Source organism: Ignavibacteriales bacterium (assembly GCA_026390815.1).
Taxonomy (GTDB): Bacteria; Bacteroidota; Ignavibacteria; order Ignavibacteriales; family SURF-24; genus JAPLFH01.
The window spans coordinates 1-50,019 of sequence record JAPLFH010000053.1 but is presented as its reverse complement, the minus strand read 5'-3'; the positions used below and the strand labels follow the sequence as shown (position 1 = coordinate 50,019).

At 34.8% G+C, this 50,019-nt stretch carries 35 protein-coding genes; 23 read left to right on the top strand and 12 right to left on the bottom strand.

The window, feature by feature from the left end; genetic code table 11:
* Positions 1 to 250 precede the first annotated feature (250 nt).
* The 10 genes from mce to NTX22_15985 all read left to right on the top strand — a co-directional run bounded on the left by mce (position 251) and on the right by NTX22_15985 (position 10,150).
* A complete protein-coding gene (gene mce, locus NTX22_16030) occupies positions 251 to 655 on the top strand; it encodes a methylmalonyl-CoA epimerase (protein ID MCX6152035.1) in 405 nt (134 codons plus the stop codon).
* Positions 656 to 851: 196 nt separating this feature from the next.
* Positions 852 to 2,411 carry an acyl-CoA carboxylase subunit beta gene (locus NTX22_16025; GenBank protein MCX6152034.1) on the top strand — a complete coding sequence of 520 codons (1,560 nt, stop codon included), beginning with the start codon at positions 852 to 854 and terminating at the stop codon, positions 2,409 to 2,411.
* A 14-nt stretch (positions 2,412 to 2,425) separates the two neighbouring features.
* Entirely contained in the window at positions 2,426 to 2,683 is a 258-nt protein-coding gene (locus NTX22_16020) for a hypothetical protein (GenBank protein ID MCX6152033.1), read from the top strand.
* A 15-nt stretch (positions 2,684 to 2,698) separates the two neighbouring features.
* Complete coding sequence (locus NTX22_16015) at positions 2,699 to 3,142, top strand: biotin/lipoyl-binding protein (protein ID MCX6152032.1); 444 nt, start codon at positions 2,699 to 2,701, stop codon at positions 3,140 to 3,142.
* Between the two features lie 249 nt (positions 3,143 to 3,391).
* Positions 3,392 to 4,615: a sodium ion-translocating decarboxylase subunit beta gene (locus NTX22_16010; GenBank protein ID MCX6152031.1), complete on the top strand. Its 1,224-nt coding sequence runs from the start codon at positions 3,392 to 3,394 to the stop codon at positions 4,613 to 4,615.
* Between the two features lie 16 nt (positions 4,616 to 4,631).
* Entirely contained in the window at positions 4,632 to 5,597 is a 966-nt protein-coding gene (locus NTX22_16005; protein ID MCX6152030.1) for a TerC/Alx family metal homeostasis membrane protein, read from the top strand.
* 112 nt (positions 5,598 to 5,709) lie between these two features.
* On the top strand, positions 5,710 to 6,639 hold the full coding sequence (locus NTX22_16000) for a TerC/Alx family metal homeostasis membrane protein (GenBank protein MCX6152029.1): 930 nt from the start codon (positions 5,710 to 5,712) through the stop codon (positions 6,637 to 6,639).
* A gap of 48 nt (positions 6,640 to 6,687) precedes the next feature.
* Entirely contained in the window at positions 6,688 to 7,056 is a 369-nt protein-coding gene (locus NTX22_15995) for a GIY-YIG nuclease family protein (protein MCX6152028.1), read from the top strand.
* Positions 7,057 to 7,213: 157 nt separating this feature from the next.
* The gene (locus NTX22_15990; GenBank protein ID MCX6152027.1) at positions 7,214 to 8,695 is read left to right on the top strand and encodes a glycoside hydrolase family 30 protein; all 1,482 of its coding nucleotides are present in this window, start codon (positions 7,214 to 7,216) and stop codon (positions 8,693 to 8,695) included.
* A 132-nt stretch (positions 8,696 to 8,827) separates the two neighbouring features.
* Positions 8,828 to 10,150, top strand: coding sequence for a dicarboxylate/amino acid:cation symporter (locus NTX22_15985; GenBank protein MCX6152026.1), 1,323 nt, complete (start codon positions 8,828 to 8,830; stop codon positions 10,148 to 10,150).
* Positions 10,151 to 10,287: 137 nt separating this feature from the next.
* Here the strand turns inward: NTX22_15985 and NTX22_15980 are convergent, their stop codons facing one another.
* The 6 genes from NTX22_15980 to NTX22_15955 form a co-directional block, all read right to left on the bottom strand.
* Positions 10,288 to 10,815: a hypothetical protein gene (locus tag NTX22_15980; GenBank protein ID MCX6152025.1), complete on the bottom strand. Its 528-nt coding sequence runs from the start codon at positions 10,813 to 10,815 to the stop codon at positions 10,288 to 10,290.
* A 20-nt stretch (positions 10,816 to 10,835) separates the two neighbouring features.
* On the bottom strand, positions 10,836 to 11,099 hold the full coding sequence (locus NTX22_15975; protein MCX6152024.1) for a hypothetical protein: 264 nt from the start codon (positions 11,097 to 11,099) through the stop codon (positions 10,836 to 10,838).
* A 73-nt stretch (positions 11,100 to 11,172) separates the two neighbouring features.
* Positions 11,173 to 11,844: a phosphoribosylanthranilate isomerase gene (locus NTX22_15970; GenBank protein ID MCX6152023.1), complete on the bottom strand. Its 672-nt coding sequence runs from the start codon at positions 11,842 to 11,844 to the stop codon at positions 11,173 to 11,175.
* A 123-nt stretch (positions 11,845 to 11,967) separates the two neighbouring features.
* On the bottom strand, positions 11,968 to 12,999 hold the full coding sequence (locus NTX22_15965) for a PorV/PorQ family protein (GenBank protein ID MCX6152022.1): 1,032 nt from the start codon (positions 12,997 to 12,999) through the stop codon (positions 11,968 to 11,970).
* Between the two features lie 32 nt (positions 13,000 to 13,031).
* Entirely contained in the window at positions 13,032 to 16,844 is a 3,813-nt protein-coding gene (locus tag NTX22_15960; protein MCX6152021.1) for a T9SS type A sorting domain-containing protein, read from the bottom strand.
* Between the two features lie 43 nt (positions 16,845 to 16,887).
* Positions 16,888 to 19,899 (bottom strand): TonB-dependent receptor, encoded by a 3,012-nt coding sequence (locus NTX22_15955; GenBank protein ID MCX6152020.1) that lies wholly within the window; start codon positions 19,897 to 19,899, stop codon positions 16,888 to 16,890.
* Between the two features lie 718 nt (positions 19,900 to 20,617).
* Between NTX22_15955 and NTX22_15950 the strand changes: the two genes are divergently transcribed.
* Both NTX22_15950 and NTX22_15945 read left to right on the top strand, forming a co-directional pair.
* The gene (locus NTX22_15950; GenBank protein MCX6152019.1) at positions 20,618 to 21,169 is read left to right on the top strand and encodes an inorganic diphosphatase; all 552 of its coding nucleotides are present in this window, start codon (positions 20,618 to 20,620) and stop codon (positions 21,167 to 21,169) included.
* Between the two features lie 83 nt (positions 21,170 to 21,252).
* A complete protein-coding gene (locus NTX22_15945) occupies positions 21,253 to 21,927 on the top strand; it encodes a cobalamin-dependent protein (GenBank protein ID MCX6152018.1) in 675 nt (224 codons plus the stop codon).
* Here the strand turns inward: NTX22_15945 and NTX22_15940 are convergent.
* Together NTX22_15940 and NTX22_15935 are read right to left on the bottom strand one after the other, a co-directional pair.
* Positions 21,924 to 24,782 (bottom strand): FAD-binding and (Fe-S)-binding domain-containing protein, encoded by a 2,859-nt coding sequence (locus NTX22_15940; protein MCX6152017.1) that lies wholly within the window; start codon positions 24,780 to 24,782, stop codon positions 21,924 to 21,926. The two genes, NTX22_15945 and NTX22_15940, sit on opposite strands and share 4 nt — an antisense overlap.
* A gap of 66 nt (positions 24,783 to 24,848) precedes the next feature.
* Positions 24,849 to 26,042 (bottom strand): M24 family metallopeptidase, encoded by a 1,194-nt coding sequence (locus tag NTX22_15935; GenBank protein MCX6152016.1) that lies wholly within the window; start codon positions 26,040 to 26,042, stop codon positions 24,849 to 24,851.
* 240 nt (positions 26,043 to 26,282) lie between these two features.
* Here NTX22_15935 and NTX22_15930 point away from each other — a divergent pair, with 240 nt between their 5' ends.
* From NTX22_15930 to NTX22_15910, 5 genes are all read left to right on the top strand, one after another.
* Positions 26,283 to 26,771, top strand: coding sequence for a hypothetical protein (locus NTX22_15930; GenBank protein MCX6152015.1), 489 nt, complete (start codon positions 26,283 to 26,285; stop codon positions 26,769 to 26,771).
* 14 nt (positions 26,772 to 26,785) lie between these two features.
* A complete protein-coding gene (locus NTX22_15925) occupies positions 26,786 to 30,850 on the top strand; it encodes a PKD domain-containing protein (GenBank protein ID MCX6152014.1) in 4,065 nt (1,354 codons plus the stop codon).
* 233 nt (positions 30,851 to 31,083) lie between these two features.
* Entirely contained in the window at positions 31,084 to 31,710 is a 627-nt protein-coding gene (locus tag NTX22_15920) for an NUDIX hydrolase N-terminal domain-containing protein (GenBank protein ID MCX6152013.1), read from the top strand.
* A gap of 144 nt (positions 31,711 to 31,854) precedes the next feature.
* Positions 31,855 to 34,275 carry a PKD domain-containing protein gene (locus NTX22_15915; GenBank protein MCX6152012.1) on the top strand — a complete coding sequence of 807 codons (2,421 nt, stop codon included), beginning with the start codon at positions 31,855 to 31,857 and terminating at the stop codon, positions 34,273 to 34,275.
* A gap of 187 nt (positions 34,276 to 34,462) precedes the next feature.
* Complete coding sequence (locus tag NTX22_15910; protein MCX6152011.1) at positions 34,463 to 36,862, top strand: PKD domain-containing protein; 2,400 nt, start codon at positions 34,463 to 34,465, stop codon at positions 36,860 to 36,862.
* Between the two features lie 569 nt (positions 36,863 to 37,431).
* Here the strand turns inward: NTX22_15910 and NTX22_15905 are convergent.
* The 4 genes from NTX22_15905 to lepA all read right to left on the bottom strand — a co-directional run bounded on the left by NTX22_15905 (position 37,432) and on the right by lepA (position 41,690).
* Entirely contained in the window at positions 37,432 to 37,623 is a 192-nt protein-coding gene (locus tag NTX22_15905) for a hypothetical protein (protein ID MCX6152010.1), read from the bottom strand.
* A 180-nt stretch (positions 37,624 to 37,803) separates the two neighbouring features.
* Positions 37,804 to 38,688 (bottom strand): signal peptidase I, encoded by an 885-nt coding sequence (gene lepB / locus NTX22_15900; GenBank protein MCX6152009.1) that lies wholly within the window; start codon positions 38,686 to 38,688, stop codon positions 37,804 to 37,806.
* A 161-nt stretch (positions 38,689 to 38,849) separates the two neighbouring features.
* Positions 38,850 to 39,791, bottom strand: coding sequence for a signal peptidase I (gene lepB / locus NTX22_15895; protein MCX6152008.1), 942 nt, complete (start codon positions 39,789 to 39,791; stop codon positions 38,850 to 38,852).
* Between the two features lie 105 nt (positions 39,792 to 39,896).
* Positions 39,897 to 41,690: a translation elongation factor 4 gene (lepA, locus tag NTX22_15890; GenBank protein MCX6152007.1), complete on the bottom strand. Its 1,794-nt coding sequence runs from the start codon at positions 41,688 to 41,690 to the stop codon at positions 39,897 to 39,899.
* A 166-nt stretch (positions 41,691 to 41,856) separates the two neighbouring features.
* Between lepA and NTX22_15885 the strand changes: the two genes are divergently transcribed.
* The 6 genes from NTX22_15885 to NTX22_15860 form a co-directional block, all read left to right on the top strand.
* Positions 41,857 to 43,701, top strand: a complete 1,845-nt coding sequence (locus tag NTX22_15885) for a PQQ-binding-like beta-propeller repeat protein (protein ID MCX6152006.1) — start codon at positions 41,857 to 41,859, stop codon at positions 43,699 to 43,701.
* Positions 43,702 to 43,711: 10 nt separating this feature from the next.
* Complete coding sequence (locus tag NTX22_15880; protein MCX6152005.1) at positions 43,712 to 44,359, top strand: HAD-IA family hydrolase; 648 nt, start codon at positions 43,712 to 43,714, stop codon at positions 44,357 to 44,359.
* A 316-nt stretch (positions 44,360 to 44,675) separates the two neighbouring features.
* Positions 44,676 to 45,290, top strand: coding sequence for a hypothetical protein (locus tag NTX22_15875; protein MCX6152004.1), 615 nt, complete (start codon positions 44,676 to 44,678; stop codon positions 45,288 to 45,290).
* A gap of 356 nt (positions 45,291 to 45,646) precedes the next feature.
* Positions 45,647 to 46,576 carry a T9SS type A sorting domain-containing protein gene (locus NTX22_15870; GenBank protein ID MCX6152003.1) on the top strand — a complete coding sequence of 310 codons (930 nt, stop codon included), beginning with the start codon at positions 45,647 to 45,649 and terminating at the stop codon, positions 46,574 to 46,576.
* A 55-nt stretch (positions 46,577 to 46,631) separates the two neighbouring features.
* Entirely contained in the window at positions 46,632 to 47,552 is a 921-nt protein-coding gene (locus tag NTX22_15865; protein ID MCX6152002.1) for a T9SS type A sorting domain-containing protein, read from the top strand.
* A gap of 56 nt (positions 47,553 to 47,608) precedes the next feature.
* A partial coding sequence (locus NTX22_15860; protein MCX6152001.1) for a hypothetical protein occupies positions 47,609 to 50,019 on the top strand: 2,411 nt, incomplete at its 3' end.

The following is a 50,019-nucleotide window of genomic DNA, read 5'->3' as shown; positions in this document are numbered from 1 at the left end:
TGAAAAGTATCAGCGTGAGAGGTTAAAGAAAATTTTTAGAGAGCATGAGCTAACTCCAGTCGGGCTACGCCCTCCTTCCGTTAGCTCATGCTCTAATAGAAGTTAGAAGCTAAAAGTGTAAATTAATTTTAGGACTTGACATAGAACTAAGAACGTAGAACTAAGAGTGAAGAACGAGGAATGAAGAATATTCTACTTTTTTAATTCTTCACTCTACGTTCTTCACTCTAAACTAAAAAATGGAGTTGGAATGAATCCTACACATATTGAACATATTGGAATTGCAGTTAAGAATTTGGATGAATCAATTAAGTATTATGAAAATATACTTGGATTGAAATGCTATGCTGTTGAGGAAGTGATTGATCAAAAAGTAAAGACTGCTTTTTTTATGGTTGGACAAACTAAAATTGAATTATTACAATCTACTTCTGAAGATGGATCAGTTGCCAAGTTTATTGAAAAAAAAGGTGAAGGAATTCATCACATAGCTTTTGCTGTTAATGATTTGGCGAATGTGTTAAAAGAAGTTGAAGCAAAAGGAATACAACTTATTGATAAAACTCCACGCAAAGGTGCAGAAGGACTAAACATTGCTTTCCTTCATCCAAAATCAACAGGCGGCGTTTTAACTGAGTTGTGTGAACATAAATAAAAATATGATATACTAAATTTCAAATACTGATAGACAACTAAATTCAAATGACTAAAAATTAATCTGTTTTATTGGAAATTAGATATTAGTATTTGTTTGGGATTTAGTCCCGCACTGCGGGATTGGAATTTGGAATTTCATATTAGTTTTACTTATAAACGAATTATTAATGAAATAAACTTTATCAGGAGAAGCGATGGCTATTGAAGACAAAATTCAAGAATTGATGGAGATGCGCGATAAAGCACGTTTAGGCGGTGGCGAAAAAAGAATTGCATCGCAGCATAAGAAAGGAAAATTTACTGCCCGCGAAAGAATTGATATGCTTTTGGATGAAGGAAGTTTTGAAGAATTCGATATGTTTGTTTCGCACCGATGTATTGACTTTGGATTGAAGGGACAGGATTTTTTATCGGATGGAGTAGTTACTGGATATGGAACAATTGATGGGAAATTAGTTTATGTTTTTTCTCAGGACTTTACAGTTTTTGGCGGCTCGCTTTCTGAGATGTATGCTATGAAAATTTGTAAAGTTTTAGACAAAGCTATGAAGGTTGGTGCACCTGTAATTGGAATAAACGACTCTGGCGGTGCACGTATTCAGGAAGGTGTAAAAAGTTTAGGCGGCTATGCCGAAATTTTCCAACGCAACATTATGGCTTCTGGAGTTGTTCCGCAAATCTCTGCTATCTTTGGTCCTTGTGCCGGTGGTGCCGTTTATTCCCCAGCATTAACTGATTTTACAATAATGGTGAAAGATACAAGCTATATGTTTGTAACTGGTCCCAAAGTTGTAAAAACAGTAACTGGTGAAACAGTAACTGATGAACAACTTGGCGGTGCTATGGTTCACGGTTCAAAATCAGGAGTAGCACATTTTGTTGCTGATGATGAGCAGGAAGGAATATTATTGATTCGGAAACTAATGAGCTATTTGCCGCAAAATAATCTGGAAGATCCGCCAGTCATTCCTTGTGACGATCCGATTGAAAGATTAGAAGATACTTTAAACCATATTATCCCTGAGGATTCTTCCAAACCTTATGATATGAAAGATGTTATTCATCTTATTACAGATTACAATGAATTTGTTGAAATACAAAGACATTATGCACCAAATATAATCATTGGCTTTGCCCGCTTTAATGGGCAACCAGTTGGAATTGTGGCAAATCAACCAAGCTACTTAGCTGGTGTACTTGATATAAATGCCTCGCGAAAAGCAGCACGGTTTGTTCGCTTCTGCGATGCATTCAATATTCCAATTGTAACATTAGTGGATGTACCTGGCTTTTTACCTGGCACTGCTCAAGAATATGGTGGAATAATTATTCACGGAGCAAAATTACTTTATGCTTATGGCGAAGCAACAGTTCCCAAAATAACTGTAATACTTCGTAAAGCATATGGTGGTGCTTATGATGTAATGGGCTCAAAACATTTACGCGGAGATATCAATTACGCATGGCCAACAGCCGAAATAGCAGTTATGGGTCCACGCGGGGCAATAGAAATTCTTCACAACAAAGAACTTTCTGAAATTACAGATGAAAAAGAAAGAGTTGAATTCCTGGCGAAGAAAGAAGATGAATACAGGAATAAATTTGCCTCTCCTTATGTTGCCGCTAAGTATGGTTTCATCGATGATGTTATCGAGCCAATAAATACGCGCTTCAGAATTATTAGAGCTTTACAATCTTTAGCAACAAAGAAAGATTCGATGCCTCCGAAGAAACATGATAATCTTCCGTTATAAAAGAGGGAATAGAAATGAAATTTTTTAAGAAGAAGGAAAGCAAGCGGATTGAATTCGGAAGTTCCTTTAAGGAAATGGAAGAAGTACAAAGAGAAGCCAGCAGTTTAGGAAAAGAAGGTGAAGTTTACGCAGCGATTGGTTTAGCAATTCATCTTTATTTAAAAGATGTACATGATTACGAATCGATGATGTTAACAATGCAAAGAGTTATTCGTCCATATTCTCCATGGAGTTCTAAGATTTACAGCTTAAGACAAAATCCAAGAAGATAATCAAAGAGAAATAAAATGAAGAAATTTAAATTTAAGATTAATCAGAACCAGTACGATGTTGATATTGTAAATATTGAAGACAATGTTGCTGAAGTAGTTGTGAACGGAACAAAGTACAGCGTTGAAGTAGATAAAAAAATTCAGCAGACAAAAACACCTACGCTAATACGCTCTAAAGCTGAACCATCTACAGATATTTCAAAATCAATTAAACGCACTGCCGAACCCTCAGCTCCTAAAGGTGTTGGATTTATAAGATCTCCATTACCAGGCACAATATTGAATATTAATGTTAAAGTTGGGGATGTTGTTAAAATTGGTGATCATTTGCTAACATTAGAAGCAATGAAGATGGAGAATAATATTAAATCCGATAAAGAAGGAATTGTTTCTGCAATAAAAGTAAATCCCCGTGATCCGGTACTGGAAGGTGATATACTTATTGAGATTGGTAATTGATCAGAACACTAAAATCAAATTAAGTGTGAATGATTTATAATTTTATGTATCCATGTTCATTCAAAGAATATTTTTATTAATGGAAGACTAATTTGTTCAAAATAATCCTACAAACTTTGCTTATGTATGGAATCGCAATAGTGATTTCGTTCTTCGTTGCATTTTTAATAAAAGTAATTTTTTGGTTTATACGGTTATCCAAAGACGACGAACAATTGTGATGTGATGAAATTAATGTAAAGGACACTGATGAATCCGAACGACATATTAAATCTGTTTCAAGGAATAGCAACACTTGTTAATTCAGAACCAATAATTTTAATTGCTCGAATTGGACTAATGCTTTTAGGCATGCTGTTGGTATACCTTGGAAAAAAAGGAGTACTTGAACCGCTGCTTATGATTCCTATGGGATTGGGTATGGCTGCAATAAATGGCGGAATTCTTTTTATGCCTAATGGCTCCCAGGGAAATCTTTTTGTTGATCCTTTAATTACAGATCCTAAACTACTTCTTGATGCTTTGCAAATCAACTTCCTCCAGCCAATTTATACATTTACATTCAGTAATGGTTTAATCGCTTGCTTTGTTTTTATGGGTATTGGTGTTTTGCTTGATGTAGGTTTTTTACTTGCCCGCCCGTTTTTAAGTATGTTTCTGGCAATCTGTGCAGAGCTTGGTACGTTTGCAACAGTTCCAATAGCTTATGCACTTGGTTTGAATTTAAGAGACTCTGCATCAATTGCAATGGTTGGTGGAGCAGATGGACCAATGGTACTCTTCACTTCCTTAGTTCTGTCTAAAGAATTGTTTGTTCCAATTACCGTAGTGGCATATCTCTATTTAGGATTAACGTATGGAGGTTATCCTTATTTAATTAAATTATTGGTTCCTAAAAAACTTAGAGCGATTAAAATGGAACCACCTAAGAAGAGAGTGAGACCGATTACTTCTTCGGAGAAGATGACTTTTGCTGTTGTTACTTGTACAGTTTTGTGTTTAATGTTTCCAGTTGCGGCACCACTGTTTTTATCTTTATTTGTTGGTGTCGCTATTCGCGAATCTGGACTTCAGCATTTAATTGATTTTATCGGTGGCCCATTACTATATGGTTCAACATTCTTTCTAGGATTGCTGCTTGGTGTATTGTGTGAGGCTCATTTAATTTTAAATCCAAAAATATTAATTCTGCTTGTACTTGGAATTGTTTCTCTCTTGCTTTCAGGTATTGGTGGAATCATTGGTGGATATATAATGTATTTTATAACAAAAGGAAAATTTAATCCTGTTATTGGAATTGCTGGTGTAAGCTGTGTACCAACAACTGCTAAAGTTGCACAAAAATCAGTTCACGAGGTAAACCCAGATTCTTTAATTCTGGCAGAAGCAATTGGTGCAAACATTAGTGGAGTAATTACTACTGCAATAATTGCTGGAATATATATTACGCTAATTCCAATATTTCTAAAATAAACTTTTGTTAAAAATCATGAACACACACTTTTTCTTCTGGATCGCATTCATTTCCATTTTTATTATTGTCTTTTCTATAGACATGTTTGTTACCAATCATCGTGATGGTAGGATAAAAATTAAAACTGCATTAATGTGGACCGGCATTTGGATTTCTGTAGCTCTCTTTTATGGTGTTAGTATTTATTTCTTTTTTCCGGAAGGAAAGTTAAAAGCATTTGAATTTATTGCCGGTTATTTAACAGAGTATTCTCTATCGATTGATAATCTTTTTGTTTTCATTATGATATTTTCAGTTATGGGTATAACTGAAAATAATCAACCCAAAATGTTAAAAATTGGAATTTTACTATCAATCTTTCTTCGCATAGTCTTTATACTTTTTGGAGTTGAGCTGATTCATCGCTTCCATTTCTTTATTTATATCTTTGGAGTTGTGTTAATCTATACCGCTTATAAAATGGCTTTTATGGATGATAATGAAATTGAGCCTGAAAAGAATATGTTTTATCGTGCTACTTCAAAATATTTTAAAATCGAAACCAAGCAGGATGGTTTTCGCTTCTTCCTAAAAAAGGGTGGGAATATTTATGCAACAACTCTGTTTCTTATTTTTATTTTGATTGGAACAACAGACATTGTATTTGCTATGGATTCTATTCCGGCAATTTTAGGTATTACGCAAGATTCCTTTATTGTTATTACCTCAAATGTTTTTGCTGTACTCGGTTTAATTTCTCTTTTTTTCGCGCTTGAAGGGATAATGCATATGTTCAGATTTCTTAAAAGCGGTGTAGCTTTTATACTTCTATTTGTTGGGATAAAAATGTTGATTTCCAAATGGTATCAGATTCCAATTATTACTTCGCTGGGATTTATTATTCTAACACTATTAATTTCAGTTCTTGTTTCTATTATTATTAAAGAATCAAAGCCAGAACCAATAAGAGTTAAGAATGAAGAATCAAGATTTAATAGTTAACCCATCTTACTAAATTTATCTTACTTAAGTTCTTACTTCTTTCCATTTTTAAAATTGCTTTTTCGCTAATGTTGCTTTATTTTCAAAGCAACAAATCAATTGTAATTTAAAGATGATGGAAATTCATTTTGCGTTTTGGCTAATCTTCATTTTGATATTTATATCTGTTTTTACCATAGATATGATTGTTACAGATCATCGGAAAGGAAAGATAAGAGTTAAAATTGCTCTCATCTGGTCCCTCATTTGGATTGTAACTGCTCTGGTTTTTGCCTGCGCTATTTACTTCTATTTCCCTAACGGTGGTGAGAAAGCCTTTGAATTTGTTGCTGGCTACCTGGTAGAGTATTCTCTTTCAGTTGATAATCTTTTCGTTTTTATAATGATTTTTTCTGTTATGGGAATCCAGGATAAAAACCAACCAAGAATTTTAAAATGGGGAATATTGGGTGCTGTAGTTTTAAGGATACTTTTCATTATTGCTGGTGTAAGCTTAATTGAAAAATTTGAGTTTATGATTTATGTATTTGGCGCAATTCTTATTTATACTGCTTATAAAATGCTAACGGCAAAAGATGAAAAGATTGAACCTGAAAAAAATATTTTTGTAAAACTTGCATCCAGATTTTTAAAAATCAAGATGAATTATAATTCGGATCATTTTTTTGTAAAAGAGAATAAAAAAACATATGGAACCATAGCTTTTATTACATTGATTCTTATTGAATCCACCGATGTTATATTTGCGGTAGATTCCATTCCCGCGGTACTTGCAATCACCAGGGATTCCTTTATTGCTATCACTTCAAATCTTTTTGCCATCCTGGGATTACGCTCCTTGTTCTTTGCACTTACTGGTATTCTAAATTTATTCAGATTCCTGAAATATGGTATTTCAGTTATTTTATTTTTGGTGGGAATAAAGATGCTCATTTCCGGATATGTTCATATTTCGGTTGAGATATCACTTGGGGTAATTATTTTATGTTTGGTTGTAAGTGTTCTGGCTTCAGTTTTTATAAAGAAATCGGAAGCAGAATAAATAGTTAAACTCAGCAAATTGAAATCCTTACATACAGGAAAAAGCAAAATGGAAAGCCGTTCAGAAATAAAAAGAAATTATAAATTAACTCACCCGCCTATGGGAGTTTATCAGATTAAAAATTTACTTGATGACAGTATTTACATTGGCAGCAGTCAAAATCTAAATGGTATCTTCAACAGACATAAATTTGAGTTGAAGTTTGGATCGCATAAAATAAAAGTCCTTCAGGAATCCTGGAATAAGTATGGTGAAAGTGGTGTTGTATTTGAAATTTTAGACCAGCTTGAACCCAAGGAAGATGCAACTTATAATTACACTAAAGATATTTCAACACTCGAGGAGTTGTGGTTAGAAAAGCTTGCTAATAATGGGAATAAATATTTTCCATTGTTTGGTACAGCCGTTAAGGAATAGTTAATTAAGAACTGTTCCGATTCATTTTAAAGAGAAAACAGAAGCATCTTTAAACAATTGGTGTCATTAATTTCAAATAATTGATATAATATTTTATTCATAATTATTTATCTTTAGAAAGTATTTTAAAATAGAATTTTTTTTCAGGAGAAAATTAATGCAGTTAATCATTAAAAAAATGCTGCCCGGTGTGTTCATAACTGTTATACTAATTGCTTGTCTATCTGGAATTAGTACTTCAGCAGAAAATCCGGCAATCAGCGGTAAAGCTTCACCTAAAAATCATTATAAGAAAGTAAATGTTTATTTAACCGCCCAAAACACAAACAACAGAATTGCCCTAAAAGAATCTTTAAGTTTTGAAACTCTTGTACAACCAGATGAACGAAGACCGACTATTGTACTTGATAAAGATAAAACTTTTCAAACTTTGGTTGGGATTGGTGGCGCATTGACAGATGCATCCGCTGAAACATTTTATAAATTGCCAGTAGATAAACAGCAGGAAATTTTAACGGCATTTTTCGATAAAGAAAAAGGAATTGGTTTTTCACTTTGCCGTACTTCAATTCACAGCAGCGACTTTTCAAGTTCCAGTTATACTTATGCTGAAGTGCCTGGTGACAAAAATTTGGAACACTTTACAATTGAACATGATCTTAAATTTAAAATTCCTTTTATAAAAGCAGCTTTTAATAAAGCTGGCAATGAAATGAAATTATTTGCTTCTCCATGGAGCCCTCCTGGCTGGATGAAAACAAACAACGATATGCTGAAAGGAGGTAAATTACTTTCCGAATACAATCAAACCTGGGCAAACTATTTTATACGCTTTGTAAAAGAATATGAAAAGTTAGGAATACCGATGTGGGGATTAACAGTTCAGAATGAACCAATGGCTGTTCAAACATGGGAATCTTGTATTTTTACTGCTGAAGAAGAAAGAGATTTTGTTAAAAATTATTTGGGACCAACATTAAAAAGTGCCGGATTATCAAATCTTAAACTCATGATTTGGGATCATAACCGTGGCTTAATGTACCAGCGTGCAAAAGTTTTATACGATGATCCAGAGGCTTCAAAATATGTTTGGGGAACAGGATTTCATTGGTATGTTGGAGATCATTTTAACAATGTAAAATTATTACACGATGCTTATCCGGAAAAAGAATTGGTTTTTACAGAAGGCACTGAAGCTACTTTCTATCCTGACAGCCTTAATCAATGGAAATGGGGAGAAGTTTTTGGAAGATCGATGATTAATGATTTAAACAACTGGGCTGCGGGTTGGACTGCCTGGAATGTTATTCTTGATGAGCAAGGTGGACCAAATCACGTTGGGAATTTTTGTATGGCTCCAATTATCTGTAATACCAAAACTGGTGAACTTACATACATGAATTCATTTTATTATCTCGGACATTTTTCAAAATTCATACGCCCCGGTGCAAAGAGAATAATATGCTCTTCCAATTCCGATGATCTTTTAGCAACTGCCTTTATTAATCCTGATGGTAAAATAGCTGTAGTAGTTATGAACCAAACAGAAAATAATATTAATTTTGATACCTGGCTCGATAACAGCATAGTTAAAACCGATTGCACGGCGCACTCTATTATGACTCTGGTATTAGAATAGATTAAAATAGTTTCAAGGCTTCCGAATCGATCGGGAGCCTTGTTTGTTTAATTTGAACTTACTTTTCAGATTCTCCTTTCCCGCCAAAAAATATTTTCCTAACTTTGCAAAAGCAAAAGTTGAATTACTTTTATGAAGAAAAAACTTCCATTACACACCAGGATTTTTATCGGTTTGGCAGTTGGGCTTATTGCCGGATTGCTTTGCAATATATTTCTAAATGGTAATCCGCAGGTTCAGTGGATTGTAAGTAACATTGCTTACCCAGCAGGGCAGATTTTCCTGCGAATGATTTTTATGATTATTGTCCCACTCATCTTTACCGCAATTGTTCTTGGTGTTGCAGACTTCAGTGATATCCGGAAGATTGGAAGAGTTGGATTTAAATCGTTGGCATTTACTATTGTTATTACCGCTGTTTCAGTTTTGATTGGAATTATTCTTGTAAACCTTGTTCAACCCGGTGTTGGCATTTCCGCCGCAAACCGGCAGGCATTGATGCAAACTCTTTCTAACAACCAGGCTGTTTCAAATATTGTTAGTACTGCAAAGGAATCAAAAAATTTAATTCAAATCCTTGTAGAAATAATTCCTCGTAATCCATTTGTAGATATTGTTAGCGCGTTCGATCCAAACTACCGTGGTGGCGGATTGCTTTCAATCATGTTCTTCGCGTTAATTTTTGGAATAGCGATGGCAGTTAGTAAGTCGGAAAGAACTGAAGGATTAACTAAAGTGCTTCAGGGATTGTACGATGTAGTTATGAAGATAATTGATTTTGCAATGAGGTTAGCTCCATTTGGCGTTGCAGCATTAATTTTTTCTACTGCTTCGCAACTTGGATTTCAAATTATTTCAACACTTGCCCAATATATTTTTGTTGTGATGTTTGCATTGACACTTCATTTTGTAATTACTTATGGAGCAATAATAAAGTTTGCTGCCAGAAAAAGTCCGAAAGAATTTTTTAGAAATATTACTGAAGTTATTATTACAGCATTTTCTACAAGTTCTTCTAATGCAACTCTTCCAACATCAATAAGAGTTGCCACAGAAAAATTAAAATTGAATAAGGACATCTCCAACTTCGTTTTAACTGTTGGTTCAACTGCAAATCAAAATGGTACCGCTTTGTATGAAGGAATAACCGTTTTGTTCTTAGCTCAATTTTATGGCATTGATTTAAATATTGGTCAACAGCTTTTAGTTGTAGCACTTTCAATTCTTGCGGGAGTTGGTACAGCAGGTGTTCCCGGCGGCTCTTTACCGATGGTTGTTATGGTTTTACAAACAGTTGGCATTCCGGCTGAAGGAATAGGAATTATTCTTGGAGTGGACAGAGTTCTTGATATGAGTAGAACTGTTGTTAATGTTACCGGTGATATTGTGCTTGCAGCCTGGGTAGATAAATCGGAAGGAAATCCTGCTGCCCATATTGAACAACAGCCAACTTAAATAATTGGATCACATTTATGATAACATAGCCGGTTCTTCAAAAAGAATAAATATTATATTCCAGAGAAAAAAAATGAAGAAATAACTTTAGCAACTTTATCTTCACGTTCCTGGTAAAATATTACTTCATCACATTCTCATTTTTTAATTAAATATTTCTTTTCAATTATGTATGGTTTAAACCTCTCGAATAAAAAGTGGTGCCAGACCTTTTCTACTATCGCTGAAGTTCCTTCTTCAACTTCTCCGGAAGCATGAACTTCCAATTTAAGTTTTGTTGAATCCTTTCCCACCGGTTCAAAAAAGTAAGTTGTAACTAATTGAACTGCTTTGCCAGAAAGTCCAAGCGGACCATCAAACCTTAACATCTTACCACGATCGGCAACAATAACAGTGGCATGTAGAACCCCATCACCAGACTCGTTATATATTTCATAAAAGCCACCACCAGGTTTAGCGTCGATATAAAGTTTATATGGCTTTTCTGAAAATGAATGATCCCACCATCCGCTTATGTCGCCAGTAATTGCATCATAAATTATTTCTGGTGTACCGGGTAGAGTTAATTCCTGCTCGAATGAAAAGACATCATATTTTTCTTGAGCAATACAAAATGAAAAAATAATAATTGCTAAAATTATGGGCAATAAAATTTTTAGTTTCATAACTATCCTAAATAAATTATTTATAAATCTGTAACATCCGGTTCTTTAAGGAACCATTGTATTTTAGTACAAGATGTGCAGATAAGAATAGTTGCAGATCTATTAGCCCAATCCAGATCTAAAAAAGTTAAACCTGCTGTATTTAATAAGGCAGAACCTTTTTCAAACTTTTCACCACCACAATGTTGGCAAGTTATTTTCTTTCCTTGAATCATAAAAGAATGTGGACCCTTAATCTTGCCGATTGCATCAAATATCCTTTTACCTTTACCAAAGATTCCCATTTTTATTCCTCCTAAAAATATATATTGAGTTCAATTTGAAACTGTTTTATTTGAATGAACAAACACAAAATTTTTATGATAAGGAAAAAGCAATTTTAGCTTCCTCAACAAATCTTTTTACAAGATCGTAACTCTTTCTTCCGTCCTTTGTTTCCACACCGGTATGAACATCAACCCCGGCAGGATTGGTTTCAAGAATTGCTTGTCTAACATTGTTCGGATTAAGTCCACCCGCAAGAATAACCGGTTTAGGAGATAGCTCAACAAGTTTTCTACTGATTTTCCAATTGTGTGTTTTACCCGTTGCACCCTCAGCTCCGGTTGATGGATCAAAAGTATCGGTTATAAAAGCATCTGTCCATGGTAAAAGTGTTTCAATAGTTTTTACCAGCTCTGAATAATTATTTTTACGAACAACCAAACTTTTAATAATTTCTATTTCAGGTTTAATAGCTTTAACTTTTTCTAATTCCTCTTTTTTAATCTTTCCATGAAGCTGCACAACCCCTACATTTAACTTATTGCAGAACTCAATAATTTCTTCCGCTTTATTCAGGTAGGTTATCAATACACTTTTGTGCGGGTATTTAATGGATTTGATTATTTCTACAGCCTCCTCTTCGGTGGTATCTTCTTTATTTACAGTTAGTCTTAACGGAAAACCGAGATAGTGTACACCAATTTCCATTACCATTTGGGCTTCTGCCATGTCTACTATTCCCGCTACCTGGATCAACCCTTTCATTATAATTCCTGCATTATAGCCAAATATAAAGATGAAAGATATTTCTTCAAATAATTATTAGTTGCTGATAATAAAAAACCCCGGCATTTCTGACGGGGTTTGAATAAAAGGAATTGTTGAATTTTAGAATCCAACTCCAATTGAGAAAATATGATTTGCATCGAAATACTTTACATCTCTGTACGCATAATCTACTTTTAAATCAATACCTTCAAACTCGTAATTTACTCCTAAACCGGCAGTAAGACCATAAATATAATTGTCCTTTAATGCCTGTGGTGCTAATGAATAACCACCTCGTATAAAAAATGTACTTTTATATCCATATTCTAAACCTAACCGGTATTCATCATCGGAGAAGTTATTATTTTGAAATGATACTGAAGCCAGTAAATTATTTACTTCATCAATTTGAGGTCTGTAACCAAAACCGAGTTGGAATACAGTTGGTAACTCAAATCCAGCAGTAGTTATTTTGTAGTACTGTGGTGGTCTACCAAAATCTGTAACATCAGCCTGAACATACAAAGCAGAGCCATCATATTTCATCTGAGGACCCAGATTTTTTAGAACAATGCCAAAGCTTAATCCTGATAGATCAGCTAAATTATCATACATAACACCTATATCAAATGCAAGACCACTCGCACTTGCATTGCCAAGTGATTCTGTAACAAAATTTGCAGTAAGACCAACAGAAATCTTGTCAGACAATAATCTGGAAAAAGATAAACCGGCTGTTATATATTGAGGTGAAAACATTGTTCCGTTTCCATCAGGATCACGAGTAGTAGTTACTGGAATATCTCCAACTGAAAGTGACTTAACACTAAGGGCAACCGTACCAAAGCCAGTAACATTAGAGGCAACAGCACCATATTCAAGACCGATATCAGCAATATAATTCATATGAGAAAATATTACTTCGGTAGAATTTCGCATTTTCGAAATTCCAGCAGGATTCCAAAAAAGTGCTTCAATTCCCTTGGAAGTAGCCACACCCTGTTCACCCATTGAAATACCTCGAACTCCGACAGGGATTAGCAACTGCGAAGCGCCGCCGGTACCAGTTCGGTTACCTGCACCCGCATATGCTGTATTCAATCCCAGTATGAGAACAAGGAATAATACCATAAAAATATTCATTGTTTTCATTATAAACTCCTTAAATTAAACTTTGTTAGTTATTAAAACCTATCTAAGATTTGTTGCTCTTGAATGATAGCAACCTTTAGGATTTTAGTTTTACCAAGTTCGGGCATATCGATATATGCGATATATAATCCGCTTGCTACTGGTAAACCGTTGTCATTTGCCAAATCCCATCTTTGATAGGTTGAGTTATTATCCTTATTAATTATTTTTACTAAAATACCTGCAAGATTAAATAATCTGATTGTTGCTTTATCCGGTAAATGAGTAAAGGTTACAAAGCGATTATATTTATTTAACTCTTCGGAGTTTACTCCATAATATGGGTTAGGGAATACATTTATTTTGTTTATATCAGTTTTTGCTTTTGTAACAGAATAATTTGGAGCCAGAGAAGTAAATGCATAAAAATCTAATCCTGGTTGGATTGGATTTGCGAAATACATACCAATTACATCTCCCTTTGTAAATCTTGATTTGTACCAGACATTAGTCCAGGTAGCATTAGGGCTTTGATCGGGTACTACTTCCATTTTATAAGGAGTATTTATAATCTCACAATACATCCTGGCATCAGTATTCCAAACCTTAAAGCCATTTGCCGCTGGATTAGCTTGTCCACGATCATAAATTTGGTAATTTACCTGAATGTTTTTATCCAAATTCCAAACCTCAAATGGAACACGGACCAAAAATCTGGCGTCTGTGCCTGGATTAGGATTAAGAGGATGATTAGCTATGCTATACTGCCTGGCACCATACATTGTGGCATATGATCCACCAGATTTTGTAATTTGAATAGTCTGCCCATTAATAACTGTATCACCCAATTCACCTGTCCATCTAAATTCATAGTCCTGCTGCAAATCATTAATGGTTAAAGTTCCATATCCAACAGCTTCGTTTGCAGTGCCGGTAGCATTACCAAAGGCTCTATAGTCAGTTAAATCCCAAGGATCTCCAGTACCATCTCCCAGCGGAAGAGGTCTGCCATTTAAAGTTAAATGATCATAAACAGTTGGGGCAAGAAAACTACCTATTACCTGGAATTGTAAACCATCTAGAATAATATTAGCTTCAACTCCAACATTTTTTACAGAACTTTTTGTAGAACCACCAGGACCTAGTTCGCCCGCATAAATATCTAAACCAGAAAATATGGTCTGGTCTTCTAAAACCACTTTATCTGTTGTTATATCCTTTACATTCCATTGGTTCTGCGTTACAAAATGATTTCCTATCTTGGTAACCGTTGCTGTTCCTGTTGCATTTATCGGGTTGCCTCCAGATCCATAACCATCATCGTGAATGATGTAGTTAACGCTTAATGGTAAAGTAAATGAATTAACATTTATTCTTAATACTTCTCCTCCATGAAACAAACCATTTTGGGTAGTATCACCTTGTACTAAACCATATTTAATTACATTGCCTTCAACAATAGGAGTAACATCTCCTCCGCCAGCAGTTATTGTAGCTGCACTATTAATAACCATGCCTTGCGGTAAAGTAAGTGTTATTCCGTCGGCATATGCTTCTGTTGGAGAAACAAGATTTAAAGTAAAATTTAAATCTATTGTTCCGGGTCTGGTTGCATATATAGCTCTTAAATCTAATGTAGAAGGAGAAACATCTTTCCCCAACTTCTTACCAATTGAATCAGGAAAGTTGGTGGTTTTCCAAATTCCATCTGAATCCAGGTAATAACTTTGCTGATCAAAAAATACTTGATATTCATGACCAGTTAATTTTGTCGGATCCACAACTAATACGTTAACTCTGGCATCAGCAGTGCCAGTATGCTTGATATTTGCTGCTGAAGTGTTACCGTAATCTTGTACAATTTCTCCTGGAGCAACACTAGTTGGAATGATTGTATAAATTGTTAGAGGGTTTTCCAAATTTGTAATAGTTGCATTTGGATTAAAGGCATAAGAAGTAACTGCAAAATAATATTTGATTCCATTAATTAGCGGAATACCGCTTTTCAAAGCATCAGTTGTTATTTCTATGTAGCGCTTTAATCCAGTGTCATTACCAAATTGCTGTACTTTTACTGCAACTGCGCCAGTAGAAATATCAAAGAATTGACCTTCTATTTTTAAAATATTATCTATAGCATCGTAAGTTGCAATTCTAACACCTTCACTTATTGAGGCAGAAATGTTTGGTAATTGATAAACATTATATCCTTCAAATTTATATCCCTTAGCCTCAAAATCCTCAGTTGCTTTTACTGCATTTGTATTTTCTCCCCAATCAAGAATAATTTTTTTATCAAGTGCATAATTTACCTTTGCAACCGGATCATAACTGCCTGGTATATTAACTTCAGGTGTGGGAGGAGCTGTAGGTAAATCAAAATTATTATCAAAAGCATCTTGTGCAGTTTTATCATAAAATTTTAGAAGACCAACTGCAGAAATGCGATCCACACCTGGGATTGCACCTGCTAATAATTCTGCAACAACAACTTCTTGTGTATCACCAGGCGCCATAGTGAATGGACCAGATGCTTGCCCCTGTCTCCGGTCGCCAGCAGATAATATTTGTCCATCAAGCCAACCCTGGCCTGTTAATGGATCTCCGGGCATTACGTAAGTAGTAGGTCTACCAGTATTTGGGTCTACAAAAAATTGTCCTGTTTTGCCAATGCGCCCCTGGAAGAAATTATACATTTCAGTTGCACCAGCAACAGCACTTCGAGTTGGGTCTGTTACGTTTGCATCACCTCTTGCAAAATAAAAGAAGGAAGTCATAGGTATATTTATCCATCCTGGACCAATACGTTTGCCGCTACGGAGACCATAGTCTAAAGCATCATCAATACCATTTTTATTTTTATCTTGCCCGGCTATACCTTTTATAAGAGGACCCTGGAAAAAGTCGAATCCTATTGAAGGTGGTGGAAGAGGATTATAAGTAGCATCAACTGCATTAGCATTATAGCAGAAGCCTAAACTTAAAGTTGTATCACATCCTACATAATCATCTGTGGCATTTCCAAGGTCAACATCAGATATAAGAGTAACATACACGCTATCATAAGTTACATTGCTTTTGTTAATAAGAATATATTTCCTAAAAAACATATTTCCTAATGCACCAGCCCGGTTATAAGCCCAGTAAGTCATCTGCAATTCCATTCCCATCGGTTGTGTTCCATAAAGGTCACGGGTATTTCCGGAATTCAGATCGTTAGCTACGCACCAAATTGTTTGATCTGAACCAGGGAAACCAGGTATATCTGTTGCCGGTTCATAAGTACCGTTTCCATTTTTATCTTCAAACGGTGCTCCACCAGTGGCTGGCCATTGATCCCAGTCTAATTCATATTGTGCTCTGATTTGAGCAGCAGAACCTTCATTACTATTAATTTCAGATGATAAATCCACTGTGGGTCCACCTGGATAAACGTCTCTCCGCACCCTATATATTCTATATAAAGGATCTTCGTTTGTAGTTGAGTGTAATTGATCATAAGGTAAACCGCTATCCGTTATTTTTCCACCCTGAAGTCCGGTAGAATAAAAAGTACCACCGACTCTTACTTGAGGATCACCGGGGGCTCTTCCACCCCATAGTAAACCAGTCTGGAAGCATGCAGTTTTTCCACTTCCCTTTGGAAAAATTAATCCAGAATTCTGTTCGTCTCTATCAATATCTGTAATTCCATCATTTTTAATAACAGTAAATACATTATTAATATTTAAAAATGTTCTGATTGGGGAGGCTTCAACCTGTACTTTGGTTAATTTTTTCCAATCTTTTTTATCCCCTTCTGCATTAATGCTAAGAGTAAATCCAAGCACCAAGAGAAGCAGGAAACTAATTGTTTTAGTATTCATATTTATTTAATCTCCTTGTATTTATTTTTTAGATTAAGAACCATTAATACTCAAGCCTGATACCTAATCTAATCTGTCTAGGTGGTCCAAAAATATTAGGTGCTGTGGTATATGCCGCGCCTGTTGTTGCAGCAGACCATTGTTCATAATAACCCAGTTCTACAGCGCGGTACAAATTCGCATATTCAGGATTTGCCAAACCTCTTTCCAATCCTATTCCTGGGGTTGTTAAGTATCCATCATCCTCGGCTGAGCCGGTTCTCATAAATACATTTTGAATATTTCTGGTATCTAATAGGTTTATTACGTAAACGTAGATATTCAATTTTACTTTATCAAAAAAGCTTACCGACTTATCAATACGTAAATCAACCTGGTAATTCCATGGAGTAGTAGAAGAGCCTAAAGGTTCAATAGGTTGCCTATCACGCGCATCAGCTTCAAGGCTTGCACCACCAGTACCGGTTGTATATGGGTGTCCACTATTGAATGTTAACAGTGCGTTTATTCCGAATTCTTGTAAAATCGAAGGACCATCATCTTTTCCAAAACGATAGTCAATGTTCAATGTGCCTCTTACTCCATTATTGAATTCAAGAGGAGAAATATATTGAGGTTTAAATCGGGTAACGCCATCAAGTGGAGCACCGACTATACCTCTATTGGAATTTGGAAAAGATCCAGTTCCTTGTGCATCCTGAAAAGAAATTGACCCATTAACCTGAAATCTTTGCTGTCTGCGCATATTAAAGGAAATTTCCAACCCTTTTGTTGTTGCAAAATCTCCATTTATTAAAACAGCATAAGCACCATATCTTGAATTGGTAGTATATGCTTGATCATAAACAACCTGGTCAGCAATGTCCTTATAATAACCCGTAATATCGAAGGAAGCTATTTCTCCTATTTGCTGGGTAAAACCAATCTCATACTGTGTTGTTCTTGTTGGTCTAACTGAAAAACCAATAGGGGCTGGGATGAAGAATCCACCGCTTAAGTTATTTGATGTTGTATAATAACCCTGATACATATCCCTTAATCTTGACTGCTGAACAAATTTTCCATATTGAGCATGGAATACTGTATTATCAGTAACAGGGAATGAAAAACCTAAACGGGGACTTATTGCATTAAATGTTGGTACATCTACCAAACCGATAGGATTTCCATTTGCATCTCCAAGCAGTTCTTTGGTATCTTTATTAAAAGTTTCTTCAGGTCTTGCTGGATTTTTCAGCGCCTTATTATCCACATTAATATAATCAAACCGGAAACCTACATTGATTATAAGGTCATTATATTCAATTTTATCCTGAATATATGCAGCACCAAATACTGGTTTATGAGGGGCATTTGCTCCGGTAATTGTATTATCTTCACCATTATATTCATTACCATACAAATCATATCCGTAATTATTTACACCTCTTCCAATATAAATTAATCTCTTTGTGTCTGTAGGACCCATGTTTGCAAGCAATCCGGATAACGTAAAGATACCTTCATTACCAAATTGATAATTTCTAATTGTATAAAGCTGCAATTCACCACCAATTTTTATTGTATGCGTCTTTTTAAGAACAGAAGAAAATGCAGCGCTTACATTAAAATTACCGTTTCTATTTTTAGTATAGTCAGCAACAACATCACCAGGTGAATTGATTGACCAATCATAAATAGTGTACTGTGGTTGACGTGTGTACCGAGTGGTATTTACATTGCGTCTTGTCCAAATAAATCCAACCTGGGCATTGGCAACACTATCGCCATAGCTTTCAATATTATCTTTTAAATATGGATCGTAAATATGGGTTGAACTAAATGAGTAACCCGCGCTCAGCTCATAAAATGTTTCTGGAGATAATATGTGTGTAGCTTTTAAACTAAATGCACCGTCTTTTCTATCAATAGGTTCAATTCTATCCGCGTTTAGCATATTAGCAACATTCCCGGCAACGCGCGCTGCACTCCAGGTATTATATGTTGTTTGAGCTGAATAAGTGCCAACAAGGCGGAAAATTAGTGGATTAAAATCTAAAGTTAGTGTTCCAGTTCCAGTAATTTTATTTAGTGAATTCTTATAAAGAGAACCGGCTGGATAACTAAAGTTTACAGAATCTTGAGTTGTGGGGTCTACAATCCATCCGAGATTCATTCCCGGAAATCGCTGTGGATTAGCATCATTCTGGTATTGATAATTTACCAAACCGAAAAGTTTAAACCTGTTGTCTATAACGGGTCCACTCAAAGTTCCGGTAAATTCAGTATAACCATACCAGTAAGAACCAAGACGTTTTTCACCATCGAAACGTTTGTCCTTTCCTTTAAAAGTAACATTATCAGTTGTATACTCTATACTTGCTTTGTAATTAGATGTGCCGGATTTGAATTGTGAGTAAATAATACCAGCATTCGCACCACCGAACTCAGCAGTATAACCGCCAGCCTGTACCTGAACTTCTTCAACTGCATCCTGGATAATACTTACTTTCCTACCTCCAACAACCGGATTGGTTATATTTGCTCCTTCCAGGTAAAAACCAACCTCATCCTGCCTGCCACCTCGTACAAAGATTGTATTATCCTGCAAGTTAACGCCTGGTGTTAATGCCAGGATATTATTAAGACCTCTTACAGGTAATGCTTGAATATCTTCAGTAGTTGTAATACGATTTGCATTTGTACTACTCCTATTAACGAGTGGTCTTAATGCTGTTACAGTAACTGTTTGAACTGTCACACCTTCAGGAGGAAGTTGAAAATCAGCTTCTGAAGTTAATTCGTCATTTACTCTGATATTGCTCAAAGTAATTGATTGATAACCAATGAATGATGCCTGTAGATTGTATGTGCCTGCAGATAGATTAAGAATCTGAAAATTTCCATCAATATCTGAAGCTGCACCAAATGAGGTACCTACTACAATTACGTTTGCACCAACAAGTGCTTCACCTGATTGTGAATCAGTTATCTTTCCCTTAATTTTTCCCGAACCAAATACAGCCTGGGACATAGTGAGGGAAAGAAGAAGAAGAAAAAGTAACCTTCTAATCATTTCTTTTCTCCTATTAAATGAAAAAAAATATTTGTAAAACGTATACAAGAATTATTAGTTCTGTTCATATTTATATTGTAAAAAAAATTGAATTTGACGAGGATAGTTTTGATAAACGCTCCAGCTATTTGCATTTCTTTTTCTAACATTATTAAAGATTATGAAAAAGTTAAGCTGTTTTTCCAAGTTACAATTACTTCTCAAACCAATAATTAAGTAAAGTAACTCTTTGTTTAAAAAATTCTAACCTCCTTTTCTATTTGTAGTTATTAATCATTTCTCCTTCGTTTGTGAGAAACTTCCGGATTAAATAAAACTTTCACCATAATCACTCCTTATTTTCTAATTAAATGAATTCAGGATACATGATTAACATATCGTAAACTGAAAAGCTACCACCCAAATGGATGGTTCTTTTGTTCTAACAAACTCATCTTTTAAACAATACCCTCCAATTTGATGGGTTGATAATTTTAAAATATTTAATCAATTCAATACTGGTAATAACTCAATTTATTTTTATATAGAATCTTCACTTCTAATAGATTGCTTTTTAAGTAAGTTCTATTCTTATTCTATGAAAATTTCAAAATAATTCTAACAAAAATTATTGATTGTGGAGTTCCCGATAAATTTCCTAACTGAAATTTCGGTTCTTGCATTCTATTGGAGTATTGAATAAATTAAACCAAAATATTTAATCAACCAACGAGGAATTATGGTAAGTAATCCATGGCACGGTGTAACTACTGGAAAATTTGTTCCAGAATTTGTAAATGCAATAATAGAAATCCCCAAAGGATCTAAAGCAAAATACGAGCTTGATAAAGAAAGCGGTTTATTAAAACTTGACAGAGTTTTATTTTCTTCGGTTCATTATCCGGCAAATTATGGCTTCATTCCAAAAACCTATTGTGATGATAAAGATCCTCTGGATATTTTAGTGATTTGCTCAATAGATGTTGATCCGTTGTGCATCATCGAAGCAAAAGTTTTGGGGGTTATGCACATGGTAGATGACAATGAGAAAGATGATAAAATTGTTGCGGTTGCTAAAAATGATATGTCTGTAAATTATGCAAACGACTTATCTGAACTACCCCCTCATTTTATTGTTGAGCTTAAAAGGTTTTTTGAAGATTATAAAAAACTGGAACACAAAAATGTTGTAGTAGAAAGATTCCTTGGTAAAGAAGATGCATACAAAATTATAAATGAAAGCCGGAAGCTGTACAACGAACTTTATGGAAAAATTTATGGTGAAGATTGATTCCAAATGTATTTTCAGAAGTCGGGAATTAAATCTCTTCCAATTCTGTTTTTATATTTAACTACAGAATCAAATTTAAAAAAATGATCAATGAAGTTCTCTATTTGGAATATATGTCATCTTTGATTGAAGGGGATAAAGCAAAATGTGCTGCCATAGTTGTCCATTTACTTGAACATAAAGTTGATCCCATAAATTTATATAAAGGTCTTTTCCAAAGATCTTTATACCAGATAGGTAAACTTTGGGAAAGTGACAAAATCTGTGTTGCAACAGAACACGTTGCAACATCAATTACTGAATGCATGATTGATTTAACTTATGCAGCTTTGCATTCAAAAGAAAAAAGAAATAAAAAAGTAATAGTTGCCTGCGTTCCCAAAGAGTTCCACCAGATTGGCGCCAAAATAGTGGCTGATTTATTTGAATGGAATGGATGGGAAACTTTTTTGGTTGGTGCAAATGCTCCGGTATCAGAACTGTTTAGATTAATAAGAACAAAGCAGCCGCACCTTCTGGCAATCTCACTAACTTTTTATATTAATGTTCTAAGGCTGCTTGATTTAATTGAGAAAGTAAAGAAAGAATTCCCCAGATTAAAAATAATTGTAGGTGGGCAAGCTCTTGCTAATGGAAAGGATGAGGTTCTTAATAAATTTAAAAATGTTTTCTACATTCCATCCCTTGCAGAGCTGGAATTATTTTTAAAAAACACCTATAAAACCCAAATAGTAAAATCGAAAGTAAAAGTGAATTAACTGATTACCTTCGGATCAGTACACTTATCCACCAAGTTAATTATTGATTCGTAATTAATCCCACTATGAAGTGATAGACCAATCTCGCAGGTTTTACTTGTAGAATAACCATGTTTGCAATCGTCAGAGATAGAACTTTTTAAATTCATTAATGCAGATTCATTTAGCTCTGGATAAGTGAAACCTCGATCCCCAGCCCAGCCGCAGCACCCAACATTGTAAGGATTGATTACTTTTTCTGCACAAGCCTCGGAAATTTTTATAAGTTGTTCCGTTAAGCCAAGTTTTGTATTACTGCAAGTAGAATGTATAACAATAGTTTCCGATAACTTTTTGAAAATTAATTTATCCATTAAAAAATTGGAGATGAACTCAACAGGTTCATAAATTTTAAATTGATCTGAAAATTTGTTGGGCTGATGATTTGATAAATATTCTTTTGTTCTGTATAAACAGGGACTCATATCAAAAAGAATAGGAAGTTTTCCATTATCAGAAATTTTCTGTAATTCTTCAATCAATTCTTTTGCCTTTGCATCTCCTTGCTTTTTAAATCCTTTGCTTGCAAAAGCCATTCCGCAGCAAAGGTTCGAAAGATTATTGGGATAGATAACTTCATATCCGGCTTTTCTTAATAATAAATAAGTTGTTGTTGTTAAAGATTTTTTTTCATCACTGTGTTTAGATAAACCCATACTTCTATTTATGCAACTTGGAAAGTAAACAACTTTCAGTTCTGTTTTTTGGTTAAGAGAAGTTGTCTTTATTCTATCTGCTCCGTGAGGCATATATTTATTCCACAAAGGAATTTTGCTTCCGGAAATTCTTCGTAGAAATTTCGAAATGAATTCCATTGCGGTGGTGCCAATTATTGTATGAACAATTCCAACAAGGTTTAGCATTCCTCTCATGCTTGCGGTTATACCTTTCATATTATTGGCAAGGATATCGGCAATAGTATTTGCAGTGCTGGATGTTTTTTCAACTCGTAATTCTTTTATCAGGTTGCCGGTATTAATTTCTACTGGACAGCTTGTAGCACACAAACCATCGGTAGCGCAGGTTTGATTTCCATAATAATCAAATTCATCAACTAAAGTTTCTAAGAGGATTGGATCTTCCCGCGTTGTCTGCAACCGGGATATTTCTCTCCAGGCAACTATTCGTTGTCTTGGTGAAAGAGTCAAATCCTTTGATGGGCAATTTATTTCGCAGAAGCCGCACTCAATACATTTATCAATAATTGAATTTGCAGATGGGAGCGGTTTAAGGTTTTTTATGTGAGCTGTACTATCGCTATTTAAAATAACACCAGGATTAAGAATTCCTTTCGGATCAAAAATACTTTTTATTTCCTTCATCAACTGGTAAGCCTCCGATCCCCATTCCAGTTCAACAAAAGGAGCCATATTTCTTCCGGTGCCATGTTCGGCTTTTAACGAACCATCGTATTTTTTAACAACAAGTTTTGTTACGTCATCAATAAAATTTTTATAACGGGTAATTTCAGAATCAACATTAAAATCCTGTTTGAAAACAAAGTGAATGTTTCCTTCCAGAGCATGCCCAAAAATTATTGCGTCATCATAATGATGTTTTTTGAAAAGCGATTGCAGATCGGCAACAGCTTCAGCAAGCTGTTCCACTGCAAAACAAACATCTTCAATTATAACTGTTGTTCCGGTTTTTCGCATTGCACCAACTGAAGGGAAAAGTCCTTTTCTAATATCCCACAATTTATTAAACTCATATTTATCTGTTGTAAAAGAAATTGGAAATACTTTTGGAATATCATTTAAAGAATTTATTATTTCATCAACCTGAACCTGAAGCAGCGCACTATTTACTGAACGGGTTTCGACTAAAAGAGAAGCAACACACTCATCCAATTCTTTTAAATAAACGGGCATCCCTTCTTTATTTTCAATAGAGTGAAGTGCAGCTCTATCCATTAGTTCAACAGCTTCAACTTTTTGTTTCTTTAAAATGGCAACTGCTTTACTTGTGCAAATCAAATCCGGAAAAATCATTAAGGAAGTTGCTTTATCTGCCAATTCTGGCAATGTGTTGTAAGTTATTTCCGAAATAAAACCAAGTGTTCCTTCGCTTCCAATCATTAGGTGCTGGATTATTTCAATTGGATCCGCAAAGTCCACAAACGCATTCAAACTAAAGCCGGTTGTATTTTTCATTTTGAATTTTCTGCTTATCCGGTCGGCAAGTTCTGGATTAGATTTTATTTGTTCGGATAGGGAAGTGATTCTACTTATAATTTCTCCGTGAGAATTTAGAAAATCCCTTTTGCTTTTTTCATCATTAGTATCAAGAGTGCTACCATCGTGAAAAATTATTTTCATTCCAGATAAAGTTTTGTAACTGTTCTGCGCTGTACCGCAGCACATACCGCTGGCATTGTTAGCGGCTATTCCTCCAATCATAGCAGAGTTTATAGAAGCCGGATCGGGACCGATCTTTTTATTATAAGCAGCTAAAAATAAATTTGCGTGCGCACCGATAATTCCTGGCTGAAGTGAAATTTGAGAAGCATCTTCATTTATTTTGAATTTATTCCAGCTTGTACCAAGCATAACAAGTACGGAATCCGAAATCGATTGGCCGGATAGACTTGTACCAGCTGCGCGGAAAGTAACAGGTAGTTTTAAGTCGGTGCATTTTTTTAAAACGTAAATTACTTCATCATCATTTTCAACCTGAACGACAAGTTTTGGGATTAATCGATAGAAACTTGCATCCGTTCCATAAGCTAAAGTGAGCAGTTCATTATGGATTAATCTTTTTTGTGGATTTTTTTTCTTTAGTTGGTTGAACAGATCAAGATAATTTCCGGTAAGCATTTACACCTCATTAAATTACAACTAAGAAGAGATAACATTTCTAAAAGCAATATCATCTCGAAAAATTTACTTTAAAATAGCCACAACTTCCTTTTGCCTTTCACCTCCAGTACAAATTACTCTACCATCCGAAGTAATAAAAACATCAATTTCGCTTCTCACACCAAAATCCTCCAATAAATAAATACCAGGTTCAATGGAAAAGGAAGTTGATGGTAAAATCAGTCTTTCATCTTTAGTTTCGAAGTTATCCATATGAGCTCCACTGCCGTGTGTTTCCGTTGTAATTGAGTGTCCGGTTCTGTGGATGTAAAATTCGCCATAGCCAGCATCTTCAATTACTTTTCTTGCTGCGTCATCCACTTCAAACCCACGAACTTCTTTTCCTTCAGCAAATCTTTCCTTAACCAAATTAAAAGCCGCATCCCTTGCCGTTGAAACAATATCAAAAATATGTTTATACCGATCTGGAACAGAATTACCAAGAAAACCAGTCCATGTTATATCTGCCATTGTTGCTTTTGGAGTGTTCTTCTTAGCCCAAAGATCGATCAGAACAAAATCATCGTGATTAATATTCTTATGTGTTTCTTTATCCGGGGCGTAATGTGGGTTTGCGCTATTTTCATTTACTGCAACTATCGGATCAGAATCTGTTATCATATTTCTCTTTTTAAATTCAGCAAGAATAAATTGTTGAACCGTGTATTCGTTTAATGTTTTTCCTGCAAGAATTTCAGATTTAATAAAGTTGAAAGACAAATTAACAATATCATACAAGGCTTTTGCTGCTACTTTGTTTTCCACGAATTGTTCCTCAGTCCATTGTGCGCCAAACATTGAAATCAAATCGCAACTGCTTTTAATTTCGATTCCAAATGTTCGAAGGTATTCTATTGTTCCCGCATCCACTTTAGAAACGTATGGAATTGCATTCATCGGAGAATATTCCATCGCTACAACTTTTACATTTGAAAGAATTTTTGTAAGAGATTGATGTAATGATGCATGCGATGAGTAAGTAAGTTTATCACCAGGCAGGTGATCCAAATGAAAAGCTTCAATACCATTTAATATTTTTATTGGTGTACCGTTCTTAGGAACAAAGTAAAACAATCTTCTTGTAAGATGAGCATCTGGTGAAATGTTTAATATCTGATGAGCTAAATCGTTAGAACCTCGGAAATCATAAAACAGCCACGCATCAAAATTCATTTTGGTAAGAATGCTCTGGATTTTCTTAAGATCAAATTCTGCCATCTTAAACCTCGTATTGTTAAATAACTCTTGTGAAATATAATGAAAATGAAATATTTAAGTACCGGTTATTATTGGAGAAAACTTTTACAAAATAAACTTGACTTAATATAAAATAAACGTATCTTATAATAAAGGGCACTATTAGAATCAATTCCTGAAAATATATAAAAAAGTAGTTAAGCGGTTTTCTTCTTATCTGATTATTTACGCTGCATTAAAATAAAATAGATTTGTTTTATTATGAAAATAAAAAATTCAATGGAAATGCATCTTAGTCAAACTCTAAATTTTGCTTTAAAAAAGTTGTTATTGCCAAGCATAATTCTGTTCAATATTTCTTCCTGTTGCAGCTCGTCATCCTCCAAACAAGAAGGTACAAATAAAACAAATTCATTTGAGCAGAACCTACTAAAAGAAAATTCATACAAAAATATTGCCCCATCTCAGGCATTTGTTTCAGGAAAAATTAAAGAATTAAATGAAGAAGTTGATGGACTGAACGGCATTTTAGAAATATTTGAAATAATAAGTTACGGTGCAGCAACACAACCTTTGCCAGTCGGTTCTACCATTGAGATTCATTTTTCAAATGATTTGATAAAAACAATAAAAGCAAAAACTGAATTAGAAATTAAAATTAATGGTGAATACAATTTATTGATTCAAAATTATTCCAGGATGAATGAAACTAACAATTCTTATTGGAATGTAATTAAAGTAAATAAATAACAAAGGATAGAAATATGAAAAAAATATACAACCTAAAAACAATTCTATTTGTTTCTTTAACTGCTGCTTCAGTTATTATTTGGTATTCCTTTTCTATGAAAGCAAATATACCATCATTTAAAGAGATGGTTAAAGCATCCGCACCGGAAGAGTTGAATGAAGCAAAGGAAAGGGACGAATATTTCCAGATGCTGCTTAGAGATCCAGCAACTGGAAAAATACCTCCAAGCATAAGAAAACGCGAATTGCAATTTGCAAAACTTATGTCAGAAAAAAACAAATTGAACAAAGTTTTTTCAACGCAATCACTAAATTGGAAGGAAGCAGGTCCCTACGATGTTGGCGGGAGGACACGCGCTCTTGCAGTGGATATTACTAATTCAAATACAATTATTGCCGGCGGTATTTCCGGAGGAATATGGAAATCAACAGACAACGGACAAACCTGGAAAATTAAAAGCACTACCAGCCAGTTGTTAAGTGTTACATCTCTTGCCCAGGATCCACGAGCTGGACATACAGATACCTGGTATTATACAACTGGTGAATTCTCTTCCAATTCAGCTACTGACCAGGGCTTTACTGCATTTTTCTTTGGCAACGGAGTATTTAAATCTACAGATAATGGTGAAAGCTGGAATGTTTTACAAAGTACAACAAGTCCAAATCCAACAGCATGGGATGGTGACTTTGATTATGCTATAAAAGTTGTTGTGCATCCAGTTTCTGGAAATGTGTATGTGGCAGAAAACGGTGCTGGAATTTTTAGATCAAAAGATGGTGGTAATACGTTTACAAATGTTCTTGGTGGAACTAATGAGCATATATTTAGTGATGTTGCGGTATCTTCCGATGGCAAATTAGCGGCAATTATTTCAGTTCCATTCCAAGGAGTTACAGCTAAAGATAATCCGGGTATTTACAAATCAGTTAATGATGGGGACAATTGGACAAACATTACACCAAATAATTTTCCTCAGAGTCATTATCGCAGCGTATTAGCGTTTGCTCCTTCAAATACAAATGTGTTTTATTCTTTTACCAACACTGGCAATGTTGATGCAAAAGGTCGCGAAGATGTGCGGTTTTATAAATTAAATTTTGGTACAGGCGCAGCAGAAGATAGAACTAGCAATCTTCCTGACTTTTCAGCCCAAGGTGGGGTTGCAGAAAAAAATGGTTTTTTAACTACACAGGGTAATTATGATATGGTACTTGCAGTTAAGCCTGATGATGAAAATTTTATTTTGATTGCCGGTACATGTTTATTCAGAACTACAGATGGATTTGCTACAAAACCAACTGATATGAAAAACACCTGGATTGGAGGATATAATACTGTAACTTTTGGTTATCCTAACTTTCATCCAGATATTCATTCATTTGCTTTCGATCCAACCAATCCTAATAAAATGTGGTGGGGTAATGATGGTGGTTTAACTTACACAACAGATGTAAGAAATAATTCCTTTGCCGATTATTTTCCCTGGGAAAAGAAAAATAATGGTTACAATGTAACACAATTTTATATGGTTGCAATACCGGATAAACCAAATGATAATCGCTTAATGGGTGGTGCACAGGATAATGGCAGTCCGTTCTTTACTTTTGATGGTACAACAACAAGTGCCTCTACTGATGTAAGTTCAGGTGATGGTTCTTATGCTTATTTTGGGCAGGACTTTGCTTATACTTCATCTCAAAAAGGTAACGTTGTTAGAGTTACTTATGACAATCTGGGTAAGCCTGATTTTAATTTAGGCTGGTCTTCTATATTACCTAAAAATGCCACTAACCAACTTTTTATTACACCTTTTGTTGTCGATCCTGTTGATGAAAATGTAATGTATTATCCGGCTTCAAATGTATTATGGAGAAATAATCAGCTTGGCAGCATTCCCAATTTTGAACAATCAGGAACAACAGTTGGCTGGTCTCAAATGACAGTTAGTGTTCCCGAAGGATATTTAATTTCAACATTAATGGCTTCCAAAAATCCTGGACACGTTTTATATTATGGATTAAGCAGCCGGCAAGATCCACCTAAAATTTATCGTCTCGAAAATTCAAATACAGCAAATGGACCTGGACAGGAAATATCAGTTCCAAATTCTGCACAAGGAGCGTATGTTCATCATATTGCAGTAAATCCGGATGATGCAAATGAAATTATTGTTGTGTATTCAAATTATAATGTTGTTGGACTTTATCATTCCTCTAACGGTGGGCAAACTTACGAACCCATTGAAGGTAACCTGGAAGGCACACAACAAAACCCGGGACCGTCAATCAGAGCGGCATCAATTTTACCAACTAACAATGGTAACCTTTATTTGGTGGCAACCAGTATTGGTGTTTTTTCAACTTCCCAATTGAACGGTGCAAACACTAACTGGGTGCAGGAAGGAGCAAATGAAATTGGAAATGTAGTAGTTAATTATATCGCTTCCAGAAAGTCTGATGGAAAGATAGTTGCCGCAACACATGGCAGAGGTATGTTTGTTACAAATTCGGGCAGCAGTACGGGAAATGCAGTTGCATCTGTTAACTCACAGCAATTAAATGTAGAAGCAAAGCCAGGACAAAAAGGCTCCACTAATTTTATTTTATCCAACACAGGCACCGCGGATTTGAACTTTAATATTACAGCAAATGGTAGATTGGCTTCTTCATTCAAACCAAATACTGCAATGATTAATGTGCTTGCCAAACCAGTACCTTCGGGATTTAGTTTTTCAAATAATAGCTCTGGTAATAAGCCAGGTTATGTTAATAATGACAGCAGAAAATTCGAATTGAAAAAATCCTCACCTACATCTGGTTTAGGGACTGATATTCTTGTTCTTGATGATGGTAATCAAACATCCGATGATTTTTTTGGTTGGGGTACCGGAAGTAATTTTGCCTGGGTTAATGAATTTGATCTGGGTACAAAAGGATTAACTATGGACAGCTTTGAGTTTTATATGCGCACAGAAACAGCTTTAACAAACGATGTGTATGTGGCAGTTATGGATGACGCATTAGTAAAAATTGCTGAAGGAACTATAACCTTTAATTTATCTTCTCAGGGTGAATGGCTTACAGTTAATCTTAATCCCGCACTAAATTTTACGGCAGGTAAAAAGTTTTACATTTTAGTAGAAACAGATTTCAGTTTTATTGCTTTTCCGGCTGGTGTAGATAAGAATGGACTTGTAACAGGAAAGAGTTTCTATGTAAATGAAGCAGGTACCGCTCTTGTAGATCTTAGTGGAACAAATGGATTTCAGAATGGTGCTTTTCTAATAAGAGCAGTTGGAACATTGGCTGGTGGAGGTGGAAATCAAAATCCTACTGCAATTGCATCTGTTTCTAAAACTACAGCACAGGTTGGCGAATCGATTAATTTTGATGCTTCACAGTCTTTTGATAATGATGGACAAATCGTGCAGTATTCCTGGAATTTTGGTGATCAGACTACAAGCAGTCAAAAAATGGAAACTCATTCCTATAATCAACCGAATGTTTACACATTTACTTTAACTGTAACTGATGACAAAGGAGGGACAGGACAAACCCAGGCACAAATTACAGTAACCGGTGGAGGTAACAGCAAACTAACGGCAATTCCTTCAAGTGGTTCAATTGCACCAGGTGGTTCTATGCGCATCAATATCATTTACGATGCTAATGGAGTACCCGAAGGTAATTATCAGGGACAGGTTATAATTAATAGTAATGGTGGAAATATAACTCTTCCTGTTAGTATTCTTGTTAATGCTAATGCAGTTGGAGTTGATGATGTTGCTGACGCTCCAAAGGAATTTTTCTTAAAACAAAATTTTCCAAATCCATTTAATCCTACAACAATTATAAAATACAGCATTCCACAAGAGCAGCATGTTAAAATTATTGTGTACGATATAAATGGTAAAGAAGTTTCTGAGTTAGTTAATTCTAAGCAATCTGCTGGTACCTATGAGATTGCCTGGGATGGAAAGAATCGTTTTGGTAATTCTGTTTCCAGTGGAGTTTATTTTTATTCAATAAATTCCGGTAGTTTTACACAAACACGTAAAATGGTTTTAATGAGGTAAATCTTTATTATAGATTCCTGATGCTGGATTGGTTATATGGTAAACCACCAGCATCTGGAATTTGGAGTTAACTTACTAAGCTTCTGCTAACCAATTATTCTTAGCTAACTCATCTCCTCCAAGTCTCCGATTCCCTAATTCCCCGTTTCTCCGATTCGTATTTTCGCCGTTTCTTATTTTGAAGTCTCCTAATAAATTATTTTCTTTACAACTAAAATTATCAGGAAAATTATATGATCCCCAAATGGCTTATATGGGCGCGCGAGTTACAGGCAATAGCACAGAACGGTTTAACTTTTTGTCAAAATCAATTTGATGAAGAAAGATATAATTCCATCCGAAAGATTGCAGCAGAGATAATGTCTGCACACACAAGTGTCGATTCTGAAATCATCGAACATTTATTCAGCCAGGAGAAAGGTTATGCCACGCCAAAAATTGATGTTCGCGGAGTAGTATTCAGGGATAATAAAATCCTTCTGGTTAAAGAAATCCTTGATGGAGGTTGGACACTTCCGGGTGGTTGGGCAGATCCTAATGAAACACCATCCCAATCAGTTGAAAGAGAAGTTTTTGAAGAATCTGGATTTAGAGTAAAAGCTAACAAACTGCTGGCATTATATGATCGCGACAAACAAGGGCACTTGCCACCTTATCCATTCCATGTTTTTAAGGCATTTTTCTATTGCGAAATTGTGGGTGGAATAGAAACTGTAAGCAATGAAACAAACGGAGTCGATTTCTATAACTTAAATGAAATTCAAGACCTTACTTTATCAACAGGAAGAATAACCCTCAATCAATTAAAAAGATTTTTTGCTGAGAATGAAACCGACGACTGGCAAACTGAATTTGATTAACACAAATTTCTGTTTTTTACTTCCAACCAATAAAAATTGATGTTGCCAAATATTTATAATTGAAATTATGACACAAATGTGTCATTGTTTTTTCTGAAGATTAAAGCTTATTTTGAAGCGTTAATTATTAAAAGCAGGGAAGTCATGAAAAAAAATATTTTACTAATTGTTGGAGCAATTCTAATATCCTTTTCAAGCTGCAAAAAGAGTAGCGATAATCCAACCGGACCGGAAGAGAATTCAGGCAAAGTTACTGTTGGGGAATCAATCGATTTAAAAACTCAATCTATTGGTTCTACAGGTGGAACAATTAAAGTAGATAAACCTGGAGATAAATTAAATGGAATGGAAATCATTGTTCCAACAAGTGCATTTACACAAACAAAAAATTTCAAAATTAGTTATGCAGAAATAAAGGAGCATAAATTTGGTCCGGACTTTAATCCAATAACACCAATGATTCGAATAGACTATGGTGGCGGTTATGCTGATTCTGTTATGACTTTGAAGCTGCCTGCTACAGTTCCTCCGGGACAATTTGCAATGGGTTTCTATTACAACGAAGAATCAGGTGAGCTGGAAGGCATACCAGTTATTGCAATTAACGACAATGAAATTGTGTTGGCAACCCGGCACTTTTCTGGTAATCATTTAAGCAATGGTAAATCCTTAGGAAAACAATTAAGCAGTAATGGAATTATGGCTCCAAAGACGTATGTTGATATCATCGCCGCTTCAATGCAAACATCAAAGCTCTTCGAACTACAGGAATCTGGATTCCGGCCTGGTATAGATGATTGGGAGTTTGCGAACTACGGATCGTATATTGCGCCAGGCGGTCATTGTACAGGACAAAGCATGACGGCAATGTGGTATTATAATGTTCATAAATTGGGTATGAATGAACCATCACTATATGGGCGCTTCGAAACAATTCCGGGGGACCTTTGGCAGGATAATCCTGGAGGTTTTAGATTTGCATCAGTTGTGTGGAAAGACCAGAACCCAGCAACCCGGCAAGCTTGGCTTGTAAACTTTAATAATATTGGTACTAAAAGATTTTCCCGCGATAGTTTGCATTATCTTGCTTTTGCTTATGCAATTCATCTAACAAAGCAACCTCAGCTAACAGAGATTTGGAATGCTACTGGTGGACATGCGATGATTGTCTACAAGACGAACTTTCGTGTCTTGTCAATTGCTGATCCTAATTTTCCCTCCAGTTATTCACGTCTTATTTCGTTGGGCTCCGATGGAAAGTTTATTCCTTATGAGTCAAAGGCAAACGCTAATGATCCCCCCACGATATACCCGGAAATAAACTATGTAGCAAAGTCCTCTTTATTCTCGTTCGAAAAAATTGGACAACGCTGGACTGAAGTAGAGAATAAAACCATTGGGAATGACTTATTTCCTGCATATCAATTGAAAATAAAAAATGACAATGATAAAGAACTAACTGACCAAATGAATACAGAAAAGGATACATTGAAAGTTTATGGTAATGGTCCTGCTTCAGCATGTATTGGCGGAACGTCTTATCTGTGGGTCCAGGTTTTTAACGATAAGGGGAATAAAATTTCCGTACAGGCAGATGAATTCAAGGGAATACCTGTAATACCATTAAAAGCTGGTTTAAATAAATTAGGACTATATATACAAGGGCGTATTGGCAATGATAAATGGCGTTTTCTGGATTTCAAATGGTTCAACATTTATTATTCGTCTCTTAGAATTGATCCAAATCCAATTGCAGGTAAACCCAATGAAGATGTTACAATCACTGCAAGAACCAATGGCACTGCACCTCAAAACGCCAAGTATGTATGGACTTTCGGTGATGAAACCAGTGAGGTTACAAAGAATAATGATAGTGTTGTAGTTCATAAATTTACTAAAGAAGGTGAATTCTCTGTTGAAGTAAAATTGTATGATAATTCCAATAATAAACTTGTTGGCTCTGCAACTACCACAGCTAAAATTAATAACGTTAACATAATAGACATCTTACATAAATGCACCGCTGCTGATGTTACTTTATACGGAGATCATTTATCATCCACCGGGGCTTCTTTTGGTATGATGATGTATATGGCAAGTAATGCAAATCTTTCTACGGAAATCCCTGTTGTTTGGAACGGGAATACCTTTACCGCAAATGGTACCTTTCTGGATGCAATTTATCAGGGAGCAAAATCGGGCAGCAGAACATTACAATTTACAGGAACAGTATCAAATGATGGAAGAACAATGTTAAGCTTTTCTGCTTCTGTATCAGCAAGCTATGCTTTTTATGACCTAACTACATATACAGAGACAGAACAACTTGCCGGAACCAATATACAACTCGATTCATTTACACAAGACCCTCCATTTGTTCTTAATAGTGTTATTTATAAATTAAAGGGGAGTGGAGTTCAATCGCATATGACCGTAATTTCCGGGACAAAAATTTCTAAAGACAAAGATGGAAAAATTACCGGGGAGAGTTCATATGGTTCCACTTTGTGGAATAGTACTGAATATGAACCTTCCATTGAAGTATCTTTTTCAGATTACTGGTAGCTAAAATGATTTTTATAATTAGTTCTCATTAAAATTTTGGAGGCTGCTAATTGCAGCCTTTTTTTATAAGAGTAATAAAACACAATCAAACTTCTTTGCAAGTTAAAATTGAAATGATGCAATTGCGCTATTGACTTTTAGTAGAAATCTAAATTATTTTTCAGCAGATAAAATAGCAGGGTAAGCCATGAAAAATTATTTTTTTCTAATTCTTGCGGCATTTTTTCTTTTCTTTTCAAGCTGTAAAAAATCTGATAATCCAACCGAACCTGGTGATGGAAATAGCAACAAAATTGAATTAGGTACTTCCGTCGATCTAATAAACCAAGTGGTTAATACAGGTGGTGGAACTATTAAGATTAGCAGAACCGGTGATCCGTTAGATGAAATGGAAATAACAGTTCCACCGAATTCATTTAATGAAAGTAAAACTTTCAGCGTTTCTTATGCAGAAATAAAAACTCACCAGCTCGGACAATATTTTAATCCGATTTCTCCAATGATTAAAATAAAATATGAAGGTGGATATGCCAATTACGGAATAATGGTAAAAATCCCAATCAAATTGCCTAAAGGTCATTTTGCAATGGGATTTTTCTATGATGAAAAAACAGGAAAGCTGGAAGGTTTACCAATTGAGGAACTTGACAGCAATTCAATAAAAATCTCTACAAGACATTTTAATTCTAATAGCACTTCAGCAGCAGGATTGAAAAAAGCCGCAAGTGAAATGAGTTTAGCCAACATCATAATTAGCTCTATTGATGAGGCACAATTAAAATCTTTAGGCGCCATTACTTGTGGTTTTCAACCAGGGTATGACGATTGGGAGTTTATAAATTATGGAAGTTACATTGCAACTGGAGGACAATGTGCCGGGCAAAGTATGACCGCGATGTGGTACTATATTGAACAAAAATTAAAAGGTGAGCCTTCTCTGTTTCATAAATTTGATCTGGTAAATGATAATACAAAACCAAATTTGCTTTGGCAAGATAATCCTAAGGGTTATAAATTTGCTTCGGTTATTCAAAGAGATTTTAATTGGGATGACTGGATTAAAATGCTGATTTACCAGTTTAATCACCCTGATTTAACTCTTAAGGCTTTCGCTTTATCAATGCTTTTAACAAATGAGCCGCAGTTTGTTCTAATAAGACAAAGCCAACCAAATAATGCAGCACATGCTGTAATTTGTTATGAAGTTAATATGAATGATGGTGCACTTTATATTGCAGATCCTAATTTTCCAAATAACAGAATACCAAAAACAGGTGATAAATCAATAAGAAAAATTGAGTACTCAAATGGAAAATTTATTCCATATCCTTCTTCGTTAAATGCTTCTACATCATCAATCAATTTTGATGAGATTGGATATTTTGCTAAAACTGCTTATATAAACTGGTCACAAATAGGTTCGAGATTTAAAGAATTTAAAGATGGCACTATTGGAACAATCCCGCCCTACACTTTTCCTGATTACATACTAAGGCGATCTGCGGATGGAATGCCACTCTATGAGGGAATGATCATTGATAAAGATACTTTAACTATCGATTGTTATTCCGAAGGATGTACAGGCTATATCAATTTTACTAATCATTTACAGTACTTTGAAGTTTATAATGAACTTGGAGATACAATTGCAAAATGTGGGAATGATGGTCATGCCATCTTAAAGTTAAAACCTGGAACGAATAAACTTGGTTTTTATATTGTTGGATATAATGGTAATAAACCAGGTTATCTCGATTTCAAATGGCTTACAATAACCAGTAAAGTATTTTATATTGATCCGCCTAAAATAAATGCTGAACCGGATGAACCTTTAACTTTTTATGCGCGTACTAATGGCAGCGCTCCGAATAATGCAAAGTATGTTTGGACTTTTGGAGACGACACTCCGGATGTAATTAAAATAAATGATAGCACTGTTACCCATACATATACACGAGAAGGTTATTTTTCTATTCAATGTAATTTGTATGATAACACAACCGGGCAATTGGTTTCACTTGCTTTTTCATATGCGGATATTATTATTGGTGATCTTTCTGAACTGCTTAGCTGTACAAAAATGTACATTCATCTCAGGTGTCATTTTAATTGGCTGCCTGAAAAGTGTGTTTCCTGCGGTGGTGATATGGTTTTTCTGAATCAGGCTGATACAATTCCTTCAATGCAGTTAAAATGGTCCGGTACATCATTTACATATAATTATAATTTTGTGTTAGTCTATGGGCAGGATTCATCTTTTTACACTGGATCAATTTCTGGAAAGGTTTCTTCTGATGTAACTGAAGTTGAAAACCTGATAGCAACGCAAACTTATTGGTCGCCCCCGGATTACGAAGTTAAGGATGAACTGGAACTGCAAAATCTTCCCATTGAAAAGATGAGTCTTGATATGGAAAAGTTCTTGCATCAATCGTACTATGCTGCATCTTCTCCATACGTAAAAAGAGTTAAATCAACTATAAGGCAATTTGATAAGGCAACACAGCAGTGGAAAACAAGTGAGGCAACTACAATAGACTGGCAGCAAGCTGAAAGCAATTTGCTTTATTTCCGGTTTGGCAAATAATTTAATGGCAATAAAACGTAAATATGAATTGATATTCGGATGAAACAAACTATAACTTTCTTAACTTTTTGTTTTTATGGTGTTTTACATATATTAAAATCAAGTTGAAGTTAAGAAATTTTATTGACAGCGAAAGTTTGCCAAAACTAAACTCTGGCAAGGTGTTGACCTTGCCAGCCCCAAAAAGAACTTTAATGATTTTTTTAAAACAAAAAAAGAAACAACCTTTTTATTTGTTCCTTTATACCTGAAATTTACCAGTTTTCGGATAAGAACATAGCCAAAGACTACGTTAATTTTTTATGTATTCTATATTTTATTACCTATATACTTCCTTCCTATGACCTATTTTTGTAATAATAATTTTGCTTCGCTTCTCTTCGATAAAAAAAATGATTCTATATTTTCCAATCCTTATTCTGTAAAGATTAGAATTTTTTAACTTCTTTGATTTATATGAATATGGGTTAGTGATTAGATTATCAATGTGTTCTTTTGCAGATAGTTGTACCTGATGCTGTAAATTTCTGAATTCTTTAGCGGCTGAACTTAAAAATTCTACATCAAATTTAATTCGCTTTTTGCTTTGCCCCGAATACTTCATGCTTTAAGTCTTCCCACCTGACTTTCTTTTCATTTTTTCGTGAATAAGAAACAAGAATATCATAGATGTCTTCCCATTTATCGGCGTAAACATCTAAATCCAATAACACCGCTTTTTTCTTACCGTTTTCATCAATTAAATATTGCAAACCTTCCAAAACTTTTCCCTTTTTTAAATTAACACTTACCTTTTTAATAAATCCAGTTGCAATATTTCAAAACTTTTAGAAAGATGCAAGTAATATTCAATAATAATCTTGTCCCGTATTGAGCAGTAACCTGGTAAAACCCGTTTAAACCTTCGAGGTTTTGAGAACCTCGAAGGTTTTTCCAATTAACTACTCTATTAATTTTGCTATTCTATTTAATCTAACCGATTTGAGAAGATCAAAAATATTTGTTAATGCTGGATCCCACGACCAGTAAATGATTGCAGCTTTTCCAATAATTTTATCCCTGGGTACAAATCCCCAGAACCGGCTGTCGGCACTGTTGTCGCGGTTATCTCCCATTGCAAAATAATAATCCTGTTGAATGGTGTATGATTTTACAGCTATTCCATCAATCTTAATAAAATTTCCTTCAACCTGAACTGCAGCTTTTCCATATTCTCTATTAATCAAAGTTCTCCATTGTTCAATGTTGTCTTTGGTAAGATAAATAACATCACCACTTTTAGGAACAACTAACGGTCCATAATTATCAGCATTCCACCCAGAACCTTTTGGAAATATTCTTGCATCGTTAAAAGTTGGTGGTTGAATTCTGGAATCGGTGAATTGGAGTTTTTCAGGTTTAAAAAATTCTTTGCCGTTTACATAAATAATTTTATTTACGATTTTGATTGTATCACCGGGACAAGCCACACATCTTTTTATATAATTCACTTTTTCTTCCGGAAATAATCGATCTCTATCGCCCGGGTATTCAAAAACAATCACATCAGTACGGTGCGGATCTTTGATCGCAGGTAATGTAAAATAGGGAAGTTCTATGTCTGTAAGTGGAATATATCGTGGTGAGGTTGGTCCATAGATAAATTTATTTACCAGAAGAAAATCACCGACAAGCAGCGTATTTTCCATTGAGCCAGTAGGAATTCTAACAGCCTCAATAAAAAAAGTCTTTAAAATGAAAGCGATCAGAATGGCGAAGAAAAGTCCTCTGATAAAACTTTTGATTTTTTCCGTCGGACTTTTTTCGTGTTTAGTTTCTTCTGTCAATTCTGTCTTAGAAATTTAATTTATCAATGCGTGTTTGAATTAAAAATTTTATTTATTAAAATCACCCAACAAATATAACCGTTCAACCAGAGGTTGACGAGTTCAACGGTTTAATATCCGATTCAAATAACAGGTTTTATCGATTAACCGGTATCAATTCATTAGTGTATTAGTTTGGCTATTCTATTCAATCTAACAGAACCGAGAAGATCGAAAAATTGCGACCATGGAATTGATGGATCCCACGACCAATAAAGCATTAAAGCTTCTCCAACTATTTTACTTCTTGGAACAAAACCCCAGAATCTGCTATCCAAACTGTTATCCCGATTATCTCCCATCATAAAATAATAATTATCCTGCAAGGTATAGGATGTAACCGGTTTGCCATCAATTTGGATTTGGTTGCCTTCAACTGTTACAGCATCCTCTTTTTCCAATTCACGATCTATAATTGTTTTCCATTGATCAACATTATCAATGGTTAATTTAATTACATCACCTTTCTTTGGAATGTAAAGCGGACCATAGTTGTCCTCATTCCATGGCGCATCTTTTGGAAAAATTCTTGGGTTAACATATCCAACCGGCATTGGCTGAGGTGTTAGATATTGAATGTGTGGCGGTCGCCAGAATTCTTTGCCATTAACAAACAGAACTTTATCTTTAACCTGAATTGTATCACCAGGTAATCCAACACATCTTTTTACATAGCTGAGAACAACATCCGGTTTATACTGTTCTCTGTCACCGGGGTACTCAAAGACAATAACATCTTTATGCCTTGGTTCGCGGAAAGAAGGTGTTGTGAAATATGGTAACCTAACATCAGTAAATGGAATTGTTCTTGGAGAAGATGAACCATAAATAACTTTGTTTACTAAAACAAAATCACCTACAAGAATTGTAGTTTCCATTGAACCAGTAGGAATCCGTGATGATTCCAGCAGGAAAGTTTTTATTAGCATTGCACCGATAAAAGCAAACAACAACGTTTCAACAAAGTGTTTAGCTTTTTGCTTTGGTGTTTTAACTTCCTTCTGTTTTAATTCTTCTTCAGTTCTAATTCCGAAAAATTTTCTTAATGCTTTTTTCCAGTCCAAAAAATCCTCCATTATTTTTTTCTTTTGCATCTTCTGTAGTTGAAAATCTAACCGCAAAGTCCCGCTAAGCGGGAGCAGAGTAGGCGTAAAGCACGCTAAGTTTAATCAATCTTCAATTTGTAAAACAGCTAAAAACGCTTCCTGTGGAATTTCCACATTGCCAACCTGCTTCATTCGTTTCTTACCTTCCTTCTGTTTCTCAAGCAGTTTTCTCTTTCGAGTAATATCGCCGCCGTAGCATTTAGCCAAAACATTTTTTCTTAATGCTTTTACATTAGCGCGCGAAATTACTTTAGAACCAATCGCTGCTTGAATTGCAACTTCAAACATTTGACGCGGTATCAAATCTTTAAGTTTCGAACAGACTTTTAATCCCCACTCATAAGATTTGATACGATGGACGATGAAGGAAAGTGCGTCAACAGATTCAGCGTTCAGCAGAATATCCAGCTTCACTAAATCAGATTCGCGATATCCAAGAAACTCATAATCGAACGAAGCATAACCGCGGCTCATCGATTTTAATTTATCATAGAAATCAAAAATTATTTCTGCTAAGGGAAACTCATAAGTTAAATCCGCGCGGGTCGGATCAATGTATGTCGTGTTTTTATAAATGCCGCGCTTATCCATAGAAAGCTTCATCAAATTGCCAACATACTCGCTGGGACAAACAATCTGCGCTTTAACATACGGTTCTTCTATTCGTTCAATCTGCCCAACCTCCGGCATTTCCGCAGGATTATCAACAATCTTTAAATCGCCATTCTTCAAATAAACCCGGTACTCAACGTTTGGAAGAGTGTTTATAATTGATTGATCATATTCCCGCTCAAGTCTTTCCTGAACAATTTCCATATGAAGCATACCAAGGAAACCACAGCGGAAACCAAATCCCAATGCAGCAGAAGTTTCCGGCGAATAAACTAAAGCAGAATCGTTTAATCTGAATTTATCAAGTGCATCTCGTAAATCTTCGTAATCATCGGCATCAGTTGGATAAAGACCGCTGTAAACCATCGGCTTAACTTCTTTGTAGCCAGGCAGCGGATGTTCAGCACCATTCCGGGCAAGTGTAATTGTATCACCAACTTTAGTTTCGTGAACGTCTTTGATGCCGGCAATTACATAACCAACATCTCCGGCAACCAATTCCTTCGTTTTGATTCTTTTCATTCCAAGGATACCAATCTCCTCGGCAAGAACAGTTTTATCATTTACAAAAAATCTTATTTGATCTTTTTCTTTTAGAATCCCGTGGAAAATTCTTACATAAGCAACTGCGCCACGATAGGCATCAAAGATAGAATCAAATACCAACGCCTGCAGCGGCTCTTCAATTTCACCTTTTGGATGCGGGATTCTTTTTACAATAGCTTCAAGAATTTCTTCAATCCCAATGCGTGTTTTTGCGCTCGCAAGCAAAATGCTACTATCTTCGCATCCGATAAGATCAATAATTTGTCCTTTAACTGTATCCACCATTGCACTTGGTAAATCAATTTTGTTGATGACCGGGATTATTTCTAATCCGGCTTCAATGGCAAGATAAAGGTTGCTGATTGTTTGTGCTTCAACTCCCTGCGCCGCATCTACGACTAACAGAGCTCCTTCGCAAGCTGCGAGCGAGCGCGAAACTTCGTAAGAAAAATCAACGTGTCCCGGTGTGTCAATCAGGTTCAAAGTATATTCTCTCCCATCGTTTGCTTTGTATTTCATCTGGATTGCGTGCGATTTAATAGTAATACCCCGCTCACGTTCCAAATCAAGGTCATCAAGCACCTGGGAAACTAACTCTCTTTCCGAAATTGTACCGGTTCTGGCAAGAAGGCAATCGGCTATAGTAGATTTACCGTGATCTATATGTGCAATAATGCAAAAATTCCGTAAGTGATCCATCAATTCCTGTTATTTTAACCAATCAAAATATACCGATAGGTGCTTCTAATTTCAATGAAGAATGAGAATATAAAACTTTTGTTATTTAACAATTGGAAGGATAAAAAGTTCTAATAAGAATTACAGTATCATTTTTCTTAAATTTGTAAAAAGCATTTAAGAAAACATGAAAAAAATTATCTCAACATTTTACATTCTATTCCTTCTTAGCATCCAGTTATTTGCCCAGTCTTTCAAGTTTGGCTGGATTACTGATCTTCACATCGGCTATCCTAAAGCTGATTTTGATTTGATTACAATCGTTCGCGACATCAACAAGAGAACAGATCTGAAATTTGTTATTGCCACCGGCGATATTAGCGAGAAAGGTAGAAATGAAGAACTTGAATTAGCTAAAAAGATTCTCGATAGTCTCAAAGTAAAATATTATATCGTTCCCGGCAACCACGATACCAAATGGAGCGAATCGGCATGTACAAAATTTACCGATCTGTGGAAAGAAGATAAATTTGAATTTGATTTTGAAAATATAAAGTTCATCGGTCTTTGCAGCGGTATTCCATGGCGCGGTGGAGGCGGACATATTTCTGCTGAAGATTTGCTATGGCTGGATCAGGTTTTATCAAAGACAAATGCACAACAGGAAATTATTTTAGTTCTTCATCATCAACTTGATTCTGAAACTGATAACTGGTTTGAAGTTACTAACCGATTAAGAAACAAAAATGTAGCTGCAATATTAGTCGGACACGGACACGCTAACAAACTTTATAACTTTAATGGAATTGCTGGAGCCATGGGACGTTCTGCACTAAATCGCGGTGGAAGCTGGGGATACACTCAGGTTGAAAACAGAATAGATACAATTGCTTTTTCCGAAATCAATAAAGACAGCATACCAAAACTTTGGGGAAGTGTTAGCAAAATAAATAAGAAAATAATTCCTGAGATCGATTCTATTCAATTTCAAAATTACAACTCAGAGCTTTTGTGGCGCAAGGAATTGAAAAGAACTTATGTTGCTTCTCCTTTGATCTGGAATGACAAAATATATATTGCATCCAGAAGCGGAATAGTCTCTTGTTTTAATCTGAATGGAAAATTGATTTGGGAGTACGATACTTACGCACCGGTTTTCAGTCGCCCTGTAATTGATGATGGTGTTCTTGCAGTTGGAAATGTAAGAGGAGATTTAATTACACTTGATGCAGCAACGGGTGAGCAAATACAAACTATTGGTCTTGGTGAACCGATTACATCTCAGTTAATTACATTCAATTACCTGGGAAAAAAATTGTTGATGACCGGACAGAAACCGAAAACTGTAATTGTAATTGGAACTTCTTCTGGGAAATTACTTTGCTATGATCTTAATTCATTAGAGCCGATCTGGGAAAATAAAAATTGTACCGGTATGAGTGAAACTCAACCGCTCTATGTTAATAATAAAATTGTTTTTGGAAGCTGGGATAATTATCTCTACTGCATCGATGCGAACTCCGGTGTGATGAATTGGAAATGGACTGATAACAAAAATTTCTATTACTCTCCCGCAGCTTGTATTCCAGTTAGCGATGGAAAGAATGTTTACGTTACAGGTCCGGACAAATATGTATCGGCTGTTGATCTTCTTTTGGGTAGAACTGTATGGAGAAAAAGCAATTTAAATAGTTGGGAGGCAATTGGGATAACTAAAGACAAATCTAATCTGTTAATCAAAAGTTTCAAGGATAAATTTTTTATAGTTTCTGCAAAAGATGGAAAGATTATTAAAGAAATTGACTTGAAGTTTGGTGAAGATACAATGCCTTCTACTCTTTATGATGCCGATGGACAGATTGTTTTCGGATCAGAAAAAGGAATTGTTTATTCTATCAACAAAGATTACAGTTACAAACAAGTATTATTTTTGGGGACAGCAAGGATACTTTCAGTTCTGCAAATAAAAGAAAATGTTTTTGCCGCCTTGAATATGGATGGTAACATATCGGTGTTTAAATTAAATAATTAGAAAGAGATTTATGCGAAACTTTGATGGAATCTTGTTCGACATTGATGGAACGCTTACATCAACAAATGAGTTGATATTTAATTCGTTCAACTATGTAACTGAAAAATATATCAACAGGATCTTTTCACCAGAGGAGCTAGTCGAATTCTTTGGTCCGACTGAAGAAGTAATTTTAAAAGAACTAACTGGTGAAAATTATGAAAATGCACGCAAGGATTACTTCGATTATTATAACAGCCATCATATAAAACTTGCCGGTCTTTATCCAGGAATTAAAGAAATTCTTAAAATGATTAAAACTTCGAACATCCCATTAGGTGTATTTACAGGAAAGGGAAGGGAAGCTGCTACAATTACGCTAAAGCTGCTGCACATTTATGATTATTTTGATTTAATAATTACAGGTGATGATGTTGTAAACCATAAACCTGATCCTGAAGGTATCTTAAAATTTGTTGATGAATTTCATCTTGAAAAGGAAAGAATTTTATTAATAGGTGATGCACCTGCAGATATTAAAGCTGCTCATTCTGCAGGAATAAAAATAGCTTCTGTTGTTTGGGATAGTTACGCAAAAGATGAAGTGCTTGAAGGAGACAGCGATTTTATTTTTACAACAGTTGAAGAGTTGAAAGAATTTGTAATCTTAAATATTTGAATAACTTATTCTTACGCAAAAGTTAAAGTTCAGTCTTAATCTTGCTCTTACTCTTACTGCAAAGGTTGAGAGTATTTTATTGTCGGTAAAATTTTATTTCACCCTTGCATGTTTTATTTTTTAAATCTAACTTGTTTCCAGAAAATTGTTCTGTACAAATTACATTGTCTTTATTATATAAACGTGGGATATATATGAAAGATTATATAAATAGATTTTCTAACTGGGGAATAACCTCTGTATTATTCCAATTCCTTACGTCTTCTTTTCCTTATTAAAAAATAATTAATAAATATTTTTAACAATTGAGGAGTAAATGAAAATGGATTACATTCCAACAAAAGACGGCAGTCTTGATGCACACGAACTAACATTCGTTACAAAGCTACCGGGCATAACTACATTACTGGGTATAACAGCAGAAGAAACAAATAATACTTTAGCCATTATAGCCAGCCACAGAACTGCTTATGCTGATATGAACTTAAAGAAAGCAGAAAGCAAAGCTACAGTTGAAAATAACGCTGCAAAAAAAGCCCTTGCCGTTGCAGAAATAAGGCGGATTGCACAGAAAATAAAATCCTCTAACGGCTACACAGAAGCAATGGGACTTGAGTTAGGTATTATAGGAACCGAAGAAGCGCCGGACGATTTAGAAACAATTAAACCAACACTTAAAGGTAAAATTGTAGGCGGTAATATTGTAATTAGTTTTGATAAACAAAAAATGAATGGAGTAAAGATCTATTCAAAAAGAGGAAGCGAACCTGATTTTACTTTTCTTGCGGTTGATACTTCATCACCGTATGAAGACAATAGGGCAAAACTAAATGCTGCATTACCTGAAGAAAGGCAGTATTATGCATACTATCTTTGCGATGATCAGCAGGTCGGGCAGCAGTCGGATATGTTAAAAATTGTTGCACCGTAATTATTTGCTCATAAACTAACGGATTAATTAAACCGTGAGTAATATATTATATCCTGCAACAACATTTTATTTTAGTAATTATCTGTTGATAATATACGAAAAGCAATACTCTACGTTTTAAAATTCTTAAGTAAAATGGTAGTAAAATAAACTGCAAATTTTTGAAGTTCAATAACAGAGTTAGAAAAAAATATTTTCAGAAATTTTTCCTATAACATTGTAATTCCGGGTATCAGTATTAATAGTAGATTTTATCTCGTTTGTAAAATATTGCGAATGAAATCAGTATTTTAAATTTTATATAAAAAAAACTATTAATAACCGACTGTAGTGACACAAGTATTGAGAGGTAAACATTGAAAAAATATTTGATCCTTTTTATTTTCACAGCAAACTTTAATTCAATTTTTAGCCAATTGGATACCGCAATATGTTATCCTTTGCAAGTAGGTGATTTTTGGGAATACCAAGGATATGATTTTTATACTAATGCGTTAGAAACAAAGTATAGATGGGTAGTTTATGATACTACAATGGCTAATAATAAAAACTATTTTGCTGTTGTCAGATCGCATAAGAGATATATTTGGGATAGAGATACCATATTTCAACGTGTGGAAAATAATCGATATGTTTATCAATACATCTGGTATTGCGATACTAATGATTATGAAGAACTATTCTATGATTTTGGCGCTAAGGATTCTTCGTTTTGGGATTTATATTGTTTATTTGACAGTCAAAATGAAAACTATTTTTCAGGTGTCCAAGAAACTTTATACCAATATTATCCTCTATTTTCTATTCCAATTCAGACAAAATTATTTACAAATGTAGTAATTGGCGATTTTTGGAATGAGGGCATTATTGACACACAATGGAATACAATAACAGGTTGGGGTTCTATCTGGATTGCAAGAGGTGTGGGATTGCTTGAAGAATTAGCAGAATTAGCGCCGAACTGGTACCTTGCAGGAGCCATAATAAACAATAATAGATATGATATTATTACAGCTATTAAAGATAATCATAAACAAAATAGTTATAATGACCATGAAATATTAGCATACCCTAATCCATTCAACCCGGTTACAAATATAGAATGTTACTTACCAGATTATTCTTTTGTAAAACTTGTAATATATAATTCCATAGGTGAAAAAGTGAGTGAGATTGTAAATGAAAATCAATTTAACGGGAAACATAAAGTAGTATTTGATGCCAGCGAACTATCTTCAGGGTTATATTTTTATGCACTAATTACGGATAAAAACAGAATTACATAAAAAATGAATTTAATTAAATAGCACATTATGAATGCTTAATAAAAGAGCAATGAAAATGAAAATAATATTTCTTACTAGTTTAATATTTTTATTTCCCATAGCATTAGTTGCTCAGTTAGTAACTCATGTTGCGCCATTAAAAGTAGGGAACTCCTGGACCTATAGAGGTGCAAGTTTTGGATCGCCAGATCCAGATGAGTCCGTTCGCTATACTGTAATCGATAGTTTAACTGAAATAAATGGTAAAAAATATTTTCGAGTTGAATTGAATTACAAACCTCTTCCTTATAAAATAACCAATCAATCTATATTGGACGAAACAGGACAGCTTTATACCGTTACTAAGGATAGTTTTTACGCATACTATTATCCAAATTCTTATGAATATCCTGATTCACTTTTTAGATATTTTAAAACAAATATTAAGTATGGTGATTCCTGGGGGCAAATAATAAATGGTGATGTCTATTATATAAGCACTGTTATAGATACATTCACTGCTAATGTTTTTGGTACAAATGTAATTGTATTCCATATAGGTAAAAAAGATACTAATAACTTTATACAGAGTTCGGAGTTATGGACAAAAGAATTCGGTATGATTCGAGGATCTTTTGAAGAATTTATGGATTACTTATGGGGTTGTGTTATTGATGGTGTTGTTTATGGTGATACTACATTTACATCAGTTGAAAATAAAAACAATCTTCCTGCTGAAATATATTTATTACAAAACTACCCCAATCCATTCAACCCGGTTACAAATATAGAATATTACTTACCAGATTATTCTTTTGTAAAACTTATAATATATAATTCGATAGGCGAAAAAGTGAGTGAGATTGTAAATGAAAATCAAGTTAACGGGAAACATAAAGTAGTATTTGATGCAGGCAAACTATCTTCAGGGTTATATTTTTATACACTTATTACGGATAAAAACAGAATTACAAGAAAAATGATCCTAATAAAATAAGCGTCATAGGTGCTAATATAAAATAAATACACAAAAACTATTTTTCGGAGGGAAAAATGAAATTCATATGTTTACTAATTGTAGCACTTCTTATTAATTTTCAAAATATTTTTAGTCAAAATTATCAAACTCCTAGCTGTGATATGATTGATAATAATGAATCAACATTATCAAGAACTATGGCTTTAGCAGGAAGCAGCGGGGCATATAAACCTGCAAAAAACAGTGCGGGTGAATATTTTAGAGTTTTGATTGCATTTGCGCAGTTTGATTCTGATGTTGAACCAAATCCCGTTTGGCCTTTAAACCAATTACCAACATGGGCAAATAGTTTTATAGATAATACTGTTCTTTCTACATATAGTGACGAGACCCTATCAGATTTTTTCGATGAGGCATCTCACGGAAGTTTTGATTTCATTGGAGATATATATCCAAACCTAGTTCATATAACCAGTGATAAGAGTTATGGGGAGGCAAATCTGGATGTTATTACCGAATTAAATATAAATATAACAGATTTTTCAAGATATGATAACTGGGATTTAACAGGAAGCAGCTATATATTTTCTGAAGGGAGTGGAGACGGTTATTTAGACATGCTTATAATTATATATAGGCGTAAACATTCGACTCTCGGGCTTTCGGGTGGGATATCAACACTAAATTTAGCAAGTGATTTTACAACGCATGATGGAAAAGTAATTAAAGGTGGTTATTATCCATCAAAAGAAAGAGGAGGAATAACATCAGTTAATAAATTTTCACCAAAGTTTGATTATATAACTCATATTGCTCACGAATTTGGGCACTATCTCTTTGGAGTAAATCATACCATTCAGGGGGGTTTAATGGCAGGAACGCAATCTAACGAAATGCCAAGTTATTATGGGAGTACCTATATGATGAGTGGTTGGGAAAGAGAATGGTTAAGATATACTAATTATATTGTTCCAACAACAGATGGTCAAGAAATAACTATAGGCGATTTTGTTGAAACCGGTGATGTAATAAAAATACCTATTCCATTTAATAACCCTACTTCATCAACTTTCTTTGTTATAGAAAATCATCAAAGATTAAGTAAGTATGACCAAATAAATAAAGGTGGCGAATTCGAAGGTAATTATAATTTTACTACTGTTGGCAGCGGAATTTATATCTGGCTTATTACAAACGGCAATAACTGGGTCCCATCCGTCGATATAAAAACTGCAGATGGTTCTTGGGATTGGGCTTTAGATGGAACTATTAGTATGCCTTCTGGCTGGCCAGCTACTATGCCGTTAGCCAAAAGAACTGCGGTAAATAGAAACACAGGGAAAAGTGATAGAAATGTGCTAAATATTTATTGGAACGGTCAGTGGTGGGATAAATGGCATGAGAATATTAATCCGAATATATCTAGCCCACCAACAAGTAACTATATTCTAAATAGAGATGTCTTTGGAGATGGTACAGATGCTTTTAATTTAGCTTATAATCAACTATTTACCCCATGGAGTAATCCAAGTTCCTATGCTGGTGGTACTTCAAACATTTCCCTGGAACTTATAAGTAATAATGCAGGTATGTATAATGTAAAGGTGTACTCTACAGATGCTTCTGCACTAGCATTACCACCATCAAAACCACAAGATTTTTTTGCATCATATAATTCCTCAAACCAAACAGTATTAACTTGGGCTGGCAATACAGAAACAGATTTAGCTAGTTATAAAATCTACAGGGCAAAAACGACCGGGGGTGTTCCCAGTACATATCAATATTTGGCAACCGTTGCTGGGACTACAACAACCTATACAGATACAACGTTTATTGGGGATCAGGCTTATAAAGTATTTTATAAAATAACTGCTGTAGATAATACAAACAAAGAATCGATTCAATCAGATTATAGTTTTATAAATTATCTCTCTGCGAATATAACGACAAGTACAAGCATTTGCGGAAATATTATTGCTTACAATGATATTAATATTCCAAGCGGAGTAACACTTACAATAATTACCAATACAACAAATCCCATTGCAAAGTTGAATTTACTGAATAATTCTGTCCTGAATGTTTACGGACAGTTAACATCAACAACAACATGGAACCCAAACAAGGTCATTTTTGATTTTCAGTCACCATTTATTTCTGAACAAAAAATAAATGGAATAAGGCTATATCCCGGTTCATTCTTTTATGTTTATGCTGCTCATTTCAAGAATGCGTATTGTGGAATAATTTGTAAAGATTGTTCACCCTACCAAGGCAATTTTCTTTATACTAATTGTTTCTTTGAAAATATGGAGGTAATAGGAGGAAGTATTACCAGCACTTATTTACAAGGTCATTATTTAGTTGAAGAAAATTTAATTGTTGCCGGAAATGATTTAACAATAGATCCACCTTCTTATTTTCTTTTTCTAAATGGATCTTCTCTTATTAGCAACGGAGAATTATATATCAATGGAGGTGA

What these genes read in the sequence shown, in the direction of transcription:
- NTX22_15960 (MCX6152021.1), bottom strand. Translation starts at nt 16,844, where the DNA reads ATGAATACTAAAACAATTAGTTTCCTGCTTCTCTTGGTGCTTGGATTT.
- NTX22_16020 (MCX6152033.1), top strand. Translation starts at nt 2,426, where the DNA reads ATGAAATTTTTTAAGAAGAAGGAAAGCAAGCGGATTGAATTCGGAAGT.
- NTX22_15955 (MCX6152020.1), bottom strand. Translation starts at nt 19,899, where the DNA reads ATGATTAGAAGGTTACTTTTTCTTCTTCTTCTTTCCCTCACTATGTCC.
- NTX22_15970 (MCX6152023.1), bottom strand. Translation starts at nt 11,844, where the DNA reads ATGAAAGGGTTGATCCAGGTAGCGGGAATAGTAGACATGGCAGAAGCC.
- NTX22_15985 (MCX6152026.1), top strand. Translation starts at nt 8,828, where the DNA reads ATGAAGAAAAAACTTCCATTACACACCAGGATTTTTATCGGTTTGGCA.
- NTX22_15935 (MCX6152016.1), bottom strand. Translation starts at nt 26,042, where the DNA reads ATGGCAGAATTTGATCTTAAGAAAATCCAGAGCATTCTTACCAAAATG.
- NTX22_15875 (MCX6152004.1), top strand. Translation starts at nt 44,676, where the DNA reads ATGAAAATGGATTACATTCCAACAAAAGACGGCAGTCTTGATGCACAC.
- NTX22_15940 (MCX6152017.1), bottom strand. Translation starts at nt 24,782, where the DNA reads ATGCTTACCGGAAATTATCTTGATCTGTTCAACCAACTAAAGAAAAAA.
- NTX22_15925 (MCX6152014.1), top strand. Translation starts at nt 26,786, where the DNA reads ATGAAAAAAATATACAACCTAAAAACAATTCTATTTGTTTCTTTAACT.
- NTX22_15995 (MCX6152028.1), top strand. Translation starts at nt 6,688, where the DNA reads ATGGAAAGCCGTTCAGAAATAAAAAGAAATTATAAATTAACTCACCCG.
- NTX22_15910 (MCX6152011.1), top strand. Translation starts at nt 34,463, where the DNA reads ATGAAAAATTATTTTTTTCTAATTCTTGCGGCATTTTTTCTTTTCTTT.
- NTX22_16010 (MCX6152031.1), top strand. Translation starts at nt 3,392, where the DNA reads ATGAATCCGAACGACATATTAAATCTGTTTCAAGGAATAGCAACACTT.
- NTX22_16015 (MCX6152032.1), top strand. Translation starts at nt 2,699, where the DNA reads ATGAAGAAATTTAAATTTAAGATTAATCAGAACCAGTACGATGTTGAT.
- NTX22_15990 (MCX6152027.1), top strand. Translation starts at nt 7,214, where the DNA reads ATGCAGTTAATCATTAAAAAAATGCTGCCCGGTGTGTTCATAACTGTT.
- NTX22_15865 (MCX6152002.1), top strand. Translation starts at nt 46,632, where the DNA reads ATGAAAATAATATTTCTTACTAGTTTAATATTTTTATTTCCCATAGCA.
- NTX22_15945 (MCX6152018.1), top strand. Translation starts at nt 21,253, where the DNA reads ATGATCAATGAAGTTCTCTATTTGGAATATATGTCATCTTTGATTGAA.
- NTX22_16005 (MCX6152030.1), top strand. Translation starts at nt 4,632, where the DNA reads ATGAACACACACTTTTTCTTCTGGATCGCATTCATTTCCATTTTTATT.
- NTX22_15880 (MCX6152005.1), top strand. Translation starts at nt 43,712, where the DNA reads ATGCGAAACTTTGATGGAATCTTGTTCGACATTGATGGAACGCTTACA.
- lepA (MCX6152007.1), bottom strand. Translation starts at nt 41,690, where the DNA reads ATGGATCACTTACGGAATTTTTGCATTATTGCACATATAGATCACGGT.
- NTX22_15930 (MCX6152015.1), top strand. Translation starts at nt 26,283, where the DNA reads ATGAAAATAAAAAATTCAATGGAAATGCATCTTAGTCAAACTCTAAAT.
- NTX22_16000 (MCX6152029.1), top strand. Translation starts at nt 5,710, where the DNA reads ATGATGGAAATTCATTTTGCGTTTTGGCTAATCTTCATTTTGATATTT.
- NTX22_15975 (MCX6152024.1), bottom strand. Translation starts at nt 11,099, where the DNA reads ATGGGAATCTTTGGTAAAGGTAAAAGGATATTTGATGCAATCGGCAAG.
- NTX22_15950 (MCX6152019.1), top strand. Translation starts at nt 20,618, where the DNA reads ATGGTAAGTAATCCATGGCACGGTGTAACTACTGGAAAATTTGTTCCA.
- NTX22_15965 (MCX6152022.1), bottom strand. Translation starts at nt 12,999, where the DNA reads ATGAAAACAATGAATATTTTTATGGTATTATTCCTTGTTCTCATACTG.
- mce (MCX6152035.1), top strand. Translation starts at nt 251, where the DNA reads ATGAATCCTACACATATTGAACATATTGGAATTGCAGTTAAGAATTTG.
- NTX22_15920 (MCX6152013.1), top strand. Translation starts at nt 31,084, where the DNA reads ATGATCCCCAAATGGCTTATATGGGCGCGCGAGTTACAGGCAATAGCA.
- NTX22_15885 (MCX6152006.1), top strand. Translation starts at nt 41,857, where the DNA reads ATGAAAAAAATTATCTCAACATTTTACATTCTATTCCTTCTTAGCATC.
- NTX22_15980 (MCX6152025.1), bottom strand. Translation starts at nt 10,815, where the DNA reads ATGAAACTAAAAATTTTATTGCCCATAATTTTAGCAATTATTATTTTT.
- NTX22_16025 (MCX6152034.1), top strand. Translation starts at nt 852, where the DNA reads ATGGCTATTGAAGACAAAATTCAAGAATTGATGGAGATGCGCGATAAA.
- NTX22_15915 (MCX6152012.1), top strand. Translation starts at nt 31,855, where the DNA reads ATGAAAAAAAATATTTTACTAATTGTTGGAGCAATTCTAATATCCTTT.